The 57,671-nt window shown below is 57.6% G+C and carries 46 protein-coding genes (2 of these 46 cut by a window edge); 24 read left to right on the top strand and 22 right to left on the bottom strand.

Annotation, left to right across the window (positions count from 1 at the left end):
• Positions 1–433: the 5' portion of an HAAS signaling domain-containing protein gene (locus ACFFK0_RS01255; protein WP_377467830.1), read on the bottom strand. Its footprint begins 404 nt before the window's first position; only the first 433 of its 837 coding nucleotides appear in the window; the start codon lies at positions 431–433; its stop codon lies beyond the left edge, outside the window.
• Positions 434–568: 135 nt separating this feature from the next.
• On the bottom strand, positions 569–2,026 hold the full coding sequence (locus ACFFK0_RS01250) for a VanW family protein (RefSeq protein WP_377467828.1): 1,458 nt from the start codon (positions 2,024–2,026) through the stop codon (positions 569–571).
• A gap of 346 nt (positions 2,027–2,372) precedes the next feature.
• Between ACFFK0_RS01250 and ftsE the strand changes: the two genes are divergently transcribed.
• The 5 genes from ftsE to ACFFK0_RS01225 all read left to right on the top strand — a co-directional run bounded on the left by ftsE (position 2,373) and on the right by ACFFK0_RS01225 (position 8,254).
• Entirely contained in the window at positions 2,373–3,059 is a 687-nt protein-coding gene (gene ftsE, locus ACFFK0_RS01245; RefSeq protein WP_377467825.1) for a cell division ATP-binding protein FtsE, read from the top strand.
• Positions 3,049–3,966, top strand: coding sequence for a permease-like cell division protein FtsX (gene ftsX / locus ACFFK0_RS01240; protein WP_377467823.1), 918 nt, complete (start codon positions 3,049–3,051; stop codon positions 3,964–3,966). Before ftsE ends, ftsX begins: the two co-directional genes overlap by 11 nt.
• 40 nt (positions 3,967–4,006) lie before the next feature.
• A complete protein-coding gene (locus tag ACFFK0_RS01235) occupies positions 4,007–5,254 on the top strand; it encodes a murein hydrolase activator EnvC family protein (RefSeq protein WP_377467821.1) in 1,248 nt (415 codons plus the stop codon).
• A 76-nt stretch (positions 5,255–5,330) separates the two neighbouring features.
• Positions 5,331–6,797: a S41 family peptidase gene (locus tag ACFFK0_RS01230; RefSeq protein ID WP_377467819.1), complete on the top strand. Its 1,467-nt coding sequence runs from the start codon at positions 5,331–5,333 to the stop codon at positions 6,795–6,797.
• A 146-nt stretch (positions 6,798–6,943) separates the two neighbouring features.
• Positions 6,944–8,254 (top strand): PDZ domain-containing protein, encoded by a 1,311-nt coding sequence (locus tag ACFFK0_RS01225; protein ID WP_377467817.1) that lies wholly within the window; start codon positions 6,944–6,946, stop codon positions 8,252–8,254.
• Positions 8,255–8,395: 141 nt separating this feature from the next.
• Here the strand turns inward: ACFFK0_RS01225 and ACFFK0_RS01220 are convergent, their stop codons facing one another.
• The 3 genes from ACFFK0_RS01220 to ACFFK0_RS01210 form a co-directional block, all read right to left on the bottom strand.
• Entirely contained in the window at positions 8,396–8,548 is a 153-nt protein-coding gene (locus ACFFK0_RS01220; RefSeq protein ID WP_377467815.1) for a hypothetical protein, read from the bottom strand.
• 156 nt (positions 8,549–8,704) lie between these two features.
• On the bottom strand, positions 8,705–9,502 hold the full coding sequence (locus tag ACFFK0_RS01215; RefSeq protein ID WP_377467812.1) for a flagellar motor protein MotB: 798 nt from the start codon (positions 9,500–9,502) through the stop codon (positions 8,705–8,707).
• Positions 9,486–10,274 carry a flagellar motor protein gene (locus ACFFK0_RS01210; protein ID WP_377467810.1) on the bottom strand — a complete coding sequence of 263 codons (789 nt, stop codon included), beginning with the start codon at positions 10,272–10,274 and terminating at the stop codon, positions 9,486–9,488. Before ACFFK0_RS01210 ends, ACFFK0_RS01215 begins: the two co-directional genes overlap by 17 nt.
• A gap of 260 nt (positions 10,275–10,534) precedes the next feature.
• Here ACFFK0_RS01210 and uvrB point away from each other — a divergent pair, with 260 nt between their 5' ends.
• Both uvrB and uvrA read left to right on the top strand, forming a co-directional pair.
• Positions 10,535–12,532 (top strand): excinuclease ABC subunit UvrB, encoded by a 1,998-nt coding sequence (uvrB, locus tag ACFFK0_RS01205; RefSeq protein ID WP_377467808.1) that lies wholly within the window; start codon positions 10,535–10,537, stop codon positions 12,530–12,532.
• Positions 12,533–12,594: 62 nt separating this feature from the next.
• The gene (gene uvrA / locus ACFFK0_RS01200; protein ID WP_377467806.1) at positions 12,595–15,480 is read left to right on the top strand and encodes an excinuclease ABC subunit UvrA; all 2,886 of its coding nucleotides are present in this window, start codon (positions 12,595–12,597) and stop codon (positions 15,478–15,480) included.
• A 124-nt stretch (positions 15,481–15,604) separates the two neighbouring features.
• On the opposite strand, the gene ACFFK0_RS01195 is transcribed toward uvrA, so the two are convergent.
• From ACFFK0_RS01195 to ACFFK0_RS01175, 5 genes are all read right to left on the bottom strand, one after another.
• Entirely contained in the window at positions 15,605–17,860 is a 2,256-nt protein-coding gene (locus tag ACFFK0_RS01195) for an ATP-binding cassette domain-containing protein (RefSeq protein WP_377467803.1), read from the bottom strand.
• A gap of 166 nt (positions 17,861–18,026) precedes the next feature.
• Entirely contained in the window at positions 18,027–18,449 is a 423-nt protein-coding gene (locus ACFFK0_RS01190) for an SRPBCC family protein (protein ID WP_377467801.1), read from the bottom strand.
• Entirely contained in the window at positions 18,446–18,778 is a 333-nt protein-coding gene (locus ACFFK0_RS01185) for an ArsR/SmtB family transcription factor (RefSeq protein WP_377467799.1), read from the bottom strand. Before ACFFK0_RS01185 ends, ACFFK0_RS01190 begins: the two co-directional genes overlap by 4 nt.
• 80 nt (positions 18,779–18,858) lie before the next feature.
• A complete protein-coding gene (locus ACFFK0_RS01180; RefSeq protein WP_377467797.1) occupies positions 18,859–19,281 on the bottom strand; it encodes a DoxX family protein in 423 nt (140 codons plus the stop codon).
• 245 nt (positions 19,282–19,526) lie between these two features.
• Complete coding sequence (locus tag ACFFK0_RS01175) at positions 19,527–19,898, bottom strand: VOC family protein (protein WP_377467795.1); 372 nt, start codon at positions 19,896–19,898, stop codon at positions 19,527–19,529.
• Positions 19,899–20,428: 530 nt separating this feature from the next.
• Between ACFFK0_RS01175 and ACFFK0_RS01170 the strand changes: the two genes are divergently transcribed.
• Positions 20,429–20,635, top strand: coding sequence for a hypothetical protein (locus ACFFK0_RS01170; protein ID WP_377467793.1), 207 nt, complete (start codon positions 20,429–20,431; stop codon positions 20,633–20,635).
• Between the two features lie 451 nt (positions 20,636–21,086).
• Here ACFFK0_RS01170 and ACFFK0_RS01165 read toward each other — a convergent pair whose 3' ends face one another.
• Together ACFFK0_RS01165 and ACFFK0_RS01160 are read right to left on the bottom strand one after the other, a co-directional pair.
• Complete coding sequence (locus tag ACFFK0_RS01165) at positions 21,087–22,787, bottom strand: methyl-accepting chemotaxis protein (protein ID WP_377467791.1); 1,701 nt, start codon at positions 22,785–22,787, stop codon at positions 21,087–21,089.
• A complete protein-coding gene (locus ACFFK0_RS01160) occupies positions 22,784–23,788 on the bottom strand; it encodes an HD-GYP domain-containing protein (protein ID WP_377467789.1) in 1,005 nt (334 codons plus the stop codon). Before ACFFK0_RS01160 ends, ACFFK0_RS01165 begins: the two co-directional genes overlap by 4 nt.
• A gap of 280 nt (positions 23,789–24,068) precedes the next feature.
• Between ACFFK0_RS01160 and ACFFK0_RS01155 the strand changes: the two genes are divergently transcribed.
• The 3 genes from ACFFK0_RS01155 to ACFFK0_RS01145 are packed head-to-tail and all read left to right on the top strand — an operon-like array spanning position 24,069 to position 27,954.
• A complete protein-coding gene (locus ACFFK0_RS01155; protein WP_377467787.1) occupies positions 24,069–25,934 on the top strand; it encodes an ABC transporter ATP-binding protein in 1,866 nt (621 codons plus the stop codon).
• A complete protein-coding gene (locus ACFFK0_RS01150; protein WP_377467785.1) occupies positions 25,931–26,611 on the top strand; it encodes a response regulator transcription factor in 681 nt (226 codons plus the stop codon). Before ACFFK0_RS01155 ends, ACFFK0_RS01150 begins: the two co-directional genes overlap by 4 nt.
• Entirely contained in the window at positions 26,608–27,954 is a 1,347-nt protein-coding gene (locus ACFFK0_RS01145) for a sensor histidine kinase (protein WP_377467784.1), read from the top strand. The genes ACFFK0_RS01150 and ACFFK0_RS01145 overlap by 4 nt, the downstream gene beginning before the upstream one ends.
• Positions 27,955–28,551: 597 nt before the next feature.
• On the opposite strand, the gene ACFFK0_RS01140 is transcribed toward ACFFK0_RS01145, so the two are convergent.
• Positions 28,552–29,103 (bottom strand): LOG family protein, encoded by a 552-nt coding sequence (locus tag ACFFK0_RS01140; protein ID WP_377467781.1) that lies wholly within the window; start codon positions 29,101–29,103, stop codon positions 28,552–28,554.
• Between the two features lie 284 nt (positions 29,104–29,387).
• On the opposite strand from ACFFK0_RS01140, the gene ACFFK0_RS01135 reads away from it, so the two are divergent.
• A complete protein-coding gene (locus tag ACFFK0_RS01135; RefSeq protein WP_377467869.1) occupies positions 29,388–30,149 on the top strand; it encodes a sulfite exporter TauE/SafE family protein in 762 nt (253 codons plus the stop codon).
• 2 nt (positions 30,150–30,151) lie between these two features.
• Here the strand turns inward: ACFFK0_RS01135 and ACFFK0_RS01130 are convergent, their stop codons facing one another.
• Positions 30,152–30,586, bottom strand: coding sequence for a hypothetical protein (locus ACFFK0_RS01130; protein ID WP_377467873.1), 435 nt, complete (start codon positions 30,584–30,586; stop codon positions 30,152–30,154).
• On the opposite strand from ACFFK0_RS01130, the gene ACFFK0_RS01125 reads away from it, so the two are divergent.
• A complete protein-coding gene (locus ACFFK0_RS01125; protein ID WP_377467867.1) occupies positions 30,524–30,745 on the top strand; it encodes a Rieske 2Fe-2S domain-containing protein in 222 nt (73 codons plus the stop codon). The two genes, ACFFK0_RS01130 and ACFFK0_RS01125, sit on opposite strands and share 63 nt — an antisense overlap.
• A 147-nt stretch (positions 30,746–30,892) precedes the next feature.
• On the top strand, positions 30,893–32,251 hold the full coding sequence (locus tag ACFFK0_RS01120; protein WP_377467779.1) for a TrkH family potassium uptake protein: 1,359 nt from the start codon (positions 30,893–30,895) through the stop codon (positions 32,249–32,251).
• A gap of 476 nt (positions 32,252–32,727) precedes the next feature.
• Here the strand turns inward: ACFFK0_RS01120 and ACFFK0_RS01115 are convergent, their stop codons facing one another.
• From ACFFK0_RS01115 to ACFFK0_RS01085, 7 genes are all read right to left on the bottom strand, one after another.
• Positions 32,728–33,696, bottom strand: coding sequence for a sugar phosphate isomerase/epimerase family protein (locus ACFFK0_RS01115; RefSeq protein ID WP_377467777.1), 969 nt, complete (start codon positions 33,694–33,696; stop codon positions 32,728–32,730).
• Between the two features lie 73 nt (positions 33,697–33,769).
• The gene (locus tag ACFFK0_RS01110; protein WP_377467774.1) at positions 33,770–34,933 is read right to left on the bottom strand and encodes an MBOAT family O-acyltransferase; all 1,164 of its coding nucleotides are present in this window, start codon (positions 34,931–34,933) and stop codon (positions 33,770–33,772) included.
• A 184-nt stretch (positions 34,934–35,117) separates the two neighbouring features.
• Entirely contained in the window at positions 35,118–35,651 is a 534-nt protein-coding gene (locus ACFFK0_RS01105; protein WP_377467772.1) for a hypothetical protein, read from the bottom strand.
• A complete protein-coding gene (locus ACFFK0_RS01100) occupies positions 35,627–36,523 on the bottom strand; it encodes a hypothetical protein (RefSeq protein WP_377467770.1) in 897 nt (298 codons plus the stop codon). Before ACFFK0_RS01100 ends, ACFFK0_RS01105 begins: the two co-directional genes overlap by 25 nt.
• Before the next feature lie 318 nt (positions 36,524–36,841).
• Entirely contained in the window at positions 36,842–38,047 is a 1,206-nt protein-coding gene (locus ACFFK0_RS01095) for a class-II aminoacyl-tRNA synthetase family protein (protein WP_377467768.1), read from the bottom strand.
• A gap of 9 nt (positions 38,048–38,056) precedes the next feature.
• Positions 38,057–38,308, bottom strand: coding sequence for an acyl carrier protein (locus ACFFK0_RS01090; protein WP_377467766.1), 252 nt, complete (start codon positions 38,306–38,308; stop codon positions 38,057–38,059).
• Between the two features lie 16 nt (positions 38,309–38,324).
• Positions 38,325–41,903 carry a VCBS repeat-containing protein gene (locus ACFFK0_RS01085; protein ID WP_377467764.1) on the bottom strand — a complete coding sequence of 1,193 codons (3,579 nt, stop codon included), beginning with the start codon at positions 41,901–41,903 and terminating at the stop codon, positions 38,325–38,327.
• 330 nt (positions 41,904–42,233) lie between these two features.
• Between ACFFK0_RS01085 and ACFFK0_RS01080 the strand changes: the two genes are divergently transcribed.
• The 6 genes from ACFFK0_RS01080 (at position 42,234) to ACFFK0_RS01055 (ending at position 48,663) form a co-directional block, all read left to right on the top strand.
• A complete protein-coding gene (locus ACFFK0_RS01080) occupies positions 42,234–42,734 on the top strand; it encodes a GNAT family N-acetyltransferase (protein WP_377467762.1) in 501 nt (166 codons plus the stop codon).
• 25 nt (positions 42,735–42,759) lie between these two features.
• A complete protein-coding gene (locus tag ACFFK0_RS01075) occupies positions 42,760–43,428 on the top strand; it encodes a VC0807 family protein (protein WP_377467760.1) in 669 nt (222 codons plus the stop codon).
• Between the two features lie 115 nt (positions 43,429–43,543).
• Positions 43,544–44,125, top strand: coding sequence for a TetR/AcrR family transcriptional regulator (locus ACFFK0_RS01070; RefSeq protein ID WP_377467758.1), 582 nt, complete (start codon positions 43,544–43,546; stop codon positions 44,123–44,125).
• A 451-nt stretch (positions 44,126–44,576) separates the two neighbouring features.
• On the top strand, positions 44,577–45,584 hold the full coding sequence (locus ACFFK0_RS01065) for a sugar-binding protein (RefSeq protein WP_377467756.1): 1,008 nt from the start codon (positions 44,577–44,579) through the stop codon (positions 45,582–45,584).
• Positions 45,581–47,245 (top strand): sensor histidine kinase, encoded by a 1,665-nt coding sequence (locus tag ACFFK0_RS01060; RefSeq protein WP_377467754.1) that lies wholly within the window; start codon positions 45,581–45,583, stop codon positions 47,243–47,245. Before ACFFK0_RS01065 ends, ACFFK0_RS01060 begins: the two co-directional genes overlap by 4 nt.
• Entirely contained in the window at positions 47,245–48,663 is a 1,419-nt protein-coding gene (locus ACFFK0_RS01055) for a response regulator transcription factor (protein WP_377467752.1), read from the top strand. Before ACFFK0_RS01060 ends, ACFFK0_RS01055 begins: the two co-directional genes overlap by 1 nt.
• A 133-nt stretch (positions 48,664–48,796) precedes the next feature.
• On the opposite strand, the gene ACFFK0_RS01050 is transcribed toward ACFFK0_RS01055, so the two are convergent.
• Positions 48,797–49,675, bottom strand: coding sequence for a VOC family protein (locus ACFFK0_RS01050; protein ID WP_377467751.1), 879 nt, complete (start codon positions 49,673–49,675; stop codon positions 48,797–48,799).
• Between the two features lie 233 nt (positions 49,676–49,908).
• Here ACFFK0_RS01050 and ACFFK0_RS01045 point away from each other — a divergent pair, with 233 nt between their 5' ends.
• From ACFFK0_RS01045 to ACFFK0_RS01030, 4 genes are all read left to right on the top strand, one after another.
• Entirely contained in the window at positions 49,909–50,679 is a 771-nt protein-coding gene (locus ACFFK0_RS01045) for a GTP cyclohydrolase II (RefSeq protein WP_377467748.1), read from the top strand.
• Entirely contained in the window at positions 50,672–51,775 is a 1,104-nt protein-coding gene (gene ribD / locus ACFFK0_RS01040; RefSeq protein ID WP_377467746.1) for a bifunctional diaminohydroxyphosphoribosylaminopyrimidine deaminase/5-amino-6-(5-phosphoribosylamino)uracil reductase RibD, read from the top strand. Before ACFFK0_RS01045 ends, ribD begins: the two co-directional genes overlap by 8 nt.
• Positions 51,772–52,344, top strand: coding sequence for a 5' nucleotidase, NT5C type (locus ACFFK0_RS01035; protein ID WP_377467743.1), 573 nt, complete (start codon positions 51,772–51,774; stop codon positions 52,342–52,344). The genes ribD and ACFFK0_RS01035 overlap by 4 nt, the downstream gene beginning before the upstream one ends.
• 413 nt (positions 52,345–52,757) lie before the next feature.
• Positions 52,758–57,671: the 5' portion of a fibronectin type III domain-containing protein gene (locus ACFFK0_RS01030; protein ID WP_377467741.1), read on the top strand. It continues 4,194 nt past the right edge of the window; only the first 4,914 of its 9,108 coding nucleotides appear in the window; it begins with the start codon at positions 52,758–52,760; its stop codon lies beyond the right edge, outside the window.

Raw genomic sequence — 57,671 nt, 5'->3', positions numbered from 1 at the left:
GCGGCGTATACGGCGGAATGAACGACCGGATGCCGGCCCCTCCCTGCGGCGCAGCGGCAGATGGCGCTGTTGGCGGCTGCAACGGCGGCTTCACATGCGGCGCTGCAGGATCGAAACTCTGGTCGCGCGGCGACTCGAAATTAGCTGGAGCGGCGGAGCGCTCCGGGTCCGATATGGGCTCTTGCGGATGGCCGGGGCGTGCTTCGGTCCGGGAGCGGTCAACCCCCGCGCCCGAATCGCCTTTGGCATTAACCGTATCCCAGTTTGGTACCCGGGGAAAGCCGAGCGAATCGACGATGTCGTTTTCGCTTTTGCCATTCTCCTCCGCTTTCTGGAACAGCTCTTCATAGACCGCTATAATATTTTGACGCTCCCGCTCGGGGAGACCGCGCAATCGGTACTCCAGCTCCCTGAAATATTCCATTTTACCCATGGTGGGAATCCTCCTCGACCATCTAGCTTGTGCCGACACGTTCGTGTCTGACAAGACTAACAATAAACAAAAAAAGTCATAATGACCTAGTTCCTAGAGTCATATGACCTGTAACGATCTATGTCGGTTGAGAAGTTACCGGAATTTCGGCCCTTGGACGCCGTCCTCGACACGTCGGGAGGGAGCCTGCCCGCTGTCATCGCTGCCGTCCGCCGCTTTCGCACCGGAGTTAGTCCCAATTAGAGCAGGCTGAGCGGAGTACGTGTCCCGGGAAACGAGCTCTTCGCCGATGATTTGGCCGTTTTGCTTCTTGTAACGGGTTGTCTCGACAACAAACCCCCGCTTGCCGTCCATGATCTTCCGCTGCTCTCCGATCCGGAGCGCCGGATTGCGTACGTATTTGACCGGGGGCTCGATCGTTTTGACGATTTTGGACTGCACCTCGTAGGTAATGTCCTCCGGCGCCGTACCGAACAGCTTGACCGTGAGCCGGCCGTTCTCCGCCGACGTGCGGATCAGGAGACTGCGGCCCGTATTATTGCGAAACCGGAAATTAATCCACCCGCTGGAAAATGTCGCATCCTGCCCCATCGGCACGTAAGAGATCGGCAGCGAATGGCTGCGGCGCTCCACGACTTCGAGACCGCCGCGCAGCACGGCGTTATACAGCGTCGTCGATACTTGGCAGATGCCGCCGCCGATTCCCGGCACGATCTTGCCGTCGATAATGACGGGAGCCTCCTGGAAACCGAATTTGCGCTCCGTCTCCTCAATCACCTTGCCGTAGTCGAATACGTCGCCCGGCTTCAGCACCATATCGTTCACAATGGCCGCCGCAGACTCGATATTGTGCTGCCGGCCGGCCGACGAGCCCGTATAGAGGGTCGTGAACTGAGCGAATTTGCGCTCGATTCCTTCTTGGCGGAGAGCCGCCTCCGTGATACGCGGCTGTTCCTGCACGATCGGGACGCCGAGCTCCACCGGAGCAGCCGGCCGCGCGTCCGGGCCGAGCGCCGCGATGCGGGGCGCCGCCGCGAGCAGCGCCTCGCGCAGCTTCGGCGCGTCGACGCGCGGCACGCTCACCCCGGCGGCGTAGCTGACGCGGTCGTCCGCCGAGATGACGCGCCGCGCGTCGACCGGCTGCGCCGTGTACAGCGGCCCCCACGCGGGCCGCAGCGCCCCGGTGACGCCTGCCTCCGGCAGCGTCACCTCGAGCTGGAGCGCGGCGCCGCGCAGCCGCCAGCGCTCCTGCGCCCGCGCCCACGGCGAGCCGTGGCGCAGGCGCTCGAGCTCCGAGCGCAGCGCCGCTGCGCTCGTCCGGGCGCCGAGCTGACCGTAGGTCACGGTCAGCGGCGCCAGCCCGTCCACGCTCGCGCGAAGCCGCACGGGCGTGCCGAGCAGCGCGGCCTCGCGCGCCTGCAGCTCGGCCTCGAAGGCGGCATAGGACATGCCGCCGACGTCCCAGCCGGACACGGTCAGCCTGTCCGGCAAGGTGCTCTGCGCGCCATAGGCGGCCAGCCCGCCGACGGCGAGCAGCAGAGCGGCCAGCAGCGCCAAGCCGATGGGCCGGAGCCAGTTTATCGATAGGTTCATTGGCTCGATCTCCCTCCTCCCGTGTAACCGGCTAGCTTGCTATATTTTGAATGATCCGAGATACCGCATGAGATTAGTACGTTAAGGCTCCACCCGCCAGCGCCCCGCCACCCCATCCCGCAACCGGCGATCAGCCTGTCCGCACCGCCAACGCCCTCGTCAGCCTTTATCCCCGTCTATACATATATAAGCCCGCCGGAAGGCAAATATTACAAGCCCGAAGCGCCCCAACCCCTGTCCAAACGATGCTATAATGTGAAAAAGTGTTGAAAATGCGCATCTTTCGCAGGACTTTAGCGCCCGCTGTCGAAGTAAGTAAAGCTATAAAATACAGGATGTGATCCGATTGATCGAAATGCACGATGTCTGGAAGACGTATTCGGACGGCACGAACGCCCTGCGCGGCATCAGCATCAAGGTGAACGCCGGCGATTTCGTCTACGTCGTCGGCCCTTCCGGCGCAGGAAAATCGACATTCATGAAATTGATGTATAGAGAAGAGCGCCCGACCAAAGGTCAAATTTTCGTCAACGGCTTCAATCTGGAAAGGCTGAAGCAGCGCAAAATTCCGTTCGTCCGGCGGAACATCGGGGTTATTTTCCAGGACTATCGCCTGCTCCCGAAGCTGACCGCTTATGAGAATATCGCCTTCGCCATGGAGGTTATCGAAGCGCCGAAGAAGCACATCAAGAAACGCACGATGGAAGTGCTGGAGCTCGTCAAGCTGAAGGAAAAGGCCGATTCGCTGCCGACCCAGCTGTCCGGCGGCGAGCAGCAACGTGTGGCGATCGCCCGGGCGATCGTCAACAATCCGGCCGTCATTATCGCGGACGAGCCTACCGGGAACCTCGACCCGGAAACGTCCTGGGGCATTATGAAGCTGCTTGAGGAGATCAATTACCGCGGCGCGACGATCGTCATGGCTACCCACAACAAAGAAATCGTCAACACGATGCGCAAGCGTGTAATCGCGATCGAGCAGGGCCAGATTGCGCGGGACGAAGTACGAGGGGAGTACGGCTATGAAGATTAGCACGCTGCTCCGCCATCTGCGGGAAGGCACGAAGAACGTCGCCCGCAATGGCTGGATGACCTTCGCTTCGGTCAGCTCGATCTCGATCTCGCTGTTCATTCTCGGCTTGTTCCTGCTTCTGTCGTTGAATGTAAACTACTTAACCCAGCAAATTGAGAGCCAGGTAGAGATTAAGGTCTACCTTGAGGTGGATACCTCCCAAGAGACGATCGACGTCCTGGAGGAGAAAATCAAAGAAATCCCGCAAGTATCGACCGTCACCTTCGTCTCCAAGGCGGAGGGCCTGGAATTCCTCCGTCAGCGTCTTGGCGAGAGCGGGGCCGATCTGCTGGAAGGCTTCGAAGGAGAAAACAATCCGCTTAACGATTCGTTCACGGTCGAGGTCACCGATCCGCACCAGGTCGGTACCGCCGCGGCTGCGATCGAGGGGTTGAACGAAGGCGAATTCCCGCCGCCGATCTATAAGGTCAGTTACGGCAAGGGCCAGGTGGAGACGATGTTCCGCGTCACGGAGATCGTCCGCAATGTCGGGCTTGTCCTGGTGCTGCTGCTGGCGGTCACATCGATTTTCTTGATTGCCAACACGATCAAGCTGACGATTATTAACCGCCGCCGGGAGATTTCGATTATGAAGCTCGTCGGCGCCACGAATGCGTTTATCCGCTGGCCGTTCTTTGTCGAAGGCGCGCTGCTGGGGCTGCTCGGCTCGCTGATTCCGGTAGGGGCGCTGCTCTACGGCTATTGGGCGCTACTCAATGTAAGTCAGCTCGAGTTGAGCTTGTTAATGATCAAGCTGCTGCCGTTCGAAGACATCGGCCTTACGCTGGGCGGGTTCCTGCTTGGGCTCGGCGTTATCATTGGAGTATGGGGAAGCCTGCTGTCGGTGCGCAAATATTTGCGCGTGTAGCTTCGGCTGCGAGGCAGAGGCACGGAGAGGAGATCAATCGGTGAAAAAAACTTTGTGGATTCCGCTCGCGGTCAGCGCGGCCCTGACGGCTTCGCTGCTCGTTCCGGCGCAAGGGCTTGCCGGGACGACGACGGACGCGATCAACAAACAGCTGAACGACCTCAAGAAGGCCAAGTCTGCCGCACAGCAGAAGGCCACGGCTACCCAGAACGAGCTGGCTCAAGTTCAGAAGGAACAGGCAAAGACAAGTCAAGATCTGAATGCGCTGGTCGCCCAGATCGATGAGATCGGCAAGAAGCTGACCAGCCTCAACAACGATATCGACCGGATTACCGGCGAGCTGCAGACGAACGCGAAGCTGCTCGAGGATGCGGAGGCCCGGGTGGCAAGCCGCGACCAGATGCTGAAATCGCGCCTTCGGCTCATGTATATGAACGGCTTCGTTTCTTACGCGGAAGTGCTGCTGGCTTCGACCAGCTTCGGCGACTTCCTGGACCGGCTGGAAGCTTTGAAGTCCATTGTTAGCCAAGATAAAGAGGTGCTCGCTTCCAACAAGAAGGACCGCGACATGATCGTGGTCAAGAAAGGGGAGGTCGAGCAGCAGCTTGCCAAGGTGACGGAGCTGTATAACCAGACCGACGCTGTGAAGGACTCCCTCGAGCAGAAGGAGAAGGAGAAGGAAGTTGTCGTCGCGAGCCTCTCCAAGAAGGAGAAGGAGCTCGAGGAAATTTCCCATGAGCAGCAGGATGAATTGGTCAAATTCGCCGCCCAGGAATCCGCGCTGCTGAAGAAGAAGGCGGACGCGGAGAGGGCTGCAGCCGAAGCCGCGAAGAAGAAAGGCAAGACGCCGGCCAAATCGACCGTAGCGAACGCCTTTACGTATAGCGGAGGCAAGTTTGCATACCCGCTGGAGAAGCAAGCGCCGATGACGTCCGATTTCGGGCTGCGGACCGACCCGATTAACGGCCAATCCAATGCGGGCCATACCGGCATCGATCTCGGCGTCCCGAAGGGAACCGGCATTCTGGCGGCGGAGAACGGCGTCGTGATCGTCGCATCATGGTGGAGCGGATACGGTAACTGCGTCATCATCGATCATGGCGGCGGTGTGTGGACGCTGTACGGCCACATTCGCGATGGCGGCATTCTTGTCAACAAGGGCGATACGGTAAAGCGCGGCCAGAAAATCGCCGAGGTCGGCAGTACGGGGCGCTCTACGGGCAACCATCTGCATTTTGAAGTGCGCGTTAACGAGAAGCCGGTCGATCCGAAGCCATACTTGCGTTAATAATTTCAGCCTGCAATGACATATACTACAAGGACGAGTCCCATGACAAGGGACAGATAAAGGTGGTGTCCTACACGTGCTGTTCAAAGGAAGAACGGTCATTGCATTCATCGTCCTCGCGATGTTCGCAAGCAGCCTGCTGACGCTTACGATTGCAAGCCCCTCGCTGGTGACCAGCGCCAAGGGCATTGCGGCCAACGCAGCGGCGGTGAATATCAAGTCGTCAGCGACAGGCCTCACGGAGAAAGATCTGCAGAAGATCGCTACGACTTACGGCCTTGTGGAGAACAAGTACCTGGATAAAGTCGACCATGACAAAATCGTCAACGGCGCCATCAACGGCATGCTGGAGGCGCTGGACGATCCGTTCACGGTGTACATGGACCAGAAGGAAGCGGCTCAGTTCGACGAGAGCATCACGTCCAAGTTCCAGGGCATCGGCGCCGAGGTGTCGGTCGAAGAGGGGAAAGTCGTCGTCGTTTCGCCGATCAAAGGGTCACCCGCAGAGAAAGCGGGCGTACATGCCCATGACGTGATTCTTTCCGTTAACGGCGAGAAGCTGGACGGGCTGACCCTGAATCAGGCCGTCAGCAAAATCCGCGGTCCCAAAGGCACCCAAGCGAAGCTGTCCATTCTGCGTTCGGGCGTGAACGAGCCGATCGAGGTCATTGTCGTCCGCGACAATATTGACGTGGAGACTGTGTTCGGGGAAATGCTGGAGAACGGCGTCGGCAAAATCGAAATCCGCCAGTTCTCTGCCAATACGGCGAAGCGCTTCGCGGAAGAGCTGAAGACGCTGGAGTCGAAGGGCATGAAAGGTCTGATCATCGACGTGCGCAACGATCCGGGCGGTCTGCTCAACGTCGTCGTCGATATTGTGGAGCCGTTCGTGCCGAAGGGCAAGCCGATCGTTCAGGTGGAGGACCGGGCCGGCCGCCGCGAGCCGACGCTGTCGGAAGGCGGTTCGAAGAATTACCCGGTGGTCGTACTGACGAACAAAGGCAGCGCCTCCGCCTCCGAGATTCTCGCCGGCGCCCTCAAGGAAGCCGTCGGTGCCAAGCTGATCGGCGAGACGACGTACGGCAAAGGAACGGTACAGGTGACGTTCGAGGAGGAAATGGGCGACGGCAGCAACATCAAGATGACCGTCTACAAATGGCTGACGCCGAACGGCAACTGGATTCACAAGAAGGGCATCGAGCCGGATCTGGCCGTCGAGCAGCCGGAATTCTTCAAGGTTGCGCCGCTAAGCAAGAAGACGGTACTGAAGTACGATATGAACAACGATGATGTGAAAAATCTTCAAATCATGCTGAAGGGCCTGGGGCTTCCGGTGGACCGGACGGACGGCTACTTCAGCGAGAAAACGGCGAACGCCGTACGCACGTTCCAGCGCGGCAACGACCTGCCGGTGAACGGCGAAGTGGATGCGAATACGGCGGAGAAGCTCGAGAGTGCCATCATCGCCGCGATCAGGGATCCGAACAACGATCTGCAGCTGAAGGCCGCTGTACGGGAGATGCAGAACGCGATAAACAAATAACAGCAGGGCAGGGCAATATTGGCCTCTGCAGCAGGGCAGGAAAAGATGGCCCGGCGTCGAATGCATATAGGGATGGCTGAGGGACGTTGTCAGCCTCCCTATTTTTGCTGTTTGGAATCGACTTATCGCGGAGGAGACCGTAGCTCATGGATGGACTGACGGAACTGCCGGTTCGGCTGCTGACGGCGGCGGTACAACTATTGATCAATCCGTTTTACTACGTTGGGATCGTTCTCGTCGTTTTACAATATCGAAGACAGATTAAGCTGGAACGCAGGCTGTTCTCTGTACGGCTCCATTCGCTTCTGGGTGAGACCGGACGGGCGGCGCTGTGGGGTGCGGCGGGCGGAATTGCCGCCTCGCTCTCGTTCGCGCTGCTGGGCGTATCGATCGCACAGGAGACGATATGGCTGCTCTGGGGCGTGTCCATCGTTCTTATGCTGTTCCGGGTGCGTTATATGTGTATGGCGTACTCGGCGGGGATCATCGGCATGCTGGGGGCGGTGGCGAGGCTGCTGCCGGTATCGGTGCCGGGGGGAGAGCTTGGGGCGGTTGTCGACGCGCTTCGGCAGACGGACGCAGCTATGCTGCTCGCGATCGTCGGTGTGCTGCACGTCTTTGAAGCGGCGTTGATTCGCACCCAGGGCACCAGAATGGCGACGCCGATGTTTTATGAAGGCAAGCGCGGCAAAATCATCGGCGGCTACCAGCTGCAGGGCTTCTGGCCGGTTCCGCTGCTGCTCATTGTGCCGGCTGCCGGGGGCAGTACCGCGGCGCTGCCATGGACGACGCTGTTTGACGGCGGATGGGCGTTAGGCTGGTCGGTCATCGCTCTGCCGTTCATGATCGGATTTACGGAGCTGACGGTCAGCGCGCTGCCGCAGAACAAAGTCCGCCGGAGTTCCGTTTGGCTTGTTGGTTATGGGGTAGCCGTCTTATTGCTCGCCGTGGCTGTTCATTATTGGAGCCCGCTGGCGTTCTTCGCCTCCTTGCTGACGATCGCGCTGCATGAAGCGCTGATCGCATACAGCCGCTGGATAGAAGAGAAGCAGAGCCCGTTCTACGTGCATTCGGATAAGGGCCTGCGCGTACTCGCCGTAATTCCGAATTCGACGGCGGCGGAGCTAGGCATTGCGCCCGGGGAAATCATTCACAAGGTCAACGGAATGCCGGTTCGCCGCCGTGCCGATTTGCACCAGGCGCTGCAGCTGAACGCAGCCTTTAGCAAGCTGGAGGTCATCAATCTGCAAGGCGAGCTGAAATTCGTCAGCCGGCCGCTCTATGCAGGCGATCATCATCAGCTGGGCTTGATCCTGGCTCCGGATGAACAAGCGATGTACTATATCGAGACGAAGGAGCCGAGCCTGATCGGCATGATCGGGCGCGGCATCGCCGGTCTCGTTCGCAATCCGGCGAGCGTACTGCCGGAGGCGGACAGCACGAAAGACCTTTCCTGATTCAATGATCGGGAGAGGTTTTTCTTATTGGTCATATTTTGGACTTGGAAGTTAGATTGGACGAGCCGCAGTATGCTGCGGAAGGAAGGGCTGCGTTTGCAACGTGGAGGACTTCCCGGGCATGTTTCTGTTTAAGGCTTCCTACTGAACTTTTGAAGGGTGGGTGAGAATTTGCGAAACCTTCTGCCACGAGGAGCGGATGCATTCCTCTTGCGGCGACGGGATTTGGCGGATTTGCTCGCAGATCGCTTCTTTAATACAATCGTTCGTAATGTGAATCGAAGGAGTATTCATGGAAGAACGCCTCTCTCTTTGCCAATATTATACTTTTATTATAAATCGAGGCATGGTTGGATTGTGCGCAAACTTGTTGCGCAATTGCGCAAGTTTTCGTTCCGTAATACTTGCGCGGATAGGAAAAAGGCACCCCGATGAACGGAGTGCCTGCACTTATGATTCGCGGCGAAGTACGACGATTTCGACTCTGCGGTTCTTCTGCCTGTTCTCGTTGCTGTCGTTCGGTGCGACCGGCTTCGTGTCGGCGTACCCCGTAGAGACGAGCTTGTTGCCGTCAATGTTGGCGTTATAGATAAAATGGCGCAGTACCGACAAAGAGCGGGCATTCGATAATCCCCAGTTGTCGATCAGCGGGTTGCCGGTAGCCAGCGGCAAATTATCCGTATGGCCTTCAATGGAGATCTTCGCGTTTACGGTGGAGATGAACGCCGCCAGCTTATCGAGAACCGGTGTCGCCGCCGGCTTCAGGTCAGCTTTGCCGAGGTCGAACAGGAGCAGGTCGTTCAGCGTGATGGCGATGCCGCGCTCCGTATTCTCGGCTTTAAGCTGGGATTCAAGCTGATTTTGTCCGATATAAGCTTGCAGCTGCTTCAGCAGCTCCTGCAGCTCTTGTTCTTTCCGTGCTTGCTCCGCTTGACTTTGCTTCGTTTGATCCGAGTCGGTAAGCCCCGTCTTGGAGTTATCGGCGTCCGGGTTTGCCTTGTTCTGGTCGGCGTCGGCGGTCGTCTTCCCGACCTGGCCCATAACGCCCTCGCCGTTCGGCATGACGCTGTCGGCTTTCTGGAACTGGAAGTTCAGCGCTTGGGCCAGAACGGTATATTTGGCTACATCGATTTTGCTCATCGCGTACATGATGACGAAAAATACGAGCAGCAGCGTAATTAAGTCGGCATACGTGATCAGCCAGCGTTCATGATTTTCCGGCGGCTGCTGTTTAGCCCTCCTCGCCATTGCGGCCGCCCTCCTCTTTGACAATCGTTTTATCGTGCAGGAAGGAGGTCAGCTTCTTCTTGATCAGCTGCGGATTTTCGCCGGCCTGGAGAGCCAGAATGCCTTCCAGCATCAATTCCATCTCGGAGATCGTTTCCTTCGTTCGGAACTTAATTTTGCCGGCAATCGGCAAATAGACCATGTTGGCGCTCATGACGCCGTACAGCGTGGCGGTGAACGCAACGGCGATGGCGGGCCCGAGCGAGTTAGGGTCGGATAGATTTCCGAGAACGTGAATGAGGCCCATGACCGTACCGATAATCCCCATCGTCGGGGCGTAGCCGCCGGCGGCTTCGAACACTTTGGCATAATTCTCGTTCTTATGCTCGACCGCATCCATCTCCAGCTCGAGAATTTGGCGGGTGAGCTCCGGGTCGGTGCCGTCCACAACCATCATGAGGCCGTCCTTGAGAAACGGGTTCGTATGCTCCTGAGCGCGCTGCTCGAGAGCGAGAACGCCTTCGCGGCGGGCGACCGTCGCCATGTCGACGATCTCTTCGATGACGATGCCGGGGTCACGCTTCTTCTGTCGGAATGCAATATTGAGAGCTTTAGGAATATCCCTTAATACGGAGGCGGGGAAACCGACGGCTGTCGCGCCGAACGTTCCTCCGAATACGATCAGCATGGCGCTCGGAACGATCAGAGACTCCAGATGGCCGCCGTCCCACATGTACCCGATAACTAAAGCGGCAATCCCTAAGACAATGCCCAAAATTGTAGTTAAATCCACGACTTTACCACTCCCGTTGATATTGATGTAAAGGGCTCATGAACCGAACTCACCGGCTGAAAGATGCTCTTGGGTGCGGGAATCAGGTAAGTTTGACCGTTTGCAAGGTACCATGAAAGAGTTTATAATGAATAAGAACAAACATTCTTATTTGCAGCATAATTTGACACATCCTGCACACACTCTCTTCTAGTATCGGTCGAATGGAAGGGAAAGTTTATAGATTTCGTAGGAAACCAACAATATTTGGGGGTTGAGGAATGAAGGACATAGTTGTAAGTGACAAGAAGTTCGAGCTGATCTCCGAGTTTGCCCCCCAGGGGGACCAGCCGAAGGCCATCTTCGAGCTGGTGAAGGGCGTTCAGGAGGGCAAGAAGCACCAGACGCTGCTTGGCGCGACGGGTACGGGCAAGACGTTTACCGCGGCGCAGGTCATTGCCAAGCTGAACCGGCCGACGCTGATCATCGCCCATAACAAGACGCTGGCCGCTCAGCTTTGCAGCGAGTTCAAGGAGTTTTTCCCGAACAATATCGTGGAGTATTTCGTGAGCTACTACGATTACTACCAGCCGGAGGCGTACATCGCGTCGTCGGATACTTATATCGAGAAGGATTCGAGCGTCAACGAGGAGATCGACAAGCTGCGCCACGCGGCGACGTCCGCCTTGTTCGAGCGGCGCGACGTCATTATCGTAGCTTCGGTGTCGTGCATTTACGGCTTGGGTTCGCCGTCGGAGTACGGCTCGCTGGTGCTGTCGCTGCGCAAAGGGATGGAGAAGTCGCGGCAGGAAATTTTGCATCGGCTCGTCGATATCCAATATCAGCGCAATGACTTGAACTTTGTTCGCGGCACGTTCCGGGTGCGGGGCGATGTGGTCGAGATATTCCCTGCTTCGCGCAGCGAGCACGCCGTGCGGGTCGAGCTGTTCGGCGACGAAATCGAACGCATTACAGAGATCGATGTGCTGACGGGCGAAATTATCGGCGAGCGCGACCATATCGCGATCTTCCCGGCGTCGCACTTCGTTACGGCGGAGGAAACGATGAAGCGGGCGATCGTCAACATCGAGCGGGAGCTGGAGGAGCGGCTCGCCGAGCTGCGGGAGCAGGGCAAGCTGCTGGAAGCGCAGCGGCTGGAGCAGCGGACGCGCTACGACATCGAGATGATGCTCGAGATGGGCTTCTGCTCCGGCATCGAGAACTACTCAGGGCCGCTGACGTTCCGCGAGCGGGGCGCAACGCCGTATACGCTGATGGATTATTTTCCCGAAGATATGTTAATCATGATTGACGAGTCGCACGTGACGCTGCCGCAGATCCGGGCGATGTACAACGGAGACCGGGCGCGGAAGGAAGTGCTCGTCGAGCACGGCTTCCGACTGCCGTCGGCGCTGGACAACCGTCCGCTGCGGTTTGAGGAATTCGAGCAGAAGATTAAGGATATCATTTATATTTCGGCGACTCCGGGTCCGTACGAGCTGGAGCATTCCGAGCAGATCGTGGAACAGATCATTCGTCCGACGGGACTGCTCGATCCGATTATAGAGGTTCGTCCGACGAAGGGCCAGATCGACGATCTGATCGGCGAAATCCATGACCGCATCCGCAAGGACGAGCGCGTGCTGGTAACGACGCTGACGAAGAAGATGGCCGAGGATTTGACGGACTATTTGAAGGAAGTCGGCATCAAGGTGCGATATTTGCACTCCGATATTAAGACGCTCGAGCGTCTGCAAATTCTTCGCGACCTGCGGCTCGGCGTGTTCCATGTGCTGATCGGCATTAACCTGCTGCGGGAAGGCCTCGACCTGCCGGAGGTATCGCTCGTTGCGATTCTCGACGCCGACAAGGAAGGCTTCCTGCGCGCGGAGCGGTCGCTGATCCAGACGATCGGCCGGGCCGCGCGGAACGCCGAAGGCCGCGTCATCATGTATGGCGACAAGATTACGGATTCGATGGATAAGGCGATTACCGAGACGAACCGCCGCCGCACGAAGCAGGAGGCCTACAACGCCGAGCACGGCATTACGCCGCAGACGATTGCGAAGAAGGTCCGCGACGTTATCGAAGCGACGAAGGCGGCGGAATCGAAGGCGGATTATTTGGCCGAGGTGAAAGGCGCGAAGATGTCCAAGAAGGACCGCCAGGCGATGATCGAGCGCCTCGAGCAGGAGATGAAGGAAGCGGCCAAGTCGCTGCAGTTCGAGCGCGCCGCCGAGCTCCGCGATGCCATTCTCGAGCTGAAGGCCGAGGAATAGGGCGGCGGAGCTGCCGCTGCTGTGCGAAAGTACCATTTTCCCTAAAGAGAGTAGGTTAGACCGTGGCTAGAGATCAGATCGTCATTAAAGGAGCGAGAGCTCACAATCTCAAAAATATCGACGTCACCATTCCCCGCGACAAGTTCGTCGTTCTGACGGGACTGAGCGGCTCGGGCAAGTCGTCGCTGGCCTTCGATACGATCTACGCCGAAGGGCAGCGCCGCTACGTCGAGTCGCTGTCCGCTTATGCGCGCCAGTTCCTCGGCCAGATGGACAAACCCGACGTCGATTCCATCGAAGGGCTGTCGCCGGCGATTTCCATCGACCAGAAGACAACGAGCCGCAACCCGCGTTCCACGGTAGGTACGGTAACGGAAATTTACGACTATTTGCGTCTGCTGTTCGCGCGAGTTGGCCGGCCGCATTGTCCGGAGCACGGCATCGAAATCACATCGCAGACCGTTGAACAGATGGTGGACCGGATCATGGAGTATCCGGAGCGGACCAAGCTGCAAATCCTCGCTCCGCTCGTCTCGGGCCGCAAGGGCGAGCATACGAAGCTGCTGCAGGATATTCAGAAGCAGGGCTATGTTCGTGTTCGCGTGAACGGAGAAGTGCGGGACCTGTCCGAGAACATCGAGCTGGAGAAGCAGAAGAAGCATTCGATTGAAGTGGTCATCGACCGGATTGTGATTAAAGAAGATGTGAAGACACGGCTTGCCGACTCGATCGAGACGGCCCTCAAGCTGGCCGACGGACGGGTGCTTGTCGACATTATCGACCAAGAAGAGCTGCTCTTCAGCTCGAATTTGGCCTGTCCGGAATGCGGCTTCAGCATTCAGGAGCTGGCGCCGAGAATGTTCTCGTTCAACAGTCCGTTCGGGGCGTGTCCGGAATGCGACGGCCTCGGCAGCCAAATGATCGTCGACCCGGAATTGCTTGTGCCGGACAATAAGCTGACGATTGAAGAAGGCGCGTTTGAGGCTTGGGCGGGAAGCACGTCCAACTACTATCCGCAGTTCCTCGCGGCGGTATGCCAGCATTACGGCATTCCGCGCGATGTGCCGGTCGGCGAGCTGTCGGCGGAGCAGATGAAGACGATCTTGTACGGAACGAACGGGGAGAAAATCCGGTTCCGTTATGAGAATGATTTTGGCCATACGAAGGAAGCGCTGGTGCCGTTCGAAGGCATTATCCGCAATCTCGAGCGGCGTTATCGGGAGACGTTCTCCGACGGCATCCGCGAGCACATCGAGACGTACATGAGCGCGAAGCCGTGTCCGAAGTGTAAAGGGCAGCGCCTCAAGCCGGAGACGCTGGCCGTTACGATCAACGGGCGCAATATCGCCTACGTTACGTCGCTGTCCATCGGCGAGGCGCAGACGTGGTTCGATGCGCTGCAGCTGCCGCCGAAGGAAGCGTCGATTGCCAACCTCATTCTGAAAGAAATCAATGCGCGGCTCGGCTTCCTCGTGAACGTGGGACTCGACTACTTGACGCTGCACCGGTCGGCGGGAACGCTGTCCGGCGGCGAGGCGCAGCGGATCCGGCTGGCCACGCAGATCGGTTCGAGCCTGATGGGCGTATTGTATATTCTCGACGAGCCGAGCATCGGGCTGCATCAGCGGGATAACACGCGCTTGATTCAGACGCTGGAGCACATGCGCAACCTCGGCAATACGCTGATCGTCGTCGAGCATGACGAAGACACGATGATGGCGGCCGATTATATTATCGACATCGGGCCGGGGGCGGGCATCCACGGCGGTCAAGTAATGGCGGCGGGAACGCCTGCGGAGATTATGGAAGATCCGAATTCGCTGACCGGCCAATATTTAAGCGGGCGCAAGTTCGTGCCGGTGCCGTCCGTGCGCCGGAAGCCGAACGGCAACTGGCTGGAGATCAAGGGCGCGAAGGAAAATAACCTCCGCGGAGTGAGCGTGAAGATACCGCTCGGCGTGTTTACGGCGGTGACCGGTGTTTCCGGAAGCGGCAAGAGTACGCTGATCAACGAGATTTTGTACAAATCGCTGGCCCGCGAGCTGAACGGCGCCAAGGTTCGTCCGGGCGAATACAAGGAGCTGAAAGGGCTCGAGCACATCGAGAAGGTCATCGATATCGACCAATCGCCGATCGGCCGTACGCCGCGTTCGAATCCTGCGACGTACACCGGCGTGTTCGACGATGTGCGCGACGTGTTTTCGGCAACGACGGAGGCGAAGGTACGCGGCTACAAGAAGGGCCGGTTCTCCTTCAACGTCAAGGGCGGGCGCTGTGAGGCTTGTAAGGGCGACGGCATTATCAAGATTGAGATGCACTTTCTCCCTGACGTGTACGTTCCTTGTGACGTATGCAAAGGCCAGCGCTACAACCGCGAGACGTTGGAGATTCGCTACAAGGGGAAGAACATTGCCGAAATTCTCGATATGACGATCGAGGATGCTTGTGAATTTTTCAAAAACATTCCTCGCATTCACCGCAAGGTAACGACGCTGCTCGATGTCGGTCTCGGCTATATGAAGCTGGGCCAGCCGGCAACGACATTGTCCGGAGGCGAGGCGCAGCGGGTTAAGCTCGCGGCCGAGCTGTACCGCCGCAGTACGGGGAAGACGTTCTACATTCTCGACGAGCCGACGACCGGCTTGCATATCGACGATATCGATCGTCTGCTCAAAGTACTGCATCGTCTTGTCGACAACGGCGAGACTGTCCTCGTCATCGAGCACAACCTTGACGTCATCAAGACGGCGGACTACTTGATCGACCTCGGGCCGGAAGGCGGCACCCGCGGCGGTACGATCGTCGCGACCGGCACGCCGGAGGACGTTGTGAAAGTAGAGGGCTCGTACACCGGACAGTATTTGAAGCCGGTGCTCGAACGCGATCGTAAGCGCTCGGAAGACATGGAAGCAAGACTCAAGCAGATCGAGAATCCGGCTGCAGTGTAACACAAGGCGAATAGCCTCGCTGAGGAGCGCGATTGCGGCTCCTCCAGTGAGGCTTTTTGTTGTAATATAGCCAGGAAATTCTGTGCTATTTGTGTGGATCTGCGGGGGGCTTTGTTCCTATGCATTAAACCAAGTATTTTCCCGTGATTGACTGTTTCGCATGGATAATCTGCGCCGGTGTGCCCTCGAATACGACATTGCCGCCCTTGGAGCCTCCGTCCGGTCCCATATCGATGATCCAATCCGCTTGACTGATCACTTCGAGGTTGTGCTCGATAACAATCACCGTATTCCCGGCATCAACGAGCCGGTTCATGATCCCGAGAAGATGGCCGATGTCCGACATATGGAGTCCGGTCGTCGGCTCGTCCATCACGTAGATGCTGCCTTTCTTATGCAGCTCGCTTGCCAGCTTGATGCGCTGGCATTCCCCGCCGGAAAGCGTGCTGAGCGGCTGGCCGAGCGTAATATAGTTCAGTCCCACATCACGCATCGCCTGGAGCTTGCGCACCACCTCTTTTAGCTGGAAAAATTCCAATGCCTGCTCCACCGTCATCTCCAGCACTTCGGCAATAGACTTGCCGTTCAGCTTGTACGCGAGCACCTCTTCCTTGAACCGTCTGCCTCCGCATACCTCGCACGGCAGCTTCACGCTGTCGAGGAAAGCAAGGTCGGTATACACAACGCCCAGCCCTTGGCAATTCTCGCATGCGCCCTTGGAGTTGAAGCTGAACAAGCCCTGGTTCACCTTGTTCGCGGAAGCAAACGCCTTGCGCACGTCGTCCATAATTCCCGTGTATGTCGCGGGATTCGAGCGTGTTGATACGCCTACCGCCGATTGGTCGATGACGATCGCATCCGGATGCTGGCTGAGGAATACTTCGTTGATCAGCGTACTTTTGCCTGAGCCGGCGACCCCCGTCACTACGGTCAGTACTCCGGTTGGAATATCTACACTCACGTTCCGCAGGTTATGCAGCGTAGCATCCTTGACGGACAGCTTGCCGGATGGCTGCCTGCAATCTTGCTTCAGCTGGAGCGGCCGCTTCATATGGGTGCCTGTCAGTGTGCCCGACTCCAGCAGGCCTTGGAAGCTTCCTTCATACACGATGGTACCGCCGCGGCTGCCGGCGTGCGGACCGACATCGACGATATGATCCGCCACCTTAATTACGTCGGGATCATGCTCGACGACAATGACTGTATTGCCTTTGTCGCGCAGCTTCTGGAGCAATCCGTTTAACCGGTGTACATCGCGGGGGTGCAAGCCGACGCTCGGCTCGTCGAAAATGTAAGTGACATCCACCAGACTGCCGCTTAGATGCTTCACCATCTTGACGCGCTGCGACTCGCCGCCGGACAACGTATCCGTCTCACGGTCCAGCGTCAAGTAGTCGAGTCCGATATCCACGAGATGCTGCAGCCGCTCCGTCAGCGACCCCACGACCGGCGCTGCGGTCGGGTCGTCGATCTCCCGAATGACGCGGATCAGCTGTCCGACCTCCATGGAGGAGAGCTCCGCAATATTGTGTCCATTGATCCTGCAGCTGAGCGCGGCCTGACTGAGTCTAGCGCCGTGGCAGCTGGAGCAAGGACCTTCCGAAATGAACGGCGCAACAGCTTTTTGCGTGCGCTCGGACATCGTCTTCAGATCCCGCTTGATGTACTTATTGGTGAACTTCTCGATGACGCCTTCCACGGTAATATTCATGGCCTTCCCGGCGAAATCCATCTCCACTTTCCTTGCCTTGGCGTACAGCAGCCGCTCCAGCTCTTCATCCGAGTAATCGCTCAGCTTCTTGTCGAGATCGAAGGAACCCGACTGCACGATCATGTTCCATTCCCAGCCGCTCACCGCATAGTCCGGGAGCATGATGGCTCCTTCATTCAACGACTTCGACATGTCCAGCGCCTTGCTCATGTCGACGCGCAGGCTGCGGCCGATGCCGCTGCAGTCGGGACATATGCCTTTCGGATCGTTGAATGAGAACATGTACGCAGGTCCAATGTAGGGCTGGCCTATCCGGGAAAAGAGAATTCGGAGAATGGGAGAAATATCGGTAATCGTGCCCATGGTGGAATGAGAACCGCCGCCCAGCCGCTTCTGATCTACGACGACAGCCATGCTCAGGTTCTCGATCGCGTCTGCATCCGGCTGCGGAAAACGCGGCAAAAAGTTGCGGACGAACGTACTGAAGTTTTCGTTCAGCAGCCGCTGGGATTCACTGGCGATCGTATCGAAAACGATCGATGACTTGCCGGAGCCGGATACCCCGGTGAAGATCGTGATCTTCCGCTTCGGAATGCGCAAGGATACGTTCTTGAGATTGTTTTCCCTTGCACCGGAGATGACGATAAACTCCTGATTCGATGCGCTCACGCGTAACACCCTTCCGATTTTATTCAATTTTGCCAATATCCACATTATACCATTGTTCGGGCATCGAAAGCCGGATATCCCGAACTTGACCCGCAGCGGCGTGAGATTGCCCTAATCACATAAACCGGCTGCATACGGTATGCAGCCGGTTTATGTTGAATCGTATTTATTGTTCCAGCACCTTCTCAAGCTCGCCGCACCATTTGCCCCAGCCATACTTAGCGCCTTCGAGTCCTTGAACATTGGTGAATCCGGTTTGATCGAGATGGAGGTTAATCTTCCCGTCCCCTAAATCCTGCAGCGTCCAGGTGACCGTATGCTTCTCTCCGCCGCTGGCCCAGGTATAGGACAAACGATTGGGCGCCTCTACGACAAGCACTTCGCCTTCTATAATTCCATTCCACCATTGGGAAGGCTCCGTGCGAAATTGGAAACGGTGTCCTACGACGGGCTTGAAATCATTTTCCATCGCCACGCCGGTTTGGATGTTGGTTACCCATTTGGCAAGCTTGCTTGAATCGGTTAAGGCGGACCAAAGCTTCTCGATCGATGTCGTGTACTGAAAATCCAAGGATAATGCTAAACTCATTCTTCTTCTTCCTCCTCTAATAGTTGGTTCAAGCGCAGCATATTCATGCTCCAGAACTTGCTGTAGAAACCCACCCAATCTTGGATTTCTTGAAGCGGAGCGGCGTTTAGCCTAAAGCGCGTTTCTCTGCCGACCTTTCGGTCCATGACCAGTCCGGCCTCTTTAAGGATCGTCAAATGCTTGGATACCGCCGTGCGGCCCATGGGAAACTGTGCCGTTAGTTCATGAAGCGGCATCTCCACTGCTTCGGCTAACAGGCGAATCAGTTGGCGCCTGGTTGGATCTGCAATTGCGTCAAACACATCCCGCAGCTGGTTGTTCTCGCTCATAACAGCTTCTCCAAAATATTAGTTTCTGTAGTTGAAATCTCTTGGTGGTAGAAGGGCCAGCCGTTGATTTCCCTACCTCCTTATAGTTTGCGGTTCGTCGGACGCAGCGCCCACGAGGCGATATTGAGCGCGGCATATGCCAGCGGAAGGAGAACAAAAAAACCGTAATCGCCATAATCGTTGGCCAACGCATGGGATAGAGCCGCACCGGTCATGAGAAAGAAGATACCGGCGTGAGCCCATTCTTTAAGACGGGGAAAGCCCGGCACAACCAGTGCGATCGCTCCAAGCACTTTCCAAATCCCGAGAATGGCCATGATATATAAGGGGTAGCCAAGCTTCGTAACCAACTCGACGTTTCCGCCAAGCTGCATCAGCTGCCCGATCCCGCTTAACATTACAGCTGCTGCGAGTAATAATGTGACTGTCCAATAAGCAATCCGTTTTCCTAGAGGCTGAGTCTCTACATTCATACTTGTTACCGCAGTGATACTTTTGCCCATTTGCTTCCTCCTCATCATGGTTTTATTTCCGCGTTCCAAACTTGCCAAACTAGCTAAACAAAGGAGTTTCAATTGGACACCATTTGGTGACATTTTGATTATAGGACACCGTTCGGTGTCGTGTCAACAACATTTTCCCGGCAAACGAATGTCATGAAAAAAAGAACGTCACCCCGCGATAATTGCGGCTGCAACGTTCTTCTTAGATACGATATCTGATGTCGTCTCCATCGCGTGTAAACATGCTATTCTCTGCGCTCCAGGAACTCAAGGCGGTTTCCGAACGGGTCGTTGGCAAAGAAACGTGTCGCATCCGGCAGCGATGTATCGTCAATCACGGGGACCCCGTGCTCTTTCAGGTGCAGCTTGAGCAGCATTACATTCTCGACATGGAAGGCTGGATGCGCTTTCGGAGCGCCGTCATGACCTTCCTGAATCCCGATGTGAAGCTGATGCTTTCCCGCCTGAAACCAGACGCCGCCTCTTTCCTGCAAGGCTGCCGGCTTCGCGACCTCCTGCAATCCGAGCAATTCGCCGTAGAACCGTCTTGCTTCACTCTCAGACCCGGCCGGTGCCGCCAGTTGAACGTGATCTAAGCCTATGAATTGATAGCTCATTCTTCGTCTCCTCCTTCTATAGGTGAACCGTCGAAATGAAATACCAACCCCCATTTCTACCTTACCATACTTTAGTGCACCTGCGTCAAGGAAAGATCTTGTAAAAGAAGAACACAGCGACAGCAGCAGCAAGAGAGGCGGAGGAAATGTGCTCTAAGACTTGTCTGGTTGCCGATAATGGCTCAGCTTGCTTGCAAATGGCCTCTAAGCGGAAGCCGGTCATGGTAGCGGTGCTGGATAAATCGGAGCTGCGGCCGGGAAATCACGAGGACAATCGGTGAAAATTCAGGAGCTCCCGACTTCGGAGCATCGGTTATAAATGTTGGGGGAGATGGACATTTTATAGTTGCACGGCACATTGGCCCAATTGGCGCCGCACACCATAAGCGTATTTGGTTCGTGAAATTACGATGTCTTCACGCAAGTAGTGACAAACTTGTTACAAACGGTCAAAACTACTTGCATCTGCACGCTTCAAACGCTAACATATATACTAATGAACACTGGGCACGACCAGAAGGAGGATTCTCATGTTTCTGGCAGCTGAAGAAGCAGCGGCACCAACATCCCTTTTCAATACGTTTGACCTCTTCATGATCGCTTGGACGATTCTGATTGCCCTTGGCTTGTACCGCATTCTGCGTTCGCCGAAGCGCAATCCGTTTGCTATTGCATTTGCAGGCGTAAGCTTGCTCGTCTTTATGTTCATGGATGTCATTATGATTCAAGGCTGGTAACAGCAGAGTAATTTCCAATAACGCCAAAGAGCCGTTCGTTCACTTCCGATGTGGGCGGGCGGTTTTTTTCATGCCTCCACTTTACGCAGCGCAGCATAAAACAGGGTGTCCCGCAAGTAAAACTTGGAACACTCTCGTTACGAACGATACGAACTCTCCCTTATATAAATTCCCTATCTTTCAGGTTTGCTTCAAGACGCGACCGTAGACAGCCCTGTGCAGATCGCATACATGCCCGAATATGAAATCTTATCGGCGATAAGCCCAAGGGCAATGCCGCCCAGAGCGATGCCGAGATCGGGAAGTGTATATCGAAATGTTCCAAATATGATATAGCCCGGGGTAGCTATATTCGATGCCGCTGTCTACATTTACAGGAAGAAGGTACGGCAAGCGAAGCACGAAGAGGCTGTCCCAAAGTGTACCCTTGGAACAGCCTCAATGCGCATCATCAAACCTTAAATTTCATAATAAGGTTTTGCAAATCTTCCGACATTTGCGACAAAGCGGCGGAAAAGACGGAGATTTCCAGCATGGAGGCGACCTGCGCATCCACGGATGCTTTTACCCGGTCCGTCCCTTCCGTCGTTTGCTCGGTAATATCCGCAATCAGCGAGAAGGAGTACGCTACCTGCTCCGTGCTTGCCGTAATTTGCTCTGTTGCGGCGGATACTTCCTGGATCTGGACGGCAACCTCATTCACCGATTTCTGAATTTGCCGGAACGATTCTCCGGCCAGATGTACGGCCTCAATCCCTTCGGAAACTTCATGAGTGCCGGTTTCCATCAGCGCTGCAACCTGCCGGGTCTCCTCTTGGATCGCGCCGATCAGCTCGGCGATCTGTTCGGCGGATTGGGCCGATTGCTCCGCCAGCTTGCGGACTTCCTTGGCTACTACGGCAAAACCGCTGCCGCTGTCTCCGACTCTCGCCGCTTCTATGGCTGCATTCAGGGAGAGGAGGTTCGTCTGCCTGGCGATGCCGGTGATGACCTCAACGATCTGACCGATATTGGCGGAGCGTTCTCTCAAGCTATGTACGGATCTTGCCAGACCGGCCACCGTAGTGTGAATCGAATTCATCTGGTCAACGGTTGACTGCACGGTCGCATTTCCTTCGGAGGCTATGGCGGAAGCATGGATGACTGCGGAATTGACGCTCTCCACATGGACGGCAATTTGCTTCATGCCGCTCGCCATTTCCTGGAAGGAAGCGTTGCTTTCATGAATACTGAGCGCCTGCTGCCCGGAGCCGTGCGCGACCTTCTCGACCGCAGCCGCGATTTGCTCCGATGCCGTTCGGATTTGCTCGGTCGTTGCCGTCAGCTCTTCAGCTGACGCGGCTACTTGCTCTGCGCCGGAGCCCACCTTGCGGATCAGCGTACGCAGATTGGCATTCATTTGATTGAACGCTTCCGCCAGTTCGCCGAGCTCGTCTGTACTCCCCACGTGAATATCTTCCGAAGTCAAATCCCCGGCTGCAATCTTCTTAGCCGCGCTGGACATCCGAACGATCGGCTTCGTCATCATCCGAGTCATGATCCACGACAGCAATGCTGCCAGAATGAGCGCAAGAATGCTGATGGTATCGACGGTTTCACGGCCGGTTTCATATAACTGAAGGGATTCGGACAGCGCCTGATCCGACGCCGCACGGCTCGAATCCGTCAATTGATCGACGATCCGAATCGCTTCATTGAACGGAGTCTTCATTTCATTCGCCGTCTTCTCGACGGCGGCGGCATCGCCGGATTTCACGGACTGCAGAAGTGCGGACGTGTACGTTTTCATTTGCTCTCCGCTTTGCTCCAGTGCCGTGAAGGCCGCTTTGTCCGCATCGGTTTTGATCAGCTGCGCATACTGGCTTTTCTCGGACCTCAGCGCTTCGATCGAATTATTGATTTGCGTCTCGAGAGCGCTTCTCTCCGTCGTATCCCGTTCCAGCACGTACCGCAGGGTAAGCCTTTCGATATTCACAATGGACGCTTTGATTTGACCGAGGAGCTGAACGCTGTGCAAATGGACGGCTTCGATTTCTTTCGCTTTGTCGCCCATCGCAATCAGCTTTGTTGTCGATATGGCTCCCATTGATAGAAGGAGCAGTAAAATCACGATAAATCCCGCACCCAATTTTTTGCCGATTGTCAGCTTCATGTGGATATCCCCCTCAACGTTCTACGAAGTATGGCATTCGATTTTGCAGCGTGTTGTCCGGTTACGGAAAGCGGCATACGAAGCTGTCCGTACTCCACCAGATCCAGGAACAATGCCGCGATATTCGGATCGAACTGGCTGCCGCGCCCTTTGCGGATTTCATCCAGCGCATATTCGATATTCGTGTCTTGCTTGCGGTACGCCCGCTTGGATACCATGGCGTCAAAGGCGTCCGCTACGGCGATGATTCTTGCAGCTAAGGGGATTTCGTCCCCTTTCAGACCGCTGGGGTAGCCTTTTCCGTCGTAGCGCTCGTGGTGATGGCGAACTATTTGGAGCACACCGTTATGCTTGAATTTCGGGATATGCTTTAAGATGTCGTAGCCAAGCGCCGGGTGCTGCTTAATGATGTGATATTCGTGCTCATCCAATCGGGAAGGCTTGGACAATATCGCTTCAGGCACCCCGATCTTGCCGATATCGTGCAGAAGTCCTCCGACGTAGACGGCCTTCCGGACGGATTCCGGCAGCTTCATGGCCGCGGCCAGTTGAACCGCATAATGCGCCACATTGTCGGAGTGGAACGCTGTGTACGGGTCGCGGGAATCGAGAGACTTGCTGAGCGCGAGGATCATATCCAGGTTCGTTTGCCCCGCCTCAATAAAATGTTTGACAAGCCCCCGGGTCAGCCACGCCGTCGTGAAATGGATCATCAGCTGAATGGTTATCCAATGCCAATGAGCGTTGGGGCCGTGGCCGGCAAGCCCGTACTGAAGCAGCGTCACCCCGAGCGAAGCCGGCAGCAGCATGTATGCGCCGAGCCGCCATAGGCCGATCCCTTCGAGCACGCTCGTAAGCAAGAATAACGCGGTGGATATAAAAGGATCCGTATCGTACGTCTGAAGCAAGCAGCAGAAGGGCAGAAGCGAGATGAAGCACCAAATGAACCAACCCGGCCTTTCCAGCCACCATCCCAGTCTCGTATTGAACGATTTGCGCATGATTCCTCCTCTGCCGGGGTCCCCCCAGGTCTATATGCCTATTATGTATGTCTTATATCCTATAATTGCTGCATGAATGTAGCCTGAACAGGAACTGAAAACCTGCTGAAAATAACCAATGAAAGGCAATATTGCCGATAAGCGCGCCGTGCGTTTTCATTTTTGGGGCGGACACGATAAACTGGGTTCAACTGGGTGGATATTGGCGCATACGGTTTAACTTCAATTTACATTCGTGAGCTAAAGTAAGGGCATCTCAAGAACGTAAGGAGTGTATGGCATGACTACCATTCAAAATCAAGCTGCGGCGGGTGCGCCCCGCGCCATCGGCATACGGCCGTTCCTGCAGCTGCTCGGCCGGATCCGGCCTTCGAAGGCGCTGCTGTCGGCGGCGCTGCTGCTGAGTATCATCACAACCGGTGCAAGCTTAACGATACCGCTATTTACGAAAAATCTCGTCGACGGCTTCTCCCTCTCGTCCCTAAGCGGAATTCAAATCGCCGGCATTGTCGGCGCGTTCCTGCTGCAAGCGGTAGCCAGCGGTTTATCGGTCTATTTGCTCGGACGGGTCGGCCAGCAGGTCGTGGCAAGACTGAGGGAGCTGCTTTGGAACAAGCTGCTCGTACTGCCGGTATCGTATTTCGACGAGCGGCAGTCCGGAGAGACGGTGAGCCGGATGATGAACGACACCGGCGTCGTCAAAGGGGTCATTACGGAGCATCTGTCGGGATTCGTGACCGGTATCATTTCCATTATCGGAGCTGTTGCGGTGCTGTTCGTGCTGGATTGGAAGCTGACGACGCTGCTGCTCGTCGGTCTGCCGCTCACCGCGGCCGTACTCGTGCCGCTGGGACGAAGCATGTATAAAGTATCGAAGGGCCTGCAGGATGAGACGGCGTCGTTCGCGGCGTTCCTCAGCGGCGTCCTGTCGGAAATCCGGCTGCTGAAGATTTCCAACGCCGAGCCGTTTGCGGAGGAACGCGGTAAGTCCGGCGTCGAGCAGCTGTATCGGTTCGGGCTTCGCGAAGGCCGGATTCAGGCGTTGATTTTTCCGGTGATCGGGCTTGTTGTTATGCTGCTGATGGTGCTGATCGTCGGATACGGGGGCATGCGGGTCGCCTCGGGAGAGATTACGACAGGGGCGCTGATCGCCTTCATTCTGTACGTGTTCCAGATTGTTATGCCGATCCAGCAAATTACGATGTTCGTCACTCAGCTGCAGAAGGCGATGGGGGCGACCGAAGAGATGCTGGCGACGCTGGATCATGCCGAGGAGGAGCGGGGAGCGGGCAAGGTGCTGGGCGCCGGGGACGCAGGAGCGGCAATCGCGCTGGACGGCGTGACGTTCGGCTACAAAGCGGAGGAGCCTGTACTGCGCGGCGTCAGCTTCACGATTGAGCCGGGGCAAGTAACGGCGGTCGTCGGACCGTCCGGAAGCGGCAAGACGACGCTGTTCGCGCTGCTCGAGCGCTTCTATAAGCCGAAGGAGGGGACACTCAGATACGGCAGCGAGCCGCTGGAGGCATACACGCTGACCTCCTGGCGGAGACGGATCGGCTACGTATCGCAGGAGAGCCCGATTCTGGCAGGGACGATACGCGATAACCTCGTATACGGACTCTGCCGTGTTGTATCGGAAGAAGAGCTGCGGGCGGCGGCGCGGCTCGCTTACGCGGACGGCTTCATCGAGGCGCTGCCGGACGGCTACGATACGCAGGTCGGCGAGCGCGGGATGAAGCTGTCCGGCGGGCAGCGCCAGCGTATCGCCATCGCCCGCGCGCTGCTGCGCGATCCGAAGCTGCTGCTGCTCGACGAAGCGACGTCGAGTCTCGACAGCAAATCGGAAATCGTCGTGCAGGAGGCGCTCGACAACGTGATGGCCGGACGAACGACGGTCGTCATCGCGCATCGGTTGGCGACCGTGAAGAACGCCGACCGGATCGTTTTCCTCGACAAGGGGGTTGTTACCGGGATCGGCACTCATGAAGAGCTGTACCGGACGCATGCGCTGTACCGGGAGTTTGCGGACCACCAGCTGAAGGCGAAGGATGGGCAACCGGGTTCGGAGGGTGGTTCGGAGCGGGTGCGGCGTGCGGCTGAGGGACAGGGGCTTGTACTGGCGGCGGGGGAGCGGAGTGCGGAGTGACGAAAATTTTGATTGTGGATGACGATCCGCATTTGCGGGAGCTGGTGAGCGTCGTGCTGCGCCAGGAAGGACTGGCCGCCGTAACGGCGGAAGACGGTGCGACGGCGCTGGAGCTGCTGGCCCGGGAGCGGATGGATCTCGCTGTTGTCGATGTGATGATGCCTCGGATGGACGGCTGGGAGCTTGTGGCGCGGCTGCGCGGGAACGGCGACGAGCTGCCGATCCTGATGCTGACGGCCAAAGGAGAGACGTCGGATAAAGTGCGCGGATTTCGGCTCGGCGTCGACGATTATTTGGTGAAGCCGTTCGAAGCCGAGGAACTGGCCGCCCGGGTGAAGGCGCTCTTGAAGCGGTATCGCATCTCCGTTTCGCAGCAGGTGCAGGCGGGGCGGCTGCGCATGGACAGCAGGACCCATGAGGCCGCGGTTGGCGGTGTGCCGGTCACATTGCCGCTCAAGGAGTTCGAGCTGCTGTATAAGCTGGCGGCCAATGCCGGGCGGACGCTGCCGCGGGATAAGCTGATCGAGGACATTTGGGGCGTCGATTTCGAAGGCAACGAGCGAACGCTCGACGTGCATGTGAACCGGCTTCGGGACCGTTTTGCCGAGGAGGAGGCGGGCTTTCGCATTCGCACCATTCGCGGGCTCGGGTATCGGCTGGAGGTGACGATCTCATGAGAGGAAGGCGCGGCAAGCGGTTTGGGGCGGGGGCGTTAGCGAGCCGGATCGCTCTGCCTGTGGCGATTTTGTTCGCAGCCTGGGCGGCGGCACAATACGGATTGTGGGGGCTGTACAGCTGGCTCGATGCAAGGCCGCCGGAATGGATCGCCTCGTTCATCACCTTGTTGACCGCGATGTCGCTTATTGTGCTGACGGTCGGCTTATTGGGATTCGTGTTCAAGGACCGGCGGAGAAACATGTTCGACTCGCTCATCGAGTCGATTCGGCGCATTGGCCGCGGTCAGCTGGATGAACCGATAGCGCTTGAGGAGGTCCATGTCGACTGGCCCATGGCGGAGCTGCTGGCAAGCATCAATACGATGACCTCCGAGCTGTCTCAAATGGAAAAAATGCGGCAGGAGTTCATCTCCAACGTATCGCACGAATTCCAGTCGCCGCTGACGTCGATCGGCGGGTTCGCCCGGACGCTGCGGCGGGACGACCTGAGCGCCGAAGAGCGCGAGCGTTATCTCGATATCATCGAGAAGGAGTGCGCTCGTCTGTCGCGGCTGAGCGACAATTTGCTGAAGCTGACCTCGCTCGAGTCGGAGCATCAGCCGGTCAAGAAGACGGAGTACCGGCTGGATCGGCAGCTGCGGGACATCGTGCTGTCGGCGGAGCCGCAGTGGGCCGGCAAAGGGCTGGACGTCGAAGCCGGGCTGGAGGAGCATCTGACCGTGACGGCGGACGAGGAGCTGATGAGTCAGGTATGGACGAATCTGCTGCACAATGCGGTGAAGTTCACGCCGCCCGGCGGGATGATTCGCGTGGAGGCCGTGACCGTGAGAGCCGGTGAAGACGGCTGGGGCGGCGGACCTGTTGAAGGCGAGGGTGAGAGCGGCGGGATAGGGCGGTCCGTCAGCGGCGCTTACGACAACGGCATCGGCAGGGGTAACGGTAATGGCAATGGCAATGGTAATAGCGACGGTCATGCTAATGGTAGTAACAGTGGTAGTGGCGGTGACGGGGGCAGGGGCAGTGGCAGTGGCAGGGGCTCCGACGGGGGGGCAGATGCGGTAAGAGTCACGTTCGCGGATACCGGCGTCGGCTTGAGTGCGGAGCAGCAGCAGCACGTATTCGAGCGGTTTTATAAGGCAGACCGGTCGCGCCACCGCGAGCATGGCGGCAGCGGGCTGGGACTGGCGATCGTGAGGAAGATCGTCGAGCTGCATGGCGGTACGGTAGCCGTAAGCAGCGCGCCGGGAGAGGGCGCAGCGTTCACGGTGACGCTGCCGCTCTCCGCTGACGGGGACGTTATGCCTGCGGACCGGCAGGTCGAGCCGAAGCTGCGGCGGGGGTAGCCCGGTTGCGCGGCGTCCGCTTTTTCGGCTGATTCCGCTACGGGAGGGGAGACCGATCCCCTTATACCATGACTTTTCGCTGTTAACGGAGCTGAAGGGGCTTTTGATTAAACTAGTCATGCAAAAAACGCCCCGAGCCTTTCCTGCAGAAAGGGTTCGGGACGTTCTTCGTCACATGTAGCTATTATAGTGGTACAGCCTGATTTTGTACATGGGTACGATATCGATTCGCTAACTTGAACCGAATGGGGCTCGGCGAATTACAGGGCGCCTGCGAAACGCGCATTGGAAACGGCACCTTGATGGGGCATGGCGTTGATATGTAGGTATCAGTGGACGTGGGGAATGCTGCCCGCCGACGTCCTGTCTCGCGGACAGCCGCCGGCTACACCGGCCCAAATATACAGGAAAAAGACCCCTGTATTTACGCAGGCTTATCTGGCGGGAAGCTTAGCGAAATGAGCCTTTGAATGGCGATTAACCTTCCGCTACCGGGGACCCCCGCATACGAATCGATTTCGCTTCGAAGCATTTCGCCACTTTGTGGGGCGAGAATTGTGGTCGCTCATCCTTGAAAGCACCCCGATAGAAGGTTTCTCATGCTTTCACAGTTTCGCGTTTCAGTCTCTCGATCATGCCGGCCGGGTCATTCTCAACGATAATAAGCTGCTTCGTCGCTTCTTTGACGAAGCCTTGCTCGGCCATATGATCGATCAGCGACAGCATCGGTGTGTAATAATTATGAACATTCAGCAGGGCGCACGGCTTGGCGTGATAGCCGACATGCGCCCAGGTCAGCACCTCGAACCATTCCTCCAGCGTGCCGGTACCGCCGGGCAAGGCGACGAAAGCATCCGCGAGATCGGCCATCATCGCCTTCCGTTCATGCATCGTATCCACGACATGAAGCTCGGTGAGCCGGTGGTGCGCAATCTCGATATCCGCCAGCTTCTTCGGAATAACGCCGATGACGGTGCCGCCGGCCTCCATCGTGGCATCCGCAACAGCCCCCATGCAGCCGACCGTCGCTCCGCCGTAAACGAGAGCGAAGCCCTCTGCGGCTATAACCTTCCCCAAATTTGCAGCTTCCCGCATATAGACGGGATCGTTCCCGGTACCCGAACCGCAAAAAACGGCGATAGTCTTCATCGCTTAGTGATCGCCTCCTCTTCCCTACTAGACTACAGGAACGCCGGAAGCTTCTCAAGACTGCTGGCGCCGCTTTATTTTGCATAACCGTATGCCCGCCGCGTCAATAACTAATATATCACTCGAAACATTCATCCGTTTTGATGAAATGTTGGAGCATAGCCGCTTCGATTTGTCTCTTTACAACATACGTAAAATCAAATAAAATGAATAAATCCTATAGTTTTTATCGGTTTTGAATAAAGGGGGAGCAGAAGTTGGATCTCAGTCTTGGCATTGTAGGTATGGGGATGTTGGTCGGGTTTTTGGTCGGACTTACCGGCGTTGGAGCTGCTTCTCTGCTGACCCCCCTTTTAGTCATAATCGGCGTAAACCCGACCATTGCTGTCGGAACTGACCTTGTTTATAACTCCATCACCAAATTTTTCGGTGTCATTCAGCACTGGCGTCAGAAGACGATCGACTGGGCCATCGTCAAATACTTCGCAATCGGCAGCATTCCGGCGGTTGTTGCGGCCGTTTTTTTGCTGAGGCTGTTTGAATCGTACTACCATAACGGGGAAGCGCTGATCAAGCATGCTCTCGGCTTCGTGCTGATTTTGGCGGCGACGGCGACCCTCTTTAAGGCATTCTTTGATCATAAGATAAAGCCCAATCGTCTGCAGACGGCACCCATTGAAGAGAAGAAGGGCATTATCATCGCCATCGGAGCAGGATTAGGCTTCATCGTCGGACTTACGTCGATCGGTTCGGGCTCACTGTATGCCATCGCCTTGATGTATTTGTTCAGCATGAGCGCGGCCAGATTGGTCGGGACCGATATCGCGCATGCGTTCTTCCTGGCCACGGTAGCCGGAGTGCTTCACGCGGGACTCGGCAACGTAAACTTTGAGCTCGCGTTCAACCTGCTGCTCGGCTCGGTGCCGGGCGTATTGCTCGGAAGCACGCTATCGACCAAGGCCCCTTCGAAAATTACCCGTGCCATCATCGCTTCCCTCATTCTGATCAGCGGGGTCAAAATATCGGGAGTTCTTGACCTCATATAAGACTAAATCGAGAAGTCCTCGGGCTCTTCCTTAACCTTGCCGTCCCAAGCCTCGAAGGCTTCCAGCTCTTTAGTGATGAGCTCCTGTTCATTTTGCTGCTGCTGTGCGTAGCTTCGGCGCTGTTTGCGTTCGTAGGCCAGGATGATGCCGGAGACGATCTTCGAGAGGTCATAGTTGCCCGAGCTAAAGAAGTGGCTGATGATTTCGCTCTCGACGCACTTCCATTCCATGCCGGGCATAAATTTGTCGCGCTTCTTCAGAATGTTGCAGAAATACTTGCCCGTAGTTCCCGAGTACCCGATTTGCACCCGGTATTCGCTGCCGCTCGGAGCGGTTATGGGGTATTTGTCCGAGATCATCCGGTCTCGCTTCAGATAGGCATAATAGAGAGACAGCAACACAATCGCAATCATGCCGTAAATAATAAAATCAAGCATCGGATCGTCCCCCTAATGTTCACTTGTACAGCCGCAACCGTTACTTGTATTCTTCATCATATCACCTTCCGTTATGACGGCACAATACGCTTCATCCCAGATATGCATCCCTTTGGAGGCCAATCCCGGGGGATGTCGCTTTTTGATCCGGGAAAATAGTTGTACATTTCTATTTCACCTAATGTATTATGGTTCGAAGTAAGTTATTCAAATGATACGCTGCAGCGGAGAAGAAAGCGGTCCATCCGGAGAAGCTATAAATTATGGGTTTTATGATGGTGCTCATCGGGAGGTTGGCATATCGCATTGAAACGTATCGGGTTACAACAGCATCGGTTGAAGCCCCCCCAGGTCATCGTTTTGCTGTACATAGGCTGCATCGTGGTTTCCGCAGTGTTGCTGTCCCTGCCTATTTTTCATCGTCCGGGGGTAAGCTTGTCCTTTATTGATGCGCTGTTTACCGCTTCCAGCGCGATCAGCGTTACGGGGCTGTCCGTGATTACGATTAGCGAGGTTTTTAATACCGGCGGCATTATTTTGCTTGCCGTTCTGTTTCAAATCGGCGGCATTGGCATTATGGCCACAGGAACTTTTCTCTGGCTGATGCTGGGCCAGCGCATAGGGCTATCTCAGCGGATACAGATTGCGGCCGATTACAATCTGTCTACGTTATCGGGCATCGTGAGCCTCATGCGCAAAATTTTGCTGCTGGCGTTTACCATTGAGTGCATCGCAGCCGTCATACTGGGCACCTACTTGCGGGCGGCCGGTTATGAAACGAACCTGCTTGCCGCGTTGTTTCACGGTTTCTTCACATCGGTGAGCGCCTTCACGAACGCGGGCTTCGATCTGAACAACGGAAACTCCCTGATTAAATTTTCCGGCGATTATTTCTTCCAAACCGTGATCATGCTCTTGATCATTGCCGGCGCGATCGGTTTTCCCGTATTGGTCGAGATCTGGGATTACGTAAGGAACCCGGCGGGGAAGACGCGATTTTCGCTGCTCGCCAAAATTACTACGTTAACGTTCTTCTCCTTAGTGGCGGCGGGGGCCGTGTTATTTTACGTGCTGGAGCGGGATGCCTTCCTGGCGGACAAGTCATGGCACGAAGCGCTGTTTTACTCGCTCTTTCAATCCGTATCCACGCGCAGCGGCGGATTCGCCACGATGGACATTGCGGGTTTAACGGCACCGACCATGATGATGATGGCGGGTTTGATGTTTATCGGAGCTTCGCCGATGAGTGTCGGAGGGGGGATCCGCACGACAACGTTTTTTGTATTGATCGCGGCCCTTCGGGCATACATGCTCGGTTACAAGAACGTTAAAGTGTTCCGGAGAGAGCTGGCGGACGAGGATATCCACCGTTCCTTTATGGTGTTTTTCCTGGCGATGCTGCTTATTTTTGCTGCGGCGTTAGCTTTTTTATACTTTGAAGGGTTTCCGTTGAACCATACGATCTTTGAAATTACGTCGGCGTTCGGAACAACCGGGCTATCCGCGGGCATCACATCTGACGTTACGGCACCGGGCAAAATCATCCTGATTCTTTGTATGGCCATCGGGCGAATCGGGATCGTCAGCTTGCTGCTGCTGCTCAAGAAGGACGATGCAGACGAAGATTATCGCTTCCCGAAAGAAAGGGTCATGGTCGGTCAATGATCGTAGGCGGCTGCGTGAGCTCGTGCGTTTGGCCGGTTCATCATAAAAAGTAGCATCCACGGGATGTGGTTTGCTTCGAGAGCAGATCCGTAACGGATTATGAAGGCTCTATTTGACCCTCAGCTTGCCATTTGGCGGAAATAGCGGATTTTGGGGGCCTTAATAACCGACCAAGCAGCTCAACTCGGGGAAAACGGCTCAGAACGGGAAAATTTACGCCCTCAAAATCCGCTATTTCTCAAGATGAGGCCCACTCTGCAGAAATAAAGACATGAATGTCCGCTATTCTATGATTTTCCGGGTGCGAGAAGAACACTGCTTGAAAATTCGCTTTGCGTTTAGCATGTGTCCAGGTCCCTGGCTCCCCCTAATGTCTTCGGATAATCATGAGTTGAGATTCCGCCCAGCTATAAGGAACCGTGGGTTTCCCAAAAAAACAGAGCGCCATCCGTAGGGATGACGCTCTTTCGCATTGCTTAAACCCACCACATCTCGCCGACCGGCTCCTTGATCAGCACCTGCTGCAGGTTCTGAACCGCTTTGGAGAAGCCTTCGTCGACGGACATCAGGCCGTCCTCATGCTCGATGGAGACGACATAGTCGTAGCCGACCAGACGCAGCGCGGAGATGATGTCCGCCCAAGTCTTCAGGTCGTGGCCATAGCCGACGGAGCGGAACTGCCAAGCGCGGTCCAGCATTTGCGTATACGACTGCATATCGGTCACGCCGTGCTTGTTCACGTTGTTCACGTCCAGCGACGTGTCCTTGGCGTGGAAGTGGTGAATCGCGCCGGCGCGGCCGAGAATGTGCACGGCTTGCACCGGATCGATGCCCTGCCACCACATATGGCTCGGATCGAGGTTCGCCCCGATCACTTCGCCGACGGCATCGCGCAGACGGAGCAGCGTAGCCGGCGTATGGACGGAGAAGCCGCCGTGCAGCTCGAGAGCCAGCTTAATGCCGCGCTCCTGAGCGAACTTGCCAGTTTCCTTCCAGTACGGAATCACCTTGTTCTCCCACTGCCATGCGAGAATTTCTTGAAAATCGTTCGGCCAAGGCGCAACCGGCCAGTTCGGATACTTCGCATCTTCGTGGTCGCCAGGGCAGCCGGAGAAGCCGACGACGACCGGCACTTCCAGGCGCTGAGCGAGCTCGACCGTTTTGATGAAGTCGTCATGGTAGCTCTGGGCAATCGCCTTTTGCGGGTGAAGCGGGTTGCCGTGGCAGCTGAGCGCGGAAATCGTCAGGCCGCGGGAGTCGAACGCTTGCTTGAACGCCTTCAGCTTGCCGGCGTCGGCCAGCAGCTCGTCCGGCTTGCAGTGCGCGTTGCCCGGGTAACCGCCGGTACCGATCTCTACAGCCTCTAAACCTTTGGACGCAATGTAGTCGAGAGCTTCTTCAAGCGGCTTCTGTGCGAACAGGACAGCGAAAACACCTAACTTCATTTGTACACCTCCGACGATAATGGAAACGTTTTATTGTGCCAGGTACTGTTCCCGATTATACCATTATCTTCCGTTAAAATGAAGGCAGTCTCAGCAGCCCCTCGTAAATGCGCAGCACCGTTGCGGAGTCCCCGCTGTAGACGATGACGCCGAAGATGACGAGGAGCTGCGTCAGCGCGACGCGGAAGGCGTAGTATGGCACCGATACCTTTTTCTTATTGACCGTCGACAGCTCGAAGTACGATTCCAATGCGATGATGACGCCGTGGTACAGCCCGTACAGCACATACAGCCATGTAAAGCCGTGCCACAAACCCATCAGCAGCATGATGAGCAGGGAGAGCCCGGCGGCGGTGAGGCGGGAGGGCGTTCTGCGCGAGAAGAAAATAAAAATATGATCGCGGAACCAGTCGCCGAGCGTCACGTGCCAATTGCGCCAAAACTGCGTCAGCGACGGCGAAGTGAACGGCTTCTTGAAGTTCTCCGGCATCGTGTAGCCGAGCAAGCGGCCGAAGCCGATCGCGATGTCCGAGTAGCCCGAGAAGTCGAGATAGATCCACAGGTAAAACCACACCATCAGGAACAGCGATTCATGCGTGTGGAGCGGGCCGCCGGCAGGATCGTTCACGAGCTGGAACACGTAGCTCATGCCGGGGACGAGCACCATTTTCTTGAAGAGGCCCAGAATAATGCGTTTGACGCTGTCTTCGAACAGCGGAGCGTCGACTTGGTACGGCTTCTTCGTATCGGCCATGAAATCGCGGAACTTCAAGATCGGGCCGGAAGTGAACGTCGGAATAAACAGAATGTAGTTAGCGTAGTCGAGCGCTCCGGCCTCGCCGTCCCGCTTGAAGAAGTAGGCGAAGTACAGCGCGTCGATAACCTTGAGTACGTTATAGATAAGTCCGAGCGTAATGACGACGTCGAATAGCGGCGACTGCAGCGTGCCCATCCCGTACAGCCGCATGACGGTAACGGCGCCGATATTGGCGGCGATTGCCGCGACGAAGGCGGCAAGGCGGAAGCGGGCGATGCGGCAGAGCAGCAGGAACAGCGCATAGTTGCCGGCGACGTACAGGACGTTGAAGACGAACAGCTTCTGGCTGAACACGTACAGGAAGCCGAGGTTGAACAGCAGCAGCAGGACGCGCTTGTTGCTCGGCCAGCGCCGCGTCAGCATCAGCGCCGCGATCATCCCGGCGAGGCCGACGATGGCGTTCATATGCAAGTAAAACATCGCGGAAACTCCTTCATGCCGGGCGGGCCCGGCGGGTTATGGCTTCGGGGGCGAGGACGGCGGACGGCTCCGGCAGCGTGCTGATGCGGGTTAGCCGCTCGGCAAGGAAGGTTAGCGAGCAAGATGCCAATCTCCAATGTCGGGCGTCGTCGTCGGACGCGTAGCTGCCGTTGAACCGTATCGGTCAGAAGCCTTCATAGATAAACAGCCCTTTGCCTGTAAAATAAACCAGCACAAGCACCAGCATAATCAGATAAGCCAGCAGCTCGAGCAGACGGCCGGCGCGGGTGTCGCGCCAGGTGCGCTTGGACTTTTTGCCGCCGCCGGCTTTGGGCTTGCCTGCTCCTGCTGCTGCTGCGGGCTTGGCCGCGGATGCAGATGCAGATGCAGGTGCAGGTGCTTCAGCCTGCGCTGCGGACGAAGGCTTAGCTGCCGCAGCGTTTGCCTCGTCCGCGGGTAGTTTGGCGGCGGCTGGCTTGGCGGAGCCTTGTGCCTTGCCGCCGTGAGTTTGTCTGCGGGGCGGCAGACCGCCGTCAGCGGCTGAACGCGCGCCGCTTGTGGGCGCAGCGCTTGACGCAGGTGAAGCGGAGACGCCCCGGGCTGCTGCCTCAGTGAAGGCGGCGTCTGTGTCCGCTTGCCTGTGGCCGGTGCGTGCAGCCGGTTGGTCCGATTTTGCCTGGGAATGCGGTGTCGTTACTTCTTCAGGCCGTTCAGCCATGCGTCTACCTCCTTCGTGAACGCCGGTGCGCCGACCTCGCGGTTCAGGTGAACGAGATCGTGGAACTCCTCGGGCTTAAACCGGTCCATCAGGTCGAGCGTCGGAACGTTCGCCTGCTGCAGCATGGCGGTTACGCGCGATTTGAGCTCTGCCGTGTAGGGCGGTTTCTCGTAGCTCGTATGGTACGGCATCCAGATCACGCGCAGGGGCAGCTTATGCTCGGCGGCGTAGTCGATGACCCACTGCAGGGAAGCGAGGTTTGCGCTCATATCCGCATCCGGCCGCATCCAGCCGAACATTTTGTCGTAGTCGGCCAATCTTCTTGCCAGCCATGCATCGTCCTTGCGGCCGAAGTACAGCTCTTTATCGATCCAACGCGGCACATAGACGAGCGGCTGCCCCTTGAGCGTATTCTTCAACAGCTCTTCGCCGGAGTCGCGGAAATAGTCGCGGTAGGCGTAAACGTAAGGCTGGTACCACCGCTTGAACCATGGGTAGGTCGGGTCGGTGTCCAGCTTGTCCAGCATCGTATGTACGTCGATCCCGATTACGAGCTCACCGTTGACGTCGTAGTAGCTGTTTTGCAGAATGGCCTGAAGGTCGGTGAGCTTGCCGTAGGAGAGGCCGAACTCGGTCAGCTTGTGCGTCGAGCGGTCCTCCATATAGGCTCCGGTGACCGAGGAATTGCCATAAAAAACAGGGCCGGAACGAGTCCAGCCGTGGTGGAAAAGCGTTTTAACATAGTCGTTCTTGTAGAAGCGGCGCGAATTCTCCATCGGATGCCACCATGCGAACAGCGTATCGACGAGGAGGAAAAGTGCCAGCAGCGCCAACACGAAGCGGTTGCGCTTCAGGAACGTGAGGATCGGCATGAAAGAATCAGTCCCCGTTGTCTGGGATAGGTGATGCTGTTAAGAAGCGGTATGGCAGTCATGACAAGCTGCGATAACCCCCACATACAAGAATGGAGGTGGCTCGAAAAGTATAACGGTATGTCGGGGCGTTATCCGCCAAGCATTACGCAGATGGGGATGATTAGCGGATTTTGAGGGTCTTAGTAGAGGGTGATCACCCCCGCAGACGCGATTTGACGCGAAATAAGACCCTGGCAATCCGCTAATATCCCATTTGCAGCCGAAATCCGAGAAATAAGACCGTGAAAGTCCCTTAGGGCTGAGGCGGAGAGCCTTCTACAGCGCCTTCTCCTGCCAAGCCCGGTACTGCTCGCGGAACGCGCGCGGCCAAGCGGACTCGTCCAGGCCGTACTGCGCCAGGAACGCGAACGTCCAGCGCTCGATGCCGAAGCCGACGCAGCCGGTAACGGCGCTGCGCTTGCCGAGCTTGATGTTGAACGCATTGCCGAACGTCGTGCTGTGGAAGTTGACGGACGAGCAGGCGATCGATTTGTTGATATACGGAATCGTCAGCCGCAGCTCGTACTTCATTTCTTGCTGGCGCTGGAACGACGCCTTCACCTGAAAATCATTCGTAAAGAACGGATCGTTCGCCAGCTCGATCACCGAGTCCAGCTCCCATTCCGCGGCCAGCTCCTTCAAATACTCGATCGACTTCAGGCGGTTTTCCTTCACGAACTCCGGCTTGCCGACGAAAATAATCTCGCGCATGCTGAAGTCGAGCAGACGCCCGAAATCGGAGTGGTTCTTGCCCTCGAAGCGGTGGCACTTGGCGATCGCCGTCACGGTGATGCCGTCGCCCTCCAGCGTCTCGTCCTGCAGCCCTTCATAGCAGTGGTAGCATGTCGAAGGATTCATCGTAAAACGCGGCTTCGGCATGTTCACATCCAAGGACAGCGGGTCCTCCTGCTTCCAGCCGCCCGCCTCGCGGACGGACTGCGAGAACGCCTCGATTACGTCGAGGTCCTCGCGCAGGTGCGTCAGGAAGTGGATATGCTCGGGAAACGAGGTAAAATGGTTCGTCTTATTCAGCGTCTCCGCATGAATGACGGCCGGGTACTGCTCCTCGGTCAGCCCTTCGAACTTCTTGGCGATGCGGGTCACGAACGACCAGTCGAGGAATCGCATCAGGGACGAGAACGGCTCGCGGAAAATGAACAGGCCGGGCTCGAGCATTTTGATCGCCTTGCGGCGTACCAGCTCTGCCACAATGTCCTCGCGGTACGGCATCGGGCCGCTGTATTCGAACAAATTCGCTTCTTTGAAGCCGAAGTCGCCGCGCGAGAAGCGCTCGATCAGCCGCTCGACGCGCTCTTGGATCCGGCCGTTGCCGGCCGGGGAGCTGTGGACGATGCGGATGGCGTTATTTTCGAGAGTGATGGTGTCGATATGCTCGTCGGCGAACGCCGCGGCGTACTTCAGCTGGCCGTGCTGGCTCGGGTCGAGCCGCTCCAGGGAGATGACGCATTCCGTCGTAGTCATGGCGGTATTTTACCTCGCGATCTTGGATTGAACGAACGTGGCGATCTCGCGCACGGTATTCATCGGGTGCAGCATAAGGTCCTGCTGGGTGATGGTGATGCTGTACGTTTTCTCAATATGGGCGATCAGCGCCGTGGCGCCGATGGAATCGATGTAGCCGTAGTCGAACAAGTGCACGTCCGCGTCAAAATCATCGTCGTCCTCTTCGATCTCGTAGCGTTCGCGGATATGATCTTCCAGCTCATGAATGAGTTGTTCCATGGGAGTGAGCCTCCTATTAGTCTGTTGGCGTGGCGATGCGTAACGTGACCTTCTCGCCGTAATGCGTAACCGTGACCGTGCGGCCGTCGTCGTCGGTTTGAATGTCCAGCTTGGTGCCGGGGTCGAGCGGCTCTACGGTAATCGGCTTTGGGCTGCGCAGCTTGACCTGCTGCATGCCTTGGTCATTGAGGTCCAGTGTCCATGTGCCGTCGCCGCTTCGTCCGAAGCGTGTCGGCACGTTGGCGCGTACAAGGTGGAGCCGGTCCGGCATGGCGCGGACGCCGAGCGTGACCGGACGGTCCAGGCCGAGGTACAGCTTGTCCTGGTGCTCGGTGTAAATGTCGGTGTCGTCGGTACCGAGCTGGTAAAGCTGCAGCCGCTGGCCGCGTTCCACCGATACGCCGAGCGTGTCGCGGTATGCCCCTGCCTGAGCGGGCACTTGGCTGAAGTCCGGCTTCAGCTGCAGCGACAGGTGAGGCCCGTTCTGCGTGCCGAGCAGCATATCCTTCAGCTTGTCCTGCAGGAAGGCGGCCCACGAGCGCTCGACCTTGACCTGCGCAGTGAGCGCAGTCAGGAACGAGCGAGCCATTTGCGGTCCGCTGACGAAATTGTAGTCGTGAGCGGTGCGCAGCTTGTCGAAGTAGTCGGCAAACTGGCGCAGCCCCGCGATGTTGGCCGGGAAATACGGCTCGATATGCTCGAAGTAATTGATCGGCATGTCGAGCTTTACATAAGACTGAAAAATGTCCTCCGTCGAGCGGGCCGCATCCAGATACAGCGGCGGCGTCGGGGTATGCAGCAGCATCGGCGAGCCGAGCGGCTGCGAGCCCTGCGGCGGCTGCATGAGGAACGGCATGCCCCATATATATTCGTAGCCGACACGCGGATCGGAAGGCACGTGCGACGGCTTGAAGCCGAAGTTGAACCAGAGTCCTTCCGCCGCTTCGTTGCGAAGCGTCTGCTGCGGGTCGGGGTTATTGACGCGCCATGTATGCTGGTCGGTCCCCGTGTCGCCCCACTTCAGGCCGAGATTCTGGAACGCTGTTTTGTGCAGCGCGAATTCCTGCTTCTCGCCGGCGGAGCTCATAAAGTTATGAACGAACAGATGCGGATAAATTTCCAGCCCGTTTGTCTTGGCATATTGTATAAATTCGTCCAGCTGCTTGCGGTACGGGAACGACGGGTCGTCGATCGGCGTAGGGATCCCGAACTCGATCTGGCCGACGATGAGATCGTCCCGCCCGTCATGGTTCAGGTCGTACCAGACGGGAGCCGAATTGTGACCGCCGACCAGAGCCGGCGTGCCCATCTGGTTCAGCGTCTCGCCGGTCAGCGGGCCCTGCGCGGTGAAGCCCGGGATGCGCGAACCGGCTGCGGCGGATGCCGCTGTCCGTGAAGCAGCGGCTGCTCGCGCTGTCTCGGGTGCATGCGTGGGCTGCGTTCCCGCTGCCGGCGAAGCCGGTGACGCCGCGGCTGCAGGGGACGCTCCCGAGGCGGGAGCGTTCTGCAGAAAGACGAGGAGATCTCCCTCGTCGTTGCCCACGATCAGGTCCGCGAGGCCGTCGCCGTTCATGTCCCGAACGGCGGGAGCCGCGAAGCGGACCGGCAGCTGCAGCAGCGTGACGCCTGCGGCGTAGCGCTGCGCAGCGGGGTCGAGGCCGCGGAACAAGGTCACGCGGCCTTCGCCGTCCCCGACGACGAGGTCGGGGACGCCGTCCGCGTCGACGTCGCCGAAGGCGGGCGCAGCCGGCCCGGGCACCTGCACGGGCCGGCCCCCCGCCGTCAGCGGCGTCGGCGGCGCGAACCGGCCGCCCGCGCGCAGCGTCAGGGCGGCTACGCGGCCCTCGCCGTCGCCGACGAGCAGCGACGGCGGCGCTCCCGCGGCGCGGGCTGCGGCCAGCGCCGCATACGACGGCGCGCGGTACTCCGCCGCGCTGCCGTCCGCGCCTGCGAGCCGCAGCGGCTGCGGCTCGGCAAAGCGGTCCGGCGGCTGTACGCCCGCCGGTACCGCCGCACCGGCTGCAGCGCCGGGACCCGCGTTCGCGTACACGCTCACGGACCCGTCCGCGCTGCCGACAAGCAGGTCGTCGCGGCCGTCGCCGTCGACGTCCAGCAGCGCCGGCGACGCCCGGTACGGCAGCTCGATCTTGCCGGCGAGCTCCCGGTAGCCCGGGTAGCGGGCACCGGTAATGCGCCGTTCGGCGGCCTGGGCTCCGGCGGCGTTGTCGGCCCCAGCGCTATTACCGGCGGAACCTCCAGTCCCAGCACCAGAGCCAGCCCCAGCACCAGCCCCAGCCCCAGCACCAGCCCCAGCACCAATCCCAATCCCTGAGCCAGCCCCAGCCCCAGCAGCAATCCCACCGCCACCGGCAGTACCGCTGTTAGCCCCAGCCCCGCCGACGATGCCACCCCCGGCTCCTCCCGCCGTATACACCAGCGGCGTACCGCTGCCGTAAAACGACTGAGGCGTTTCCCCGCGGAACTTCGGCTGCTCGGACGTGCCTTCATTGAGCTGTACGGACACGGATTCCTTCCACAGCCCCCATTCGTACGTCGAACGAACGAGCGAATACGACGGAAGCTGCCGGTATTCCTTAAGAATCTCGGCCCACTGAATGCCGTTCAAGTCCCGAATCGCAGGCAGCGCTTCAAAATGGTTCTGATAAGCCATCGCCGGCCTGCCGTACGGGCCAAGCACCTTCTTCACCGTCAGACCGAGCTTGCGCTTCGAGACGAACGAGACGTATTCCGTCCGGTACTGCGCGCCCGCCGCAGCGAAAGCGAAGTGGAAGTACGGCTCCAGCGGCAGCTTGGACTTATCGAAATAAGCCGTCCCCTGAGCAGGCTTCGTCTTCGTTTCGTTATACCGCTTCTCCAAAGCGTTAAAGCCGGCCCCCGGATCCATCCCGCTGACGAGATCGTATCCGGTAATGAAATACCGGTTCGGCAGGAACGCGCTCGACAGCAGCACGCTGCCGCTGCCGTACGCATTCACCGTCACGACGGACAGACCGTTCAGCTCCACCATCGTCAGCGCCGTCGAAGGCTTCACGCCCGTTCCCCAAGCGAAGCCGGGCATATCGCTCATGGTCGTCCGCTTGAAGAAATTATCGCTGAACAGCCGGTAAACCTGCTGCATCGGCACCAGGTCGGCATCGACCGCCGGATAGCGGAACGCCGGCTTCTCGCCGGGGCTCGGCACCGGCACCAGCTGGCTTGCGCCCAGCAGCTCGAGCGGAACGTCGGCGGCGAAAATATTTTCGAGAAACAGGTGTCCGCCCTGCCGTACATACCCGCTTAGCCGCTCCGCGCCCGGCAAGCCTTGCGCCGTATGCAGCCCGGGGTCGAGGTAGACGGCATCGTAGCGCCGCAGCTCGCGATCGCTCAGGCGGCTCCAATCGCGCCGTTCGACATCGAGATTCGCTACCAGCGACTGCCGAAGCTGCTCGTAAGCCGAAGGGTCGTAAGCGCCGCCTGCGGTCGCGTAGAGCAGCCGGACGCGCTCCTCCTTGTGCAGCGTGAATAGCGCGATCAGCACGACGGCCGCGATCAGAACCGCATACAGCGGCGTCCGCCGGCTGAATAATGTCGACAATCGCAAAAGGAATCCCTCATTGGCATAAGTATCATCTTGGGTATAACCATATCCTCGTCATTATAGCATTATCGGGCGTTATTGTTAACTTTGCCGAATGCAGGCGGACCGGCAGGGAACGTGGAAAATAGTGTCGATTTTAAAAAATATCACTGATTCGCCATTTCGGCCGTTGACATACCGACCGACGGTCTGTATTATGGAGATATAAGACCGACGGTCGGTATGTACGATTGGGTCGATATCGCGTAAAGCTCAGTAAATTGGCTTATATGTTACGGGGGAACGCGCGGTTGAAAGACGGCGAAACCAAAGGAGCGTGAGGACTAATTGAACATCGTTTCCGCATCGAACCATCAGATCGGCGTAATCATGCGGCTGTTTAGGTCCGTTACCCGTCATCTAAGGAAGAAGGGGGTTTACCAATGGGACTTGTTTTATCCGAACCGGTGGGTCGTCTCTAAGGATGTCAAGAACAAGCAGATGTATGTTGCGATGCGAGATCAATTGTGTGTGGGCGCTGTCGTTATTAATGAAGAACAGAGCGCTCAGTATGACAGCCTTCCGTGGCAGGAAGGAGGCGGCCGTCCGGCCGTCATTCATCGGCTGGCCGTCCATCCGGAGCATCAGGGGCAAGGAATCGGCAAGCAGCTTCTGTATTTTGCCGAGGAGCAGGCAAGGGCGCAAGGCTGCACCAGCATCCGATTGGACGCTTATACCGCAAATCCGGCTGCCCTTCAGATGTATGAGCGAGCGGGCTACTCCAAAGTAGGGCTGATCCGGTATCCGTTTCGCAAAGAACCTTATCAATGCTATGAAAAAAAACTGTAAACGATGAATGGAGGACTTGATTCTCATGATCCCAACGACACAGGCAAGCGCAGCGACCAGAAAAAGCATTGTGCTCGGCATCCTTATGACGCTGTTGATTAACGGGGCTTTACCGCTTCTTGTCTACGAGCTGCTGCGCTCGCATATGAGCAGCATCCATGCATTGACCATTGCAACGATCATTCCGCTGTTCGATAATTTGTACAGTCTCATCAAGCGCCGGAAGCTGGATGTGTTCGCTGTGTTCATGCTCATCAGCTTCGCCCTCGGTCTGCTCATGGTCACGCTAGGCGGTAATGAGCAGCTTCTCCTGGTGCGGGAGTCATTAGTTACCGCGATTATGGGACTTATTTTTCTAATCTCCCTGTTGTTTCCGCGGCCGCTGATTTTCTACTTTGCTATGCGGTTCACGGTTGGCAGCGATCCGGAGCGGGCAGCAGCCTTTTCTTCCCGATGGAAATACCCGTATTTTCGCTTTGTGTTGCGGCTCATTACGGCCGTGTGGGGAATCTCGCTGTTAGGTGAAGCGATCGTGCGCACGATTCTTGTGTACCGGCTCACGGTTTCCGAGTTCCTTGCGGTATCCAACTTTGTGATGTACGGCTTCATCGGCTTCGCTATCGTCTGGACCATCTACTATCGGCGGCATTCTCAAAACAAATTGAAACAGATGATCGATAAAACAGAATCTTAAAGCAAGTTCTGAAGCCAGCAAACATGCAGTTCCGTTTTTGTAAACCGGGGGTCGGTATGGTAGAGTAGGGGTACTTCCGAATGAACGATAATCTTACAGGAAATGGTGATGGGCTATGACAACCAGAAACACGACGTTTCATACCATCATGGACGCTACAGAGAAGCTGATTAAGGAGAAGGGCTGCAGGCAAACGACGCTCCAGGATATCATTCGTGAGACGGGTTTGTCCAAAGGCGCCATCTACCACTATGTATCGAGCAAAGACGAATTGCTGGGGCTGATATTGAAGTCCCGTATCGAACAGATAAACGAGCGGTTCACGGAAGTTGTCAATGACCCCCGGAGATCTGGACTGGGCGATCCCCTGCAGCTGATTGCGGAGGGTATGGTGCAGTCCTCCAATCATCAGAATGTGACCAACTTGATCTTTATTTATCTACTGGGGCAGATGGATAATCCGAAGGTTGCGGAAATCGTGCAGGAAGTGTACGGCTATACGATGCAGACCTGTACAAGATGGATTGAAATCGGCAAGCTGCATGGGGTCATACCGGCCGAAGTCGAGAGCGGCATAACCGCGGAGATGTTCGCTGTGATTTTGTACGGGCTGCGGGTCGGCAGTACGATTACGCAAAAGCCGAGTCCGTTTACGTCCGAGGATCTGGCGGCTTTTATGAGGCGGTCGCTGAGTTAGTGGGGACTTTAAAAGTGATTTGTATGCTAGGTAAAGTACCCGTCCAATCGCGGTAGTGTGGGCTTGATGTTCCGGTCCAGGCTGCCGCGGTTTTTTTGTATTTCTTCTCCATCAGCCTGAGCTTTAACGAATCCGACAGTGGCGGGGCGGTGGATGCATGTGCCATTGTCCACTATTTGAAAGACAAATCCATGACAAGTGTCCACGTACAGGAGACAGGCCAGGCTCAGGCGCTATTAATTGACCCGAGCATCATCGATAACGACGGCAATGAGTGACGTGTCTCTCCGGAATGGACATTATGGTCCGATATCTTTTTCAAAAAGTGGACAATCTTAGAGGTGAAAACATGGCCGGCTCATTAGCAGGCACAATCCAAGCATCCCCCCCCCTTGACCGGGGATATATAATATTCATGTATGTAAACGCAACCAATGAGGAGGGATGACGCATGAACGACCGCAGAGGGACGATGGCGCTTAGTGCGCTCGGTTTGCTGTTTCTGTTCCTGCTCGGGCAGTTTGGCTATTCCTACCTGAAAATATCCGAAATCGTCAGCGAGCTGGCCGACGCCGGACAGCAAAGCAAAGCGTACCGCCACCACGTCGTCCTGATCTCGCAGGAGCTCGACAACCCGTTCTGGCGCACGATTGGCAAGGCGGCGGAAGAAGCGGCGAAGGATTATAATATGGAGCTTGAGTATGTCGGTCCGTTCCGGCTGAATCCGATGGAACAGACGAAGCTGCTGGACAAGATGATTGCCTCCCGCGTGGACGGCATTCTCGTTCAGGGCGTCGATACGGATGAATATAAGCGTCTCATTAACAAGGCGATCGAACGGCATATCCCGGTGATCACCGTCGATACGGATTCGCCGGACAGCAGCCGCCTTACTTATGTAGGTACGGACAACCGGGCTTCGGGACATAAGCTGGGCGAAGTCGTGATCGAGTCGCTGCGGAAGGAGCCGGGCGCCGCAATGCGCAACCGGATCGGCGTCATTATCGGCAGCGCGGAAGCGGCGAATCAGCAGCAGCGGCTTGAAGGGTTCAAGGCTGCCGTGGGTGCGGAGCCGTATATGCCGATTGCGGGCGTAGCGGTGTCCAACATTTCGCGCATCCAGGCGGCGCAGGCGGCGGAGAGTCTGCTGCGGGAGCATCCGGACATTAACGTGATGGTCGGGTTGAGCGCGCTAGATGCGGTCGGTATTTTGCAGGCGGTAAAGGTTCTCGGGATGCAGGACCGGGTCCGGATCTTCGGCTTCGACGATCTGGAGGAGACGAAGGCGGCCATCGCGAAGGGGGAAATCGTCGCGACCGTCATTCAGAAGCCCGAAGAGATGGGGCGGGAGGCGGTGCGGCAGCTGCACGCTTACTTTGGGAGCGGAGAGCTGGCGCCGTATCATTTTACCTCCCACGAAGTGTTGGACCGCTCCAACGTAGGGGTGATGGAGCCGTGAGCATTCGGACGAAGCTGTTTGCGTTTCTGCTGACGCTCGTTGTGCTGATGAATCTCGTCACGTATTTCATTTACCAGAGCTCGCGCACGATTCAGGTCAGCTATACGCTGATGATGGAGCGGATCCTGCTGTATAAGCAGGTGGCCAATTTTACCGAGGATAACTTACGGCTGCTCAGCAACTACCTGGTTGATCAAAATACGGCCGCCTATGCGGCGTTCTTCGACCGCAAGCAGGAGCTGGAGCGGCTGCGCAAGCAGCTTGAGGAGCAGATTCGGACCGAGCAGCGAGCGGCGGCGGCGAAAAATTTCCACAACATGGTGACGACGTTCCTCGAGGCGGAGGAAGCGGTGATCGGGATCATGTACCGTACGGAAAAGAGCAGCTATTCCTTGCAGTACGAGGAAGCGGAACGGACGGCGGGGTATATTCAGGAGGAAAACCAGCGGCTCGTGGACCGCGAGCTGAGCTTCTATGAGCCGCTGTACCGGCGCATGCTCGTGTATACGAACCGGACGAATCTGCTGGGGCTCGGGCTGCTTGCGGTCGATGTGCTGCTGTGCGTCGTGTTCGCGCGGTGGCTGGGGCGTTCGATTACGAAGCCGATCGCCCAGCTCGTTCATGTGGCGGTGCAGATCGCCAAGGGCAATCTGGACGTGAAGCCGCCGGCTACGCAGACGGGGGATGAGATCGGGATTTTGACGCGGTCGTTCCGGCATATGCTGTCGTCGCTCCAGGAGCTGCTGGCGCAGAAGCAGGAGATGGCGGAGAAGGACCGGCTGGTGAAGGAGCTGGAAATTAAGGCGCTGCAGTCGCAGATTCATCCGCATTTTTTGTTCAATACGCTGAATGTCGTATCGAAGCTGGCGCTGCTGGAGGGGGCGGACCGGACGAGCGATTTGACGGTGTCGGTGTCGAACCTGCTCCGGTACAATCTGCGCAAGCTGGATACGCCGGTGACGCTGCGGGATGAGGTGGAGCATGCGCGGGAGTATTTTGCGATTCAGCAGGCGCGGTTTCGCGACCGGGTGGTGTTCGAGACGGACATTGAGGAGGCGGCGCTGGATTTGCCGATTCCGTGCTTGACGCTGCAGCCGATTCTGGAAAATGCTTTCGTCCACGGCATCGAGCGCATGGAGTCGGGGGCCCGGATCGGCCTGCGCATACGCCGCGAGGACGGATGGGTCATCATTGCGGTGTCCGACAACGGCGCCGGGATGAGCGACGAGACGCGGGAGCGGCTGCTGGCGGTGAAGTCGGGCTTTGCCGAGGAGGCGCAGGCGGTTGCGAACGGCGGGGGGGCCGGGAGCGGAACGAATGGCGGAACTGGCGCAAACGGTGGTAGCGGCGAGAATGGCGTGAACGGCGGGAGTCGCGGTAGTGGCGTAAGCGGGGGGAACGGCCGGAGTGGCGGTGGTGGCTTAACCGCAAGCCGTTCCGCAGAGGCGCCTGCGGGCGGTGCGCCGGAAGCTGCGCGGCAGAAGGCCAAAAACGACGGCTCGCGCGGGCAGTCGACGGGGCTTGGGACGCGGAATGTGTACCGGCGGCTGCAGCTGTTTTACGGCATGGACGATTTGGTTTCGATCGAGAGTGCGCCGGGGAGCGGGACGACGGTTACGATTCGGGCGCCTTGGAAGCTTGATGAGGGGAGGGGGACGTAATGGTGTATCGGCTGTTGATTGCCGACGACGAGGCTTTGGAGCGGGAAGGCTTGGAGTTTATTGTGGAGCGGATGATGCCGGGCATGTTCCAGATTATGCATGCGGAGAACGGGCGGCTGGCGATCCAGCGGGCGGAGCAGTTCCGTCCGCATATTGTCTTGATGGATATTAAGATGCCGGGGATCGAAGGTCTCGAGGCGCTGCGTCAGATGAAGGAGAAGCAGCCCGAGCTCAAGATGGTGCTGGTTACGGCGTACGATTTCTTCTCGTACGCCCAGCAGGCCGTGTCGCTCGGGGTCAAGGAGTACTTGCTGAAGCCGGCGAAGCGGGATCAGGTCGTGGCGGTGCTGCAGCGGCTGGTCCGCGAGCTGGAGCAGGAGGGCGAGCGGCGGGACGAGGAGCTGCGGCGCGAGGAGAAGCTCCTGCAGCTGCTGCCCCTTGCGGAGAGCGAGCTGGCGGTGCTGCTCATGTCCGGCGGGGTCGTGGAGACGGAGCTGGAGCGCATCGCCGAGCTGGTCGAGCTGGAGGCGGCCGACGGCGCGGCCTTCGCCGTACTGGCGGATGCCGGCGCCGACGCCCGGCGGCTTGCGCTGCTGCTGCGGCGCTGGGCGAATGCCGCGCGGCTGCGCTGCCTCGTGAGCCCGGTCGTCGGGGGTCACGCGGCGGTGTTCGTGCTCGGCGGCGGGGCGAGCACGGGCGGGGCTGCCGCCGACGATGGCGGCGGCGGGTTTGGCGGCGGCCGGGGCGCCGCCGCCGTTAGCGCGGGCGCGCTGCAGCCGGAGGAGCTGGCGCAGCGCGCGAGCGCGTTCCTCGCCGAGCAGCTCGGCGTGGCGGTACGAGCCGCCGCCGGGCCCGTCCAGGCAGGGCTGGACGGGCTGCGGCGCTCGTACCGCGCGGCCGCCGCGGGGCTCGGCGTGAGCCTCGGCGCCGCAGGCGAACCGGTGCCGCCCCTTGGCGCGGAGGGGCGGGGTGGCGGAGACGGCGGCGGCTCGGGAGCCGCCGTCCGGGCCGGAGGCGGCACCGGGGGCGCCGGTACCGCGGGCGCGGCGGGCGCTGCCGGTGCGGGTGCCGCCGAGCCGACGGGCCACGCCGCCGGCGCGGTGGAGCGGGCCAAGGCGTGGATCGCCGAGCACTATCGTGAGGAGCTGTCGATGGAGCAGGCGGCGGAGTATGTGAGCTTGAGCCCGTTTTACTTCTCGAAGCTGTTTAAACAGCATGTCGGGGAGACGTTCATCGACTACGTCACCCGCCTGCGCATCAACCGGGCCAAGGAGCTGATCGCCGGAGACCCCGAGCTCAGCCTGAAGGAAATTTGCTTTGAGGTCGGGTATCACGACCCGAATTATTTCAGCCGCGTCTTCAAGAAGGTTACGGGCATGTCGCCGACGGATTTCCGGGCGGACCTGCAGCAGCGGTAAGTAAACAAACCCATGAAGCTCAACCGGCCTCATGGGTTTGATTTTGTTACGGGACCTGCCGTTTAACGATGTTTCGCATCGCTAAAGCGCCAGCAGCCGCCGTGACCAACCGCCGTAACGATGTTTTACATCGCTAACGCAGCCGACGCCCCTCATTACCCCTCTCCGCGAGCAATCGAATACGATTGCCGGACGGGTCGGCGGTCGTTAGGGCGCCGTCTTCCTGCCAGGCGTCCGCGCCGATAGCGGTCAAGCTCGCTGCGGCCCGCGACAGGGCTTCTTCATTCGGGTACACGAGCGTGAACGACGCAAGTCCGACGCTATGCTTCGGCGGCTGGGGCGCCCCCACGCCGTTCCATGTATTTAATCCGATATGGTGATGATAGTTGCCGGTCGATATGAACAAAGCTTGACTGCCGAACCGGGCCACAACGTCGAATCCCAATCCCTTAATGTAAAACTCCTCGGTCCTCCGCAGCTCGGACACATGTAGATGAATGTGCCCCATGACCGTCCCGGCCGGCAAGCCGTCCCAAGGCTGCTGCCCTCCGGCGGTGAGGAGGTCCTGGAAGTTGAGAGGGTCGACCGCCATCGCCACTTCGCTATCTCTCCACGCCCACTCCGAAGGGTCTCGGTCCCGGTACACTTCAATCCCGTTCCCGTCCGGATCGGAGAGATACAAAGCTTCGCTCACCAAGTGATCCGAAGCGCCGAGCTGCACGCCGTTCTCCGCAAAATGACGCACGATCCGAGCCAAATCCGCCCGCGACGGCAGCAGAAGCGCAAAATGATACAGCCCTGTCGTTCTCCCTGCCTTAGGCACGGCGTCCTCCGGCACTTCGATCGACAGCAGCGCTTTCTTGCCGTCGGCGGTCAGCTGGGCGCTGCTATCGGTTCGGTTCAATACCCGGAATCCGATCACCTCTTGGTAAAACGCCAGCGACCGCTCTAAGCTTTGCACCTTCAGACTCACTTGGCCGACATATGTCCAAGGCTCACGATGGAAATTCATCCGGCCGACCCTCCTTGTTATTTTCGCTGTCGATGATTATAATTACTTTTTGTAAGTTAATTATATTATTCTACCCGATTTCGTCAAGGTAAGCGGCACGTTTTTACACAATCGCAAAGAATATTCAGGTTATTTGGTATGGACAAATTTTACATAGAATGGCATCATTGACACAAACTAATCTTAAAGCATTTGTCGGACATTTTACTCGGTTCATCAAAGGAGACGTTCCTATGCCAGCTGTCAAACATTTCGATCCTAAAGTCATTTCTCTATTATCTGAAAAAATCCAACGGATCCCTTCCGATCAGGGAAAATCCATTTATCTTGTCGGCCCGATTAAGCTGCCGGTCAACCTGTATGGGGAAACGGTGGAATTTAAGTGGTACTGCTGGCTCAATTGCCGCGAGGAGACGGATGACGTCGAACGCATCGTCGCCAAATTATCCGACATCAATTTAGCCGAAATGCAGCAATCGAGCGTGCTCGTTCACGGCGATTTTGCGAACGCCGAGCGTGCCTTAATCCGGTTCCATTCGATCTGTCATACCGGGGATATTTTCGGCAGCAAGCGGTGCGATTGCGGCTACCAGCTCAAGCAGTCGATGAAGCATATTGTCGAGCACGGGCATGGCGCGTTATTTTACTTGGCCAACCACGAAGGCAGAGGCATCGGCCTCTTCAGCAAAGCGATGGCTTATATTTTGCAGGAAAACGGCTACGATACCGTGGATGCGAATCTTCAGCTCGGTTTTGTCGACGATTCCCGCGATTACGGCGATGCGATCAAGGTGCTGGAGGCGCTGCGGACCAAGCCGGTGACGCTGATTACGAACAATCCGAAAAAATTGGACGCGCTCACCAATGCGGGTCTGGACGTGGAAGATCGGGTACAGCTGTGGGGTGACGTATCCGAGTACAATGAGAAGTATTTGAAGACCAAGGTCGAACGGTCCGGACATATGGGTGAAGAAGAAGAAGAAGGATGCTGCAACAATGACTAACCACGAATTTTATATGAAGCTGGCTTTGCAGAATGCGGCTGCCATGAAAGGGCAGACGGACCCGAACCCGCTCGTCGGTTCCGTCATTGTGAACGATAACCGGATCGTAGGTGTCGGGGTACATATGAAGGCAGGCGAGCCCCATGCCGAAATTCATGCGATTCGCATGGCCGGGGAGCACTCCCGCGGGGCGACCATCTATGTGACGCTCGAGCCTTGCTCCCATTACGGTAGAACAGGCCCATGCGCCGTAGCCATCGTTGAAGCCGGGATCAAGCGGGTAGTCATTGCCACGCTGGATCCTAACCCGTTAGTATCGGGCAGAGGGGTGCGCATCCTGGAGGAGGCGGGCATCGAGGTCATCGTCGGCGTATGTGAAGAAGAGTCCCGGAAGATGAATGAAGTGTTCAACAAGTTTATCGTTCGGAAGACGCCGTTCGTCACGTTGAAATCAGCCGTCACGATGGACGGGAAGATTGCCAGCTATACTTCGAACAGCAAATGGATTACGTCCGAAACGGCCCGCGAAGACGTCCATCTGCTGCGCAATCAGAATGCGGCGATCCTTGTCGGCGTCGGAACCGTGCTCCATGACGATCCTCAGCTGACGACCCGATTGCCGAACGGCCGGAATCCGGTGCGCGTTATTTTGGATTCCACGTTACGGCTCCCTCTGGAGGCAAGAGTGGTAACGGATGGCGAGGCACCGACCTGGGTGTTTACGACACCGTCCCATGATCCCGATAAGAGAAAGGCGCTGGAGGCTGCAGGGGTCAAAATCTTTGTCACAGAGCGCACAGGCAGGGTCGACCCGTCCGAAGTCGTTAAGCTTTTAGGCGAGCAGCTGATCTCCTCCTTGCTGATTGAAGGCGGCAGCGAAATTAACGGCTCGTTCTTTGAACAAAAGCTCGTCGACAAGGTGATTGTTTACGTCGCTCCCAAACTGATCGGCGGCCGGAATGCGCCGACGTTCCTGGCGGGGACCGGCCTGGAGAAAATGAGCGAAGCCGTAGAGCTCTCCGACGTCAGCGTGCAGACGCTCGGCAAAGATTTTAAGTTTGTCGGGTACCCGGTATATCCAGAGGGACCGCGATGAAATTCGGATTCGATATCGATGACACGCTGATCAACCTGCGGGGCTATGCGTTTGAGCTGTATAAGAGGAAATTGGGAGTGGACCTGGGAGACGAGGTGCTCCAGTCGTTGGCGTCGGTTGAAATCCATGAGCCGTTCGGTCTTACGCGGGAGCAGGGCAAAGAGATGTGGAACAGTCTGAGGGAAGACATCTATTTCACGAGTTGCCCCCCGTTTCCGTTCGCCGTGGAAGTGCTGCAGGAGCTGGCGGAGCAAGGACACGAGGTGTATTACATCACGGCCAGAGCGAAGGAATACTGCGCCCGTACGCTGGAGTGGCTCCGGCAAAACGGCTTCCCCGTGCGCGGTGAACATTTTTATTGCGGTATGGAGGATACGGAGAAGGTTCATATTATCGAGCGGCTTGGATTGGATTATTATTTTGACGATAAACCTGCTGTGCTGAACACGCTGTCCGGTCTGCAGCTTGCCGTGTATGCGAAGGATAACCCCTACAATAAGCATCTGGAAATTCCGCGGATTACGTCTTGGCATGAATTAAGGGAAATCGTGCGCGCTCATGAAAAATAAAGCCGCCGACGCCGGGAGGCTGCTGCCGGCAGGGCTGGGGCAGAACGCGGTGCCGATATGATAGAAGAAATGGATGGTTGTTTGTTTGCACCTTGACCTTGCGGTCAGGGTGTTTTTATTTTGGAAGGGAAAAACGGAGTTATGTCCGTCAAAGTCCATCTAGTCAAAAGGTTATGCCGGCCGTTGACGTTCAGGATATAGTCATTCCGCGCTGTTTTCCATCGCCTTGAATCGGCCGTCTTATTAGGACTAAGCAATCATTCACGATCAACTCGCCATGACGAATCACGGCTCGACTTCATTACGGGTCACCGCAAGATTTGCGCATTCAGTCTCTATTCCCGATCTGATCTCCCTACGATAATTAGGGTGGGATACATTTTGTTGCAAAGTTGCAGATCGAGGAGGCTTATATGAAATCCCGTTGGATGCGCAGACCATGGTCCGTTATGTTTACATTGTTATTGCTGCTGCAGACAGCTGCAGTTCCGCCTGCCGCCATCGCAGAAGAGCTGCCGGCAGTTTCCCAGCCTTCCCCGAATCCTACCGGTGAAGTGCTGCCGAGCTGGGCGAAGGCGGAGATTGAGGAGCTGCTGCACAAGCAAATTATTGAGCCCGCTTCAGGGAATCCGGCGTTTGAGCCGAATCGGCCGCTGACCCGCGGCGATGCCTCGCTATGGCTGCTTCGCCTGGCGGAAGCGGCGGAGAAGGGCGATGTGAAGCTGAACGCCCCGGCATTTACCGATCTTGCAGACGAGCCCCGCAAAGCGGAGATGGAGCAGGCCGCCCGGCTGGGGCTGATCGAAGGCTATGAGGACGGCACGCTCCGGCCCGGCCGGACGGTAACGCGGGCTGAGCTCGCCGTGATGATGCAGCGTGTGCTTGCATTGGACGCTGCTGGTTCCGGGCAGTCCGGTTTCACGGACGGCGCCCGGATTCCAGCTTGGGCGCTATCCGCCGTCGAGGCGATGAATAGGGCGGGAATTATTCAAGGCTATGAGGATAACGCCTACCGGCCTGACAATCAGGTCACTCGCGCCGAGGCGGCGGTCATGCTGCACAGGTCCTTGAAGAAGATCGATGAGCGGAAGCCGGGTTCCCCCGAACCAAAGGAAGGGATACTGAGCATCGCCGCGAGTACGCCGGATGGAAAGCCGCTGGCAGGCGCTTCTGTGCAAATCCATGCTAAAGGCAAGCGCGGCTACGTCGCAGCGGGCGTAACCGGTGCTGACGGACGGTATGAGGCGAAGCTGCCCTATGGAGCTTATGACATGAACATCGTCGGTGACGGCGTTGTCGCGTATCAGCAAACGGTTTTCGGCAAAAACAGCAATACGGTTGCAATCAGGACGACGCAAGCTGCCATTGTAACGGGGAAAGTTACCGGCAATGGCGGGCAAGTTGAGCCGGGTGTAATTGTGACGCTGACGACGAATCCGACCTTCTACGCTGTGAGCGGGCTTGACGGGACGTTCAAGGCCCACGTTCTGCCCGAGCGTGAGTATAAGCTGACGATGGTCGACTTGGATCTGGATGGCGCCGACGCGGCGAAGCTGGAGGAAGAGCGGGTTCAAGCCGCGCTGGACTTCTTGGATGGGGCCGGAACGGGCAACAACAGCAACAGCAGCAACAGCAGCAACAGCAGCAACAGCAGCAACACCACCACCAACAAGGCTCCAACTCGACCATCCTGTTCCTGCCGCATCATCGATCTGAAAGAAACCGTGCAAGCACCCGCAGCGGGACGATCGAAGGAAATCGGGGAGTTGTCCATGCTGGACGGCAAGGTCTACACGCCGAGCGGCGGCGGAGGGGGCGGGGGTGGCTCTCAAGGTCCGGGAGATGTGACGCCACCGGCGATCCCGGCCGGCCTTCAGGCAGCAGCGGGGGACCGGCAAGCGACTCTCGCTTGGACGGCCAACAGCGACGCCGACCTGGCCGGATACAAGGTTTACGTATCCGAAGACCGGGGAGCGACGTGGCGAACCGCAGTCAGTGTTGGCAAGGTGACGGCGTACACGCTGCAGCAGCTGACGAACGGCGTCAGCTATAGCATTGCGATAACGGCTTACGACAACTACGGCAACGAATCGGCTCGTTCCGCTCCGGTCGCCGTGACACCGTCCCCCGAACCGGATCGGACGCCTCCGGGGATCCCAACCGGCCTGACCGCAGCTCCCGGCGACAGAGAAGTCGAGCTGAGCTGGAGCGCTGTGCCTGACCACGACTTGGGAGGGTATAAAATTTATCTCTCCACAGACAATGGCACGACATGGAGTTTAGCGGCAGACGCAATATTGGAGACAACGTACAAGATCGCGAATTTGATCAACAATACCGAATACGCCTTCGCGGTGTCCGCTTACGATACATCCGGCAACGAGTCGGCCCGTTCGACGCCGACGACGGCACAGCCGACGCTGCCTGTGCCGCCAATGCCGCAAGGGTTCATCGCCACTCCCGGCGACGGCCAGGTTCTGCTTACCTGGCAGCCCAACGGGGATGCCTATACTCAGGGTTACTCGGTTATCGCCATGTCGGCGGACGACGAAGGACAGTCCTACTATGAAGTCCGTGACGCCGGAACCGATACGTCTTTGACATGGACCGGTTTGACGAACAATACGGCTTACGCCTTCCTGCTGTCCGCTTACAACCGGAACAAAGCCGAATCCGGCCAAGCAAGGGTGACGGCAACGCCGCAGAACGGCACAGAGCCCGATACGACGCCGCCGGCCGTTCCCACGGGCCTTACCGGTACGCTGACCGGCAATCAGGCGAACTTGAATTGGCAGGCCAACCAGGAAACCGACCTCGGCGGATACAAAATCTACGTATCCATCGAAGGCGGCTTTGGCTGGATCGAATACGCCGACGTCACGCCGCAGACCACATCGGTTTCGTACCCTGATCTCAACTACGAAACGACGTACAATTTTGCGGTAACAGCCTATGACGTCAGGAGCAATGAATCGGCCAAATCGAATATCGTGCAGCTGACGCCGCATGAGGAGCCGGATACCCAGCCTCCTGCCGCACCGACCGGACTTGCCGCGACGCCGGGAGATGCCAGGGTGCAGCTAAGCTGGAGCTATAACACGGAAGCGGATGTGGCGAGCTACAAGGTTTACATGTCTACGGATAACGGTGCAGCCTGGAACGGGGGGACCTCGGCAGGCAATGCCAACGCATACCTGGTCACCGGCCTGACGAACCTGCAAACCTATACCTTCACCGTCACAGCCATCGACAACGCCGGCAATGAATCCGCGAAGTCGGCGCCGGTACATGCAAAGCCGGGGAACGGAGACGTGACGCCGCCAAGTACGCCGGCGGGACTCACTGGAGGCGCCGTTGACGGCACTGCGGCCCTTACCTGGACTCCTAACTCGGAAGCGGATCTGGGCGGATACAAGGTGTACGCGTCTACAGACGGCGGAGCCACCTGGAATGCGGGTCTGGATGTGAAGTCGCTGAGCACGCGTCAAATCACAGGCCTGACGGACGGCACAAGCTATACGTTCGCCGTCGCCGCATACGACACGAATGGCAACGAATCGGCCAAATCCACCGGCATTACGCTTACGCCGCAGAAGCAGGCGATTCCGGAAGATCCGGCAGCCTCGGCAACGCCGATTCCGCTGACGAGTCCAACAAAGTTCGGCGAGCAGATCGAATTCCTGTACAACGGTCCTCAAGCCGTGCAGCAAGGCGTTATTCCCGGAACTATTCAGCCGGCCATAGCCTCCGTTCTGAAAGGGACCGTATCCGATGCCGCCGGCCAGCCTCTCGCCGGTGTCAAGATTACGATCCTCAACCATCCGGAATATGGCCAAACGTTAAGCCGTTCGGATGGAGCCTATGATTTCGTCGTAAACGGGACGGGGATGCATACCGTTCAGTTCGGCAAAGAGGGTTACATGACCGTGCAGCGCTTCGCTGCGGCCGTTCACGAACAATATACACAGGTCGAGGATGTGGTGCTGAAAGCCTATGATGCGAAGGTGACGGTGCTGAATTTGACGAACGCAACGGACATCCAGATCGCTCAAGGTACGCCGGTCACCGATGAGGAGGGCACGCGCACTTCCACGGTGCTGGTACCGGCAGGCACGACTGCGACGATGAAGCTGCCTGACGGTACGGTGAAGCCGCTGTCCGAGATTCATTTTCGCTCGACGGAGTATACGGTTGGAACAAGGGGCATGCAGGCGATGCCGGGCGAGCTTCCGCCGAACGTCGGCTACACGTACGCCGTAGAATTATCGGCTGACGAAGCCGTTGCGGCGGGGGCGGAGGAAGTCACGTTTAGTAAACCGTTGTACCACTATGTGGATAACTTCCTGGAGTTTCCGGTCGGTGTGAAGGTGCCGAATGCGTATTACGATCGAAAGGCCGGCCGATGGGTCCCTGCGCTAGACGGTATCATTATCGGTATTGTGAACGTGGACGGAGGTGCTGCGCAGATCGATACCGACGGTGACGGCGCTGCCGACGACTCATCGAAGCTGTCCAAATACGAGATTACGGACGAAGAGCGGCAGAAGCTGGCCGGCTTATACACGGCCGGGCAAAGCGTATGGCGGGTGCCTATTCCGCATTTTACCCCGTGGGATCATAACTGGCCGTACGGACCGCCGCCTGATGCAGTCAATCCGCCGCGTGAAGAGCCGCGTGAGCTGACGCTGGAAGAGGCGTGCGAGCAGCTCGGTTCCATTATCGGTTGTTTGGACCAATCGCTCGGAGAAGAAATCCCGGTAGCGGGTACTCCTTACAAGCTGAGGTATCAAAGCGACCGTACCGAAGGGTATCTCGCCAAATCTACGGTGCAAGTGCCGGTTACCGGACCGTCTGCGCTGCCGGGGACGTTGAAGGCCATTACGGTCCGGGTAGAGCTTGCCGGCAAGGTCATCACGAAGACGATGCCGAAAGCCCCGAATCAAACGTTCACGTTCAATTGGGACGGTATGGACGGATACGGCCGCAAGCATGTTGGAGAATTCCCATATCGAATCACGGTCTCTTATCATTACGGTCTGGTCTACTACGCTTCGCAATCCCAATTCCAATCCAGCTGGAACCGGATATCTGCCGGATATATGATCGGGACGGGGCAGCCCCGGGAGTTAACCTCTGATATCGTTCTCCCGCAGGTATACGAAGGCTTCCTCAGAAGCCCCGTTAATCCTTATGAGGAAAGCGGCGTGGCGGGATGGAGCATCAGCTCGCACAATTGGTTCGACAGCGAATCGATGACGCTGCAAACCGGCGACGGCGAGGCTCTGAAGAAGGACAACGGCCTGTACGGCCCGATTCAGCCGCAGGGT

The organism is Paenibacillus chartarius (genome assembly GCF_042432825.1).
Taxonomy (GTDB): Bacteria; Bacillota; Bacilli; order Paenibacillales; family NBRC-103111; genus Gordoniibacillus; species Gordoniibacillus chartarius.
The sequence above is the reverse complement of the archived record's forward strand: the minus strand, read 5'-3'. Positions and strand labels throughout refer to the sequence as shown.

Excerpts from the sequence above, each read along its gene's own strand:
- ACFFK0_RS01190 (WP_377467801.1), bottom strand. The coding sequence starts at position 18,449 with ATGAGTTTAGCATTATCCTTGGATTTTCAGTACACGACATCGATCGAG.
- uvrB (WP_377467808.1), top strand. The coding sequence starts at position 10,535 with ATGAAGGACATAGTTGTAAGTGACAAGAAGTTCGAGCTGATCTCCGAG.
- ftsX (WP_377467823.1), top strand. The coding sequence starts at position 3,049 with ATGAAGATTAGCACGCTGCTCCGCCATCTGCGGGAAGGCACGAAGAAC.
- ACFFK0_RS01140 (WP_377467781.1), bottom strand. The coding sequence starts at position 29,103 with ATGAAGACTATCGCCGTTTTTTGCGGTTCGGGTACCGGGAACGATCCC.
- ACFFK0_RS01165 (WP_377467791.1), bottom strand. The coding sequence starts at position 22,787 with ATGAAGCTGACAATCGGCAAAAAATTGGGTGCGGGATTTATCGTGATT.
- ACFFK0_RS01225 (WP_377467817.1), top strand. The coding sequence starts at position 6,944 with ATGGATGGACTGACGGAACTGCCGGTTCGGCTGCTGACGGCGGCGGTA.
- ACFFK0_RS01145 (WP_377467784.1), top strand. The coding sequence starts at position 26,608 with ATGAGAGGAAGGCGCGGCAAGCGGTTTGGGGCGGGGGCGTTAGCGAGC.
- ACFFK0_RS01035 (WP_377467743.1), top strand. The coding sequence starts at position 51,772 with ATGAAATTCGGATTCGATATCGATGACACGCTGATCAACCTGCGGGGC.
- ACFFK0_RS01115 (WP_377467777.1), bottom strand. The coding sequence starts at position 33,696 with ATGAAGTTAGGTGTTTTCGCTGTCCTGTTCGCACAGAAGCCGCTTGAA.
- ACFFK0_RS01095 (WP_377467768.1), bottom strand. The coding sequence starts at position 38,047 with ATGACTACGACGGAATGCGTCATCTCCCTGGAGCGGCTCGACCCGAGC.
- ACFFK0_RS01215 (WP_377467812.1), bottom strand. The coding sequence starts at position 9,502 with ATGGCGAGGAGGGCTAAACAGCAGCCGCCGGAAAATCATGAACGCTGG.
- ACFFK0_RS01160 (WP_377467789.1), bottom strand. The coding sequence starts at position 23,788 with ATGCGCAAATCGTTCAATACGAGACTGGGATGGTGGCTGGAAAGGCCG.
- ACFFK0_RS01050 (WP_377467751.1), bottom strand. The coding sequence starts at position 49,675 with ATGAATTTCCATCGTGAGCCTTGGACATATGTCGGCCAAGTGAGTCTG.
- ACFFK0_RS01155 (WP_377467787.1), top strand. The coding sequence starts at position 24,069 with ATGACTACCATTCAAAATCAAGCTGCGGCGGGTGCGCCCCGCGCCATC.
- ACFFK0_RS01170 (WP_377467793.1), top strand. The coding sequence starts at position 20,429 with ATGTTTCTGGCAGCTGAAGAAGCAGCGGCACCAACATCCCTTTTCAAT.
- ACFFK0_RS01250 (WP_377467828.1), bottom strand. The coding sequence starts at position 2,026 with ATGAACCTATCGATAAACTGGCTCCGGCCCATCGGCTTGGCGCTGCTG.
- ACFFK0_RS01130 (WP_377467873.1), bottom strand. The coding sequence starts at position 30,586 with ATGCTTGATTTTATTATTTACGGCATGATTGCGATTGTGTTGCTGTCT.
- ACFFK0_RS01045 (WP_377467748.1), top strand. The coding sequence starts at position 49,909 with ATGCCAGCTGTCAAACATTTCGATCCTAAAGTCATTTCTCTATTATCT.
- ACFFK0_RS01100 (WP_377467770.1), bottom strand. The coding sequence starts at position 36,523 with ATGCCGATCCTCACGTTCCTGAAGCGCAACCGCTTCGTGTTGGCGCTG.
- ACFFK0_RS01135 (WP_377467869.1), top strand. The coding sequence starts at position 29,388 with ATGGGGATGTTGGTCGGGTTTTTGGTCGGACTTACCGGCGTTGGAGCT.
- ACFFK0_RS01185 (WP_377467799.1), bottom strand. The coding sequence starts at position 18,778 with ATGAGCGAGAACAACCAGCTGCGGGATGTGTTTGACGCAATTGCAGAT.
- ACFFK0_RS01180 (WP_377467797.1), bottom strand. The coding sequence starts at position 19,281 with ATGGGCAAAAGTATCACTGCGGTAACAAGTATGAATGTAGAGACTCAG.
- ACFFK0_RS01105 (WP_377467772.1), bottom strand. The coding sequence starts at position 35,651 with ATGGCTGAACGGCCTGAAGAAGTAACGACACCGCATTCCCAGGCAAAA.
- ACFFK0_RS01090 (WP_377467766.1), bottom strand. The coding sequence starts at position 38,308 with ATGGAACAACTCATTCATGAGCTGGAAGATCATATCCGCGAACGCTAC.
- ACFFK0_RS01075 (WP_377467760.1), top strand. The coding sequence starts at position 42,760 with ATGATCCCAACGACACAGGCAAGCGCAGCGACCAGAAAAAGCATTGTG.
- ACFFK0_RS01110 (WP_377467774.1), bottom strand. The coding sequence starts at position 34,933 with ATGTTTTACTTGCATATGAACGCCATCGTCGGCCTCGCCGGGATGATC.
- ACFFK0_RS01070 (WP_377467758.1), top strand. The coding sequence starts at position 43,544 with ATGACAACCAGAAACACGACGTTTCATACCATCATGGACGCTACAGAG.
- ACFFK0_RS01055 (WP_377467752.1), top strand. The coding sequence starts at position 47,245 with ATGGTGTATCGGCTGTTGATTGCCGACGACGAGGCTTTGGAGCGGGAA.
- ACFFK0_RS01175 (WP_377467795.1), bottom strand. The coding sequence starts at position 19,898 with ATGAGCTATCAATTCATAGGCTTAGATCACGTTCAACTGGCGGCACCG.
- ribD (WP_377467746.1), top strand. The coding sequence starts at position 50,672 with ATGACTAACCACGAATTTTATATGAAGCTGGCTTTGCAGAATGCGGCT.
- ACFFK0_RS01220 (WP_377467815.1), bottom strand. The coding sequence starts at position 8,548 with ATGAATACTCCTTCGATTCACATTACGAACGATTGTATTAAAGAAGCG.
- ACFFK0_RS01065 (WP_377467756.1), top strand. The coding sequence starts at position 44,577 with ATGAACGACCGCAGAGGGACGATGGCGCTTAGTGCGCTCGGTTTGCTG.